Genomic DNA, 57,407 nt, shown 5'->3' with positions numbered 1-57,407 from the left:
AGGTCTCGACGGCCATGCCGCGGTGGCCGGAGCGAGCGATCCTTCCATGGTTTTCGAAAACGGCCAGGTGACGCTCACCTTCACCATGGCCTTCGCCGAACCCCAGCGCGTCAACGGCATCTACGATATCGAGGTGGGCGATCCCGAATATTACGCCGCCTTCACCTTTCCGGATGCCGATTCCGTCACCCTCCAAGGCGCGCCCGAGGGCTGCACCGTGGTGGCCAAGGAACCCCAGCCCATCGATCCCGAACTCGAGGGGCGGCTGTGGATGCTGGGGCCCGATGTAACCGAACTGCCCGAGGATCTGCGGCAGGCGGCACGCGATCTGGCCAATCTGGTCACCGTCACCTGTCCGGCCGGAACGCCCGCCACCGCGCTCGACGCCATCGAAACGGTCACCACCCAGCGCCCGGCCACCCCGTTCGCCGCTCCGCCGGCGGAGACCTCGCTCGTTCCCACCCAGGGCGGGTTTTTCGGCTGGATCGCCGCTCAGCAGCGCGATTTCTACCGCGCCATGACCAATGCGCTCGGTGCCCTGCACGAAGACGGCAACGCCTTCTGGATACTTGGGGGCCTGAGTTTCCTCTACGGCGTCTTCCACGCCGCCGGGCCGGGGCATGGCAAGGTGGTGATCTCCTCCTATGTCCTGGCCAGCGAACGCCAGCTCCGCCGGGGCATCGTCCTGAGTTTCCTTTCGGCCATGATGCAGTCGGTGGTCGCGGTGGTGTTCGTGCTTATCGCCGCCAGCGTTTTGCGCCTCACCTCGATCGCCATGAGCGAGGCGGCGCGGTGGATCGAAATCGTCTCCTACGGGCTCGTCGCGCTGCTCGGAGCCTGGCTCGCGACGCGAAAAATCCTAGGTTCGCATGACCATGGACGTGAACACGGGGCTAGACCCGTCGATCATGGCCATATTCCCCGATCTCAACCCCTACATGCGGCACATTCGGACCACCATCACCACCACCATGATGGCTGCGACCATCACGTCGTCACCCCCGATCAGACCGGCGGAAACTGGCGCGAGGCGCTCGGTGTCGTGGTTTCGGTGGGGCTGCGGCCGTGCTCGGGCGCGCTGGTGGTGCTGGTTTTCGCGCTGAGCCAAAACCTCCTGCCGGCGGGCATTTTCGCTACGTTTCTCATGGGGTTGGGCACCGCCATTACGGTCGCCATCCTCGCCTCGCTTGCCGTGTTCTTGAAAGGCGGTGCGCTGAGGCTCACCGGCGGCGGCGCGCTTGGCGTATCGGTCCTGTGGTGGATGGAACTCGCCGGAGCGCTCCTGGTGATGGGCTTCGGCATGATCTTGTTGTTCGCCAGCCTTTAAAGGCGCAAATGCCCCGATAAACTGGGCAAATGGCCGCATTTCAGCGTCAAAGTGTTGCCCTGCGGCGCGTTGGCGCTATTGTGCGCGCAACAAAATCAACGCCTCACATCCGCTTCCCCGGGATACTGATGAACGCTCACTTGCCGCCCGATCATCCTACTGTAAAACCACGCAAAATCGGTGTGCTGCTGCTCAATCTCGGCACGCCCGACGCCACCGATTACTGGAGCGTGCGCCGCTATCTCAAAGAGTTCCTCTCCGACCCGCGGGTGATCGAAACGCCCAAATGGCAGTGGTGGCCCATCCTCAATCTCGTCATCCTCTCCTTCCGCCCGCAAAAGGCCGGCGCCAATTACGCGCGCATCTGGGACAAGGAAAAAAACGAAAGCCCACTTAGGGTTATCACCCGCGCCCAGGCCGAAAAGCTGGGTGCGGCAATGGCCGGCGAAGATGTGATCGTCGAATACGGCATGCGCTACGGCAATCCCTCGACCCAGAGCGCCATCGAAAAGCTCCATGCCCAGGGCTGCGACCGCATCCTGCTCTTCCCGCTCTATCCGCAATATTCGGCGACGACCACCGCGACCGCCAACGACAAGGCGTTCCTTGCGCTCAAGGACATCCGCTGGCAGCCGGCCGTACGCACGGTTCCGGCCTATTTCGCCGAAGATATCTATATAGAAACATTGGCGAAATCGATAAAGGAGGGCGTCGAGGCGCTCGACTTTGTCCCCGACCTGGTGATCACGTCGTATCACGGCATGCCCAAGGAATATCTCGAGAAGGGAGATCCTTATTATTGCCAATGCCAGAAGACCACGCGGCTGGTGCGCGAAAAGCTCGGATGGCCGGAAGAAAAGCTCATGGTCACCTTCCAGAGCCGCTTCGGCCCCACCGAATGGCTGCAGCCCTATACCGACGAGACACTGAAATCGCTGCCCGAAAAAGGCATCAAGAAGGTCGCCATTCTCGCGCCGGCCTTTTCGGCCGACTGCATCGAAACCCTCGAGGAAATCGCCATCACGGGCGAAGAGGAATTCATGCATGCCGGCGGCGAGCGCTACGCCTATATCCCGTGCCTCAACGATACGCCCGACGGCATGGCGATGATCGAAGCCATCGTACGCAAGGAGCTTTCCGGCTGGCTTTAAAGCTTTCTTAACCATGAACTGAAAGCTTCCGTTTAGATTTGTGAAGCGCGTCGCGGATGCGGTTCCATACTGACGGAATTTTCGACCTTGGGCCAAAGCACGCGCAGCCTCGCACTGGTGGTTCTGGCCGGCGGTGGCGCGCTGGCTGGCGTCTCGCTGGGCTTTGCGCAGGGCGATGGCTCGCGTACCGACAATCCCGACCTGTTGCGCGGTTCGCTTGGCGTCGGCTGCCCGGCTGGAACGTTATGCGATTTTCCAGCCGAACGCCTGTTGGCGCGACCGATACTGCCGGCAAATGCGCTGGCTTCCACCCCCGCGCCGCTTGCGACAGTCGCCCCTGCAGAGGTGCCAAGCGTCGCTCTTCCCGCTGCACCGGCACCAGTTCCGGTCCTGCCTGAAACCGCCCCCGTCTCGACGCCCGTGGCCTCAAGCGACCATGCAGATCTTGCCTACGGTATCAGCCTGCGCGGCGCCTATGTCCGCAGCGAGGATGAGGAGCGCTTCGAAATGCTGACCATTCCGTCCATCGGCTTTTCCCGCTCGGTCGGGGCGGCCGATGTGACGCTCGATGCGTCCGCAACGCTGGTGCAGCCGCGTTCCGACGACCCGCGCATTGCCGACGCGCAGGTGGCGTTCGATACCGAATACAGGCTCTCACCCTCGGCGGACCTGGCGTTCAACGCCGATTTCGCGCTTTCGCAGGACGATCCACAGGCGCTGACGGTTGATACCGCCGATCTCATTACGACCCCACTCATCGTTTCCGGTGGCCTGGGCGCTGCTTATACGCAGACCTTCGGGCGGCTGGACGCGACCGTCAGCCTCGGGCTGGATCGCGAATGGGTTGGGTCGTCGACGCGCAGCGACGGGATCGAGATCGACAATGACGACGAAAGCTATACCCACTACGAGGGCGGGCTGCGGCTTGGTTACGCGGTGACCCCGGTGCTCGAAATCTTCGGCCAGGGCACGGCGGGGCGCACCGATTTCGATGGAGCCGATCCAGATCTCGGCCTCAACCGTAATGGCGCGGACTATACCCTGCGCGGCGGAATCGCGGGCAATTGGAACGACGTGCTGGTGGCGGAACTATCGCTCGGGTCGGGCTGGCGGGACTATGACGCCGCGCGGCTGGCCGACGCGCAAAGTTGGCTCTATGGCGCTGCTCTGGGCTACCGGTTCAGCCCCACGACGCAGATCGTTGCGAGCCTTGAAACCGAGTTGACACCGGGAGAGGATGGCGGAGGGGCCAGTACGCGCTATCTGGCGGGCCTTGAGGCCTCCCATACCGCCAATTCCTGGCTGGGATTGCGGGCTTCTGCAGGCCTCGAATGGCTGGCGCCAGACGATGAAACCCCGGCCAGCCGGCTCTATTCAGCCGGAATCGGGGCCGATGTGCTTATCGGCCCGCACACCAGCGCTACCCTCGATTACGAGTATGGATTGCGCGAAGACCCCGGCGCGGCGGATGCGCGCCGGGACGAGCATCGGGTGAGCGGCGGGATCAGCCTGCAATACTGATCGGGATATCCCCGGTCAGGGTCTTGAGTTCCTTCATGAAGGCATCGGCAATGTCGTCGCGATCAAGCGCGAAGACGACATTGGCCGTGAGGAACCCGATCTTGGAGCCGCAGTCGAAGGACCGGCCATCATATTTGACGCCGGTGAAGGGCTGCATATCCATCAAATGCTGCATGGCATCAGTGATCTGGATTTCCCCGCCGGCGCCGACGGTTTGCTCGGACAGCAGCATAAAGATTTCCGGCTGCAGGATGTAGCGCCCGGAAATGATCAGATTGGAGGGTGCATCCTCGGGCTTGGGCTTTTCCACCATGCCTTGGATGGAAAAACCTGTATCGGGACCCTCGCCGCGGGCCACCACGCCGTAAGAAGAGACCTCCTCGTGGGGCACTTCTTCAACGGCGATGATATTGCCACCTGTTTCCTCATAGGCGTCCATCATCTGCTTGAGAACGCCGGGCTCGGACTTGAAGATCATGTCGGGCAAAAGCAGGGCAAAGGGCTCCCGGCCGACGATGTCTCGCGCGCACCAGACGGCGTGGCCGAGACCGAGCGGCTCCTGCTGGCGGGTGAAACTGGTTTGGCCGGCCTTGGGCAATTCACGGCGCAACTGTTCGAGCGCCTCGTGCTTGCCGCGTGTCTCAAGGGTGGATTCGAGCTCGAACTGGCGATCGAAATGGTCTTCGATCACGCCCTTGTTGCGGCCGGTGACGAAGACGAAATGCTCGATTCCGGCTTCACGGGCCTCGTCCACCGCGTACTGGATGACGGGCTTGTCGACCACCGTCAGCATTTCCTTGGGCATGGCCTTGGTTGCGGGAAGAAAGCGCGTGCCGAGGCCGGCAACGGGAAAAACGGCAGTACGGACTCTGCGGACCACTGGATACTCCTTGGATGTGCGCAATAAACTAAGACAGTTTCAATGCCTTAATGCAAGATTGGGGTAACGGTTTCGTTCCGCTTCCGCTATGAGCGGGGGCGAAAGTGTCGTTCGTTTGGAATAAGATCATGGCTATTCTGGTGACAGGTGGAGCCGGATATATCGGTTCCCACATGGTTCTTCATCTCGCCGATGCCGGCGAATCGGTTGTCGTGCTCGACAATCTGACGACTGGTTTTCCCTGGCTCGTCGATCACCGCGTAAAGCTCGTGGAAGGCGATGTCGCCGACACGGAACTGGTCAAACGGCTGATCGCGGAGCACGGGATCGAGGCGGTTATCCATTTCGCCGGCTCGATCGTGGTGCCCGAATCGGTGGAAAATCCGCTCAAATATTACAAGAACAACACAGTTAACACGCGCGACCTGATCGCGGCCTGCGTCGCCGGCGGGGTCAAGCACTTCATCTTTTCATCGACCGCGGCGGTTTATGGCATGGTGGGCCTCGAGCCCGTCGCCGAAGACGCGGTGCTCTCGCCGGTTTCGCCCTATGGCAAGTCCAAGCTCATGAGCGAATGGATGCTGGCCGATGTGGCGGCGGCGCACCCGATGACCTACGGGGTCTTGCGCTATTTCAACGTGGCGGGTGCCGACCCGCAGATGCGAGCCGGCCAATCGACCGCTGGCGCGACGCACCTGATCAAGGTGGCGGTGCAGACCGCGCTGGGGCACCGGGAAAAGATGAGCGTTTTCGGCGACGACTATCCCACCCCCGATGGCACATGCGTGCGCGACTATATCCACGTCTCCGATCTGGTCGCGGCACACGGGCTGCTGCTCGAGCATCTGCGCAAGGGCGGGGAGAGCCTCACGGTCAATTGCGGCTATGGGCGCGGGTTCTCGGTCGATGAGGTGGTTTCGACCGTCAAGCGCGTGACCGGCATCGACTTTCCCGTCGAGCATGGCCCCCGGCGGCCAGGCGATCCCGCTTCCATCGTTGCGGGGGCCGATCGGATCAAGGCGCTGGGATGGCAGCCGCGCCACGACGACCTCGCCGGCATTGTCGAAATGGCCTATAAATGGGAAAAATACCTCGACACCCGTAACGACCGCCCCTCCATTCTTTGAGCCGGCTGCTTTCGGGGCAGGCCGAACTGGGCTAAAAAGCGGTATGTCGGTTTTCCACGCCCGCGTCCGTGCCATTGTCCTGGTGCTCCTGTCCGGGGTGCTCGTTTCGAGCGCCACGGCGCAGGAGCGCACGACCCGGACGTTGTTCGAGGTGCTGTTCGGGCGTGACGACGAACCGACACCGCCGCCCGCGGTCGTCCAGCCCCAGCAGCCCAGGCCGCAGCCGGCACCTGCACCTGCGCCGCAGCCTTCACGCCAGCCGGCGCCCCAGCCAGCGGCAGCGCCCGACGTGGAAAAGTCCGAAAACGCCCGCAGGATCATGGTGATGGGCGATTCCCTGGCGGTCGATCTCGCGCGGGCGCTCGAGCGGCTTTATGCGGACAATCCGGAAATCGCAGTGATCGAGAACGCCGTCGGATCATCGGGATTCGTGCGCGACGATTTTTTCGACTGGAACGAAGCGATCGAAGACGAGATCGTGGCCGACAGTTTCGACATCGCCGTTGTCGCCATCGGCATCAACGACCGGCAGGCGCTCAATGGAGCCGAGGCGCTCAGCGACCCCTGGCGCAGCGCCTATCGCGAGCGGCTCGACGCATTCCTGGGCGATCTAAGCGCGGCGGACAAGGAGATCGTCTGGATCGAATTGCCGCCCATGGAACAGCCCAGTTATGGCGCCGCCATGGCGCAGATCTCCTCGATCCACAAGGCAGCGGTGGGCGCTGTGGGCGGTGAGTGGGTTGAAACCTACGACCGCTATCTGGGCGAAAACGGCGGCTACAGCGCCGACGGGCCGGATCTCAACGGCAACATCGTCGCCATGCGAAAAGGCGATGGCATCCATTTTTCCGCGGCCGGGGCCGACAAGGTGGCCTTTTACATCGATCGCGCGCTGGCCACGGAGGGCAGCCGGGTCAGCCTTTCGGGCAGCACCTCGGAAGTTTCCGATCTTCTCGCCGGCACCGATGCGGCCGGTATGCTGCGCCCACCCTTCCAGGGGCTAGAGCAGATGCGTTTGGTCGACATGGCCAGCCTGGTCCAGGATTTGGGCGGGACCGCGCAAAGGGCTGGCGATCTCGTCGTTGCCCGCACGCCGACGGCGGATGCGCGTGGGTTCGCGCTCGAAGACATGCTGCAGGCACCCGCTGGCCGTGTCGATGCCTTCGGGTTGGGACGGGCGGCGGGCGACGTGGAAAATCCCACCGGACGGTAGAAAAAAGCCCCGGAGCGGGTGTCCGGGGCCTTACTCTCAGTCGCTTCTAGCGCGGCAGCGTCGTCTCGCCCATCAGGTCGAGATCGATCGCACGCGCAGCCTGCCGGCCTTCGCGAATGGCCCAGACGACCAGGGATTGGCCCCGGCGCATGTCGCCGGCGGCGTAGACGCCATCCACGGTGGTCTTATAGCTGAAGGTATCGGCGAACAGATTGCCCCGCTTGTCGAGCTTGGCGCCCAGTTGTTCGAGCATGCCCTCATGGACCGGGTGGGCAAAGCCGATGGCCATCAGCACCAGTTCGGCCGGGAGAATGAAATCGCTGCCTTCGATCGGCTTGCGGTCAACGCCGACGCGGGCGCATTTGACGCCCGAGACGTGGCCGCGCTCGTCGGCGATGATTTCGACCGTGCCCGCCTGGAATTCGCGATTTACGCCTTCGGCCTGGGAGGACGAGGTGCGCATCTTGACCGCCCAATTGGGCCAGGAGGTCAGCTTGTCCTCCTTGACCGGAGGCTGAGGGCGGATGTCGAGCTGAGTCACCGAAATGGCGCCCTGGCGGAAGGCGGTGCCCACGCAGTCCGAGGCGGTGTCGCCGCCGCCGATAACGACGACGTTCTTGCCCGCGGCCAGGATGGGCTCCTCGGTCACCGCCTCGCCGCCATTGCGGCGGTTCTGCTGCACCAGATAGGGCATGGCATAGTGGACCCCGGCGTGTTCGGTGCCCTCGCAGCCCGGATGCCGGGGATGCTCGGACCCGCCACACAGCAGGACAGCCTCGTGATTTGCCTGAAGCTCCGAAAGCGGGCGGGTGATGCCGATATTTTCGCCGAAATGGAAGACGACGCCTTCGGCTTCCATCTGCGCCTGACGGAAATCGATATGATGCTTTTCCATCTTGAAGTCGGGAATGCCGTAGCGCAGCAGGCCGCCGGGCTTGGGCTCGCGCTCATAGACGTGAACCTCATGGCCGACGCGGGCGAGCTGCTGGGCTGCTGCAAGACCAGCCGGTCCGGCACCGACAATGGCGACCTTCTTGCCGGTCTTTTTGTCTGCAACCTGCGGACGGACCCAGCCGCCGCGGATGGCCTTGTCGGCGATGGCCTGTTCCACCGTCTTGATGGCGACCGGAATGTCCTCGAGGTTGAGCGTACAGGCTTCCTCGCACGGGGCGGGGCAGATGCGGCCGGTGAACTCGGGGAAATTGTTGGTCGAGTGCAGATTGCGCGCGGCCTCTTCCCAGTCGTCATTGTAGACGAGGTCGTTCCAGTCCGGGATCTGGTTGTGGACAGGGCACCCCGTATCGCCATGGCAATAGGGAATGCCGCAATCCATGCAACGTGCGGCCTGGTTGCGCACCTCCGGCTCGGTGAGCGGGATGGTGAACTCGTGATAGTGGCGCACGCGGTCCGAGGCCGGCTCGTAGCGCTGCTCCTGGCGATCGATCTCAAGAAAGCCCGTAACCTTACCCATTGGCTTTCTCTCCTTTATTCGGCTGCGGTGGGGCGCGAGCGGCCCGTGCGCAGGTCTTCCATTTCCTGCATAGCGCGGCGGTATTCGACCGGCATGACCTTCACGAATTTGGGACGGTATTCCTCCCAATTGTCGAGGATCTGTTTAGCGCGGGTCGAGCCGGTGTAGTGCAGGTGATTGCTGATCAATTGGAACAGGCGCTCGTCGTCGTGCTTGGTCATATCGCCCGAGACGTCGACGCGGCCGTGCCATTCGAGGTCACCACCATGGTGGTGGATCTTGCGCATCAGCTCTTCTTCCTCGGCCACCGGTTCGAGATCGACCATGGCGAGGTTGCAGCGGGTGCCGAAATTGCCTTCTTCATCGAGCACATAGGCGACGCCACCGCTCATGCCGGCGGCAAAGTTGCGGCCGGTCTTGCCGATGACGACGACGACACCGCCGGTCATGTATTCGCAGCCATGGTCACCGGTGCCTTCGACGACGGCCACGGCGCCCGAATTGCGCACGGCGAAGCGTTCGCCGGCGACGCCACGGAAGTAGCATTCGCCTTCAATGGCGCCGTAGAGCACCGTGTTGCCCACGATCATCGATTCCTCGGGTACGATCTGCGTCTTTTCCGAAGGACGGATGACGATGCGGCCGCCCGAAAGCCCCTTGCCGACATAGTCGTTGGCGTCTCCGATCAGGTCGAAGCTGATGCCGCGGGCGAGGAAAGCGCCAAAGCTCTGGCCGGCCGTGCCGCGCAAGGTCACCGAGATGGTGTCCTCGGCGAGGCCCTTATGGCCGTGCTTCTTGGCCACTTCACCCGACAGCATGGCACCGGCCGAACGGTTGAGCGAGCGGATGGGCATCTCGAACTGGACAGGTGTCCGGGTGTCGATCGCTTCGCGCGACTTGGCGATCAGCTCGCGGTCGAGCACGGCCTCGAGGTGATGGTTCTGGAACTCGGTGTGATAGATCGAATCTCCGCCGATCGGCTCGGGTTTATAGAAGAGCTTGGAGAAATCGAGCCCCTTGGCCTTCCAGTGATCGTTAAGCCGGGTCTGGTCGAGCAGGTCGGAGCGGCCGATGATCTCGTTGATCGAGCGGGCACCCATTTCGGCGAGCAACTTCCTGACCTCTTCGGCAACGAAGAAGAAGTAGTTGATGACGTGCTCGGGCGTGCCCTTGAAGCGCTTGCGCAGAACCGGGTCCTGGGTGGCGATGCCGACCGGGCAGGTGTTCAGATGACACTTGCGCATCATGATGCATCCGGCCGCGATCAGCGGCGCGGTGGCAAAGCCATATTCGTCGGCGCCCAGCAGCGCACCGATCAGAACGTCGCGCCCGGTGCGGAAGCCGCCATCGACCTGTAGCGCCACGCGCGAGCGCAAGCGGTTAAGGACGAGGGTCTGGTGGGTTTCGGCAAGGCCGATCTCCCACGGACCGCCCGCGTGCTTGAGCGAAGTCAGCGGAGCCGCACCCGTGCCGCCATCAAAACCCGAAATGGTGATGTGGTCGGCGCGCGCCTTGGCGACGCCTGCGGCAACCGTGCCGACGCCGACTTCGGAGACGAGCTTGACCGAGACATCCGCCTCGGGATTGACGTTCTTGAGGTCGTAGATGAGCTGAGCCAGATCCTCGATCGAATAGATATCGTGGTGCGGCGGGGGCGAAATCAGGCCGACGCCGGGGGTCGAATGGCGCGTCTTGGCGACGACCCAATCGACCTTGTGACCGGGGAGCTGACCGCCTTCGCCGGGCTTGGCGCCCTGGGCGACCTTGATCTGCAGCATATCGGCGTTGACCAGATATTCGGTCGTGACGCCGAACCGGCCCGAGGCGATCTGCTTGATGGCGGAGCGTTGCGGGTTCATCGACCCATCGGGCAGGGGCTTGAAGCGCTCGGGATCCTCGCCGCCTTCGCCGGTGTTGGACTTGCCGCCGATACGGTTCATGGCCATGGCGAGGGTGGTGTGAGCCTCGCGCGAGATCGATCCGAAGCTCATGGCCCCGGTCGAGAACCGGCGCACGATGGCTTCGGCCGATTCCACCTCCGAAATGTCGACGGGTTCGCCCAGCGGGTTGATGGTGAACAGCGAGCGGATCGAAAGCCGGTGCGCGTTCTCGCCATTGGCGGCGCGGGCAAAGGCGTCGTAGCGCTCCTGGGCGGTTTCGGGGGTCTCGTCCTTCAGCCGTACGGCGTGCTGGAGATCGGCAATGGTGTTGGGTCCCCAGGCATGGGCCTCGCCGCGCATGCGATAGGCATATTCGCCGCCGACATCGAGTGACTTGCGCAGCACGGCGTCGTCGGAAAAGGCCAGCTTGTGCCGGCGCAGGGTTTCCTCGGCCACCTCATTGAGGCCGACGCCCTCGATGGTGGTCGCGGTGCCAAAGAAGAAGCGCTTGACGAACTCGGTCGAAAGTCCGACCGCGTCGAAGATCTGGGCGCCGCAATAGGACTGGTAGGTCGAGATGCCCATCTTGGACATGATCTTGAGCAGGCCCTTACCCACCGACTTGATGTAGCGGTAGATGACCTCGTTGGAATCCACCTCGGAGGGGAATTCCTCCTCATTGTGGAGCGCGGCCAGCGCCTCGAAGGCGAGGTAAGGGTTGATCGCCTCGGCGCCATAGCCGGCCAGAACCGCGAAATGGTGCACTTCACGGGCTTCGCCCGTTTCAACCACGAGGCCCGATGAGGTGCGCAAGCCCTTGCGGATCAGGTGATGGTGCACCGCAGCGGTCGCCAGCAGCGCGGGAATCGCGATGCGGTTGGCCGCGACCAGCCGATCCGAGAGGATGATGATGTTGTAGCCATTGGTGACGGCCTGTTCGGCGCGTTCGCAGAGCGCTTCGAGCGCCGCTTCCATGCCGGCAATACCCCTGGAGGCATCATAGGTGATGTCGAGGGTTGCGGTATGGAACTGATTGTCGGCCATGTCGCCGAGCGCGCGGATCTTTTCGAGATCCTCGTTTGTGAGGATGGGCTGGCGCACCTCGAGCCGCTTGGTGGTCGATAGGCCCTCAAGATCGAAGAGGTTCGGGCGCGGCCCGATGAAGGACACCAGGCTCATCACCGATTCCTCGCGGATCGGGTCGATGGGCGGGTTGGTGACCTGCGCGAAGTTCTGCTTGAAATAGGTATAAAGCAGCTTGGGCTTGTCCGAGAGCGCCGAGAGCGGGGTATCGGTGCCCATCGAACCCACGGCTTCCTGCCCTGTCGTCGCCATGGGCTCCATCAAAAGCTTGACGTCTTCCTGGGTGTAGCCGAACGCCTGCAGGCGATCGAGCAGGCTTTCCGTCGTCGCAGGAGCCTTGGGCTCGGTTTCGGGCAGGTCCTCAAGCACGATCTGGGTCTTGGCGAGCCAGTTGGCATAAGGGTTCTTGGCGGCGAGCGCCTTCTTGATCTCGTCGTCGGAAACGATGCGGCCTTCCTCGAGATCAATGAACAGCATCTTGCCCGGCTGAAGACGCCAGCGCTCGACGACGTCTTCTTCGGGGATGTCGAGGACGCCGGATTCGGAAGCGAGGACGACGTGGCCTTCCTTGGTGACCAGATAGCGAGCCGGACGCAGGCCGTTGCGGTCGAGCGTTGCCACCACATAGCGGCCGTCGGACATCGACATGGCGGCCGGGCCATCCCAGGGCTCCATGAGCGCTGCATGATATTCGTAGAAGGCGCGGCGCTCTTCATCCATGAGCGTATTGCCGGCCCAGGCTTCGGGCACGAGCATCATGGCGGCGTGGGGCAGGGAGTAGCCGCCACGCACGAGGAATTCGAGCGCATTGTCGAAACAGGCGGTGTCGGACTGGCCCTCATAGGAGATTGGCCAGATCTTGGAGATCTCCTCGCCAAAGGCGGGGGAGGCGACCGATGCCTGGCGGGCGGCCATCCAGTTGACGTTGCCCCGGATGGTGTTGATCTCACCATTGTGGATCGTCATCCGGTAGGGGTGAGCCAGCTTCCAGGACGGGAAGGTGTTGGTGGAAAAGCGCTGGTGGACCAGCGCGATGGCGCTTTCGAACGCCTCGTCGTGCAGGTCGGGATAGAACTTGCCGAGCTGGTCGGCCAGGAACATGCCCTTATAGACGATGGTGCGGGCCGACATCGAAACGATGTAAAAGCCGTTGTCGCCCTGTACCTCGGGGATTTCCGAATAAACGGTGTTGGAGATCACCTTGCGCACGATCAGCAGCTTGCGCTCGAAGGCGTCAACGTCTGCGATATCGGCGGGGCGGGCGACGAACATCTGTTCAATGATCGGCTGGGTGGCGATCACGCCTTCCGAGAGCGCTGAGTTGTCAAACGGGACGACGCGCTCGCCAAGCACTGTCAGGCCTTCGGATCGGATCGTCTCGCGCACGAGGTTGGCGCAGCGATCACGCAGGCCGTCATTGGGGTAAAAGATCATGATGGGCGCATAGGCCCCCTTTTCGGGCAGGTCGAAATCTGTGACCTTGTCGAAGAAGGCGTGCGGAATCTGCACGAGAATGCCCGCGCCGTCGCCCATGAGCGGATCGGCGCCCACGGCGCCGCGATGCTCAAGGTTCTCGAGGATTTCGAGGCCCTTCTGCACCACTTCATGGCTGGGCTTGTTCTTGATGTTGGCAATCATGCCGATGCCGCAGGCATCGTGCTCGTTGGCCGGATCATAAAGACCCTGGGCGGCGGGATTACGTTTGGTCGCGGGGGTGCCCTGAATCTGCGCAGCCGCCTCGATCAAACTCTTGTCCATTTCACCCATTGCCAGGTCCTCGCCAAAGTTAACGGAAGATTGCGTTTGCAGCTTCCGTGCAGGTCGCTCGCTCGGGTCGTACAAGGATCAATGTACGGCTCGGGTGAGCAGACCGGTTATTTACACTGGAGCGGCGCTGCATCCAAATGGCCGCTCAAAACGAACCCTTGTTCGGGTTCCGCCAGGCCGCTCCTTCCATTTAAATGGGCGGGCTTTGGGCTGGCGACGCAGTTCGTTCCGGGAGACGGTCGATCCTGCGATTTGTTTCCGGGGCACCTGTTCGGCATCCCGGCAGGTTTGTCCTAGCACAGCTTGTGCCGGATGGCCCCTGTTTTGTCAATAATGGACAGCATTCCTGCCCTAATTTTTGCGCGACATTGGCAGATTTTTTGCGCGGCGGCAAGAGCGGTACGGGGGTTTTAGGATACGCAGTCCAAAACGGCAACGGGCGCCCGGCCAGAAGGCCGGACGCCCGCTTCAACGTTCGGGAGGAGGAACGTCGGGATATGAGACGGCTTAGTTGACCGTCTTGTCCTCGATGGTCTGAGCGCCGTTGCTCTTGATCTCGATCTGGCGCGGACGCTTGGATTCGGGAATCTCGCGCTTGAGATCGATGTGGAGCAGGCCGTTTTCAAGCGAAGCGCCGGAAACCTCGACATAATCGGCAAGCTGGAAGCGCAGCTCGAAGGCGCGTTCGGCAATGCCGCGGTGGAGGAATTCGCGCTTATCGCCATTGGCGGCGCGGGAGCCCTTGACCTGGAGGCTGTTCTCCTTGGTCTCGATGGCGATATCGCCGGACGAGAACCCGGCAACCGCAATCGTCACGCGGTAGGTGTCGTCACCGGTGCGTTCGATATTGTAGGGCGGGTAGGTCTTTGCGTCTTCGCCGACAAGATTGTCGAGACGCGAGAACAGGCGGTCAAAGCCGACCGTGGAGCGGTAGAAGGGGGAAAAATCATAGCGTTGCATTCTGTGTTCTCCTGGACGTAGCAAGAATCACGTTCACTGCTGCCGGCGGATCGCTCCCATCATTGGCAAGCGAGGTGTCGGCGGCGTCCCCGGATCATCCGGCGGACAGGTTTGAGATAGGTGTCGATTTTTCCGCTTCAAGGGGTGCAAAAGATCCGATTTTCGAGGCTGAACCGAATATGAATGAAGCACTCGGGGAGCGTTCAGACGCCAAGGGGTAGAAGGGGGCATGTGATCTCGGAAACGGGGTCATGCCAAAGGCGCAGGCGCCGTTCACCGCCCCCCGCAACGGCGCCTGCGTACTTTCCCTGCTCGTTCTGGCCTCGTTTACCTCAACTGGATATCCTTGCCGCTTCCCAAGGAGACGCACCGGTGAACATGGCCGCAACGCAATCCGAACCCAGCCTGGTTCATCTTCCATCCAATCCCGTGCCGCATGGCGCCCAGGTCGGTTATTTCACGACCAGCGACCGGGTGCGCTTGCGTTACGCGCTTTTCCCCCGGCTGGGCGCAATTGCGCGGGGTACGATCGTCCTGGTGCAGGGGCGGACCGAGTTCATGGAAAAATATTTCGAGACCATCGTCGATTTCCAAAAGCGCGGCTTTGCCGTTGCGACCTTCGATCTGCGCGGGCAGGGCGGTTCGGATCGCCTGATCGGCAACCGCACGCTCGGCTATGTGGAAAATTTCGACGACTACTGGACAGACCTTAGAGATTTCCATTCGGGCATCGTGCTGCCCGACTGTCCGCCGCCCTTCTATCTCGTCGGCCATTCGACGGGCGGGCTGATCGGGCTTTTGGCCGCGACACGCGATCGGCTGATGTTCGACCGCGTGTTCCTCTCCTCGCCGATGGTCAGCCTTCCGGGCCTGCCCTTGTCGCTTAAATGGTCCTCGCGGCTCATCAACGCCGCGCGGTTCCTGGGCCTCTCGAGGATGCCGGTCGGCCGGCGCGAAGAAAAAGCGCAGAGCGAGGACCGGTTCGAGAACAATCCGCTGACCTCGGACAAGGCGCGCTATATGCGCAGTGTCGAAATCCTCGCGGCCCGGCGGGAATTGTTCGTGGGATTTCCCACGCTCGCTTGGATCGGCTCATCGCTCGCCGCCATGCGGCGGGCCAATGAGGACGACTTCCCTCAAACGCTAAAGATTCCGGTGTTCATCTGTGCGGCGGCGCTCGATAGCGTCGTCGAGACGCGGGCAAGTGAAGCGCTGGGCCTGCGCCTGCGGGCCGGCCATCATGTGGTGATCCCGGGCGCACGGCATGAACTGTTCATGGAAGCCGATGCGATCCGGGCGCAGGTCCTGGCCGCGTTTGACGCGTTCGTGACCGAGCAATCCGCCTAATCAAGCATGGCTTCGCGCAGCAGCCGCATGGCTTCGGCGTGCAGTTCTGGCGTTGCCGCGGCAATGCAGGTGCCGCCCTGTTCGGCGCGCCCGCCATCCCAGGTGGTGACCACCCCGCCGGCCGCTTCGATGATGGGGATGAGGGGGGCGATGTCGACGTCCTTGAGGCCTGCCTCGACCACGAGATCGAGATGGCCGGTGGCCAGAAGACAATAAGCGTAACAGTCGAGCCCGTAGCGAACCTGCAATACCCGCGGAGCAAGCGCCGTCCAGGCCGAAAGGTGCGGGCCGGTAAAGAGCTCCGGCGAGGTGGTGCTGGCGCGCGCCTGGGTGAGGCGGGTGACGCCGCTCGCCTTGGCGGGCAGGTCCGTTCCGTTGCGGGCGTGGCGCAGCCGGCCGCCGACCGCCAGCCAATATTCGCCGGTATAGGGCTGTTCCATGAGCCCGGCGATGGATCTGCCCTCATGGGTGAGCCCGATCAGCGTGCCCCATACCGGAATGCCGGAAATGAAAGCCCTAGTTCCATCGATGGGGTCGATGATCCAATTGTATGGCGTCGCCGTAGCTTTGTTATCCCATTCCTCGCCGATGATTCCATGATCGGGGAATCGGCTGGCGATGATCTCTCGAATGGCGGTTTCGGCGGCGCGATCGGCCTCGGTTACCGGATCGAAGCCGCCGGCGAGCTTATTATCCACAACAAGTTGCGTGCGAAATCGACTGAGCGTCGTGGGCCGGGCGGCGTCCGCGCAGGCCAGCAATGTTTCGGCGATGGCCGCGTCGGAAAGCATGGAGGGTGACGAAATTGTCATGGGGAACCAAAATGTTGCAGGAACACGGATAATCGCCGTCTAGGCGCGATCAAATGCCATTTCGTTAAAAATGGCTTTACAGAAGTGATTCCTTTTTGCAACAGCGCGGATCGATTGCGAGCATCGGGGGAGCGGCAGGCTTGCGCTTTGGCGAAAAAAGGTTCAAGCACGATATTGCATGATGGATTGGTGACTCTTTTCGGCTCTGCCGTTCTCTGTCGCCAATGTTTCCTCCCTTGACTTGGGCCGCCCAGAGCGGCCCACTCTTTTCTCCATTCAGCTTATTCGGCCGCGAGCTGCGTGCGCGCCAGGGCCACTGCATCGAAACGCACGAGCGTGGCGAGCAGAGTTTCGGCAAGCTGCTGCATCAGCGGAAATCCCTGATGCTTGGCGAGCGTGAGCTCGTGCATATAGAGGTGACGGGAGAATTCGATCTGTAGCGCGTGGATGCCGTATTGCGGCCGTCCATAGGTGCGCGTGGTGTGGCCGCCCGCATAGGGCCTGTTGCGCGCCACTTTGAGTCCGGCACCGGCAAAGACCATTTCGACCGTATCGATCAGGACCGGGGCGCAGGTCGTTCCATACCGGTCGCCCAGAACCACGTCGGGCGCCGTGCGGTCGTTGCCGCGGTTGAGCCGGGGCATGGAGTGGCAGTCGATCAACACGGCGACGCCGAAATTGGCGAGCGTTTCGCTCAAAAGCGTCTGCAACGTCTTGTGATAGGGTTTATAGATGCCCTCGATGCGCATCAGTGCATCTTCGAGCGTGAGCGGCTCACGATAGATGGGGCGGTTCTCCGAGACGATGCGGGCGATGGTGCCCAGGCCCGCGGCAATGCGCGGCGAAGCGGTATTGAAATGATCGGGCAGCGGCTCGCGGAACATGCGCGGGTCCAGCTCATAGGGCTCGCGGTTCACGTCGAGATAGGCGCGCGGGAAATTGGCGCGCAGCAGCGGCAGGCCCATATGGGGCGCTCGCGCAAAGATCTCGTCGACATAAGCGTCTTCGGAATGGCGGATCGTTGTTTCGTTGAGCCGCGAGAGCTTGAGGAAGCGCTGCGGATAATCGCGGCCCGAATGTGGAGAATTGACCACGATGGGAGCGAGTTGGCGTCGCGGGCGCACGGTTTCGAACGCAGGTCTGTCGAAATAGTCTGATTGCACGTATAACCCCGAAGCCGCGCGAACGAATAAGCGGATGACCATTGAGTTTGCACCGCCCCGCCACCGTTGTCCACAAAAGCGGTGACCGTCGACGTGATTGTGACTGTTGCGTGGGGCACCTGTTTCGTAAAACATGCGAATCATGGCCGGAACGGCTGAGAACGTGAACTAAGAACCCAGGCTGAAGGGTGACCATGAACCGGATTTTGCTGGCCGAAGACGATGCTGACATGCGCCGGTTTCTTACCCGTGCGCTCAAGAACGCCGGATATGACGTCGTGGCTTTCGACAACGGCAAATCGGCCTATGAGCGGCTGCGCGAGGAGCCGTTCACGCTGTTACTCTCCGATATCGTGATGCCGGAAATGGACGGCATCGAGCTGGCGCGCCGCGCCACCGAACTCGATCCCGATCTCAAGGTGATGTTCATCACCGGCTTTGCCGCCGTCGCGCTCAACCCCGATAGCGAAGCGCCCAAGGGTGCGTCCGTCTTGTCCAAGCCCTTCCATCTGCGTGATCTGGTGGGCGAAGTCGAGCGCCTGCTGGCGGCCTGATCGGATCGGTTGCCGGGGAGTTGGCGCGGCCGTCACAAAACGGCAAAAACCTATTGACCCCGACCGCCCTTTGTGGTGTATCCGCCCCACGTTCCGCCGCTGGCGGAATTGTCGAGAGAGTGGGCGTATAGCTCAGCGGGAGAGCACTACGTTGACATCGTAGGGGTCACTGGTTCAATCCCAGTTACGCCCACCATTCTCTCTCCCCGCCTTGGCGGGGCGGTCCTGATTCAGGGGCCTTTCGCTGGCACCGTCTTGGACGGACATGCCGAGCGGGTGTGTAGCTCAGCGGGAGAGCACTGCCTTCACACGGCAGGGGTCACAGGTTCAATCCCTGTCACACCCACCATATATCTTACTGGAATTCTTAGTTCTTTTCCGGCTGGCTCTTCGCTGCAGATAGTGGTCTGTGGTTCGTCTGAACCAGGATGGGTCTTAACGGGCATCGTCAGCTCGGGTCGAACCCTGCGGAGCGGGTGTGTCGACCCCGTGAAGTATGATTAAGACATCCTTACCAAGTGGCGTTCCACACTGGGAGCATTGATTCACGAGAGTGATGAGGGCTTCCATGAGGAAGGTCATTGTTGGGGGCGTTTGCCTGGCCGTCGCGCTGGCGGGGTTGGTGTTCGTCATTCCCTTGGCGTTGAGTTCCGATGCGTTGCGGACCGCCCTCGCGCGACAGCTTTCCGACAGCTCGGGAGCGCAAGTCTCTCTGAGCGGTCCGATCCGCTTCTCGGTACTTCCCGATTTTGGCGTCGTTGCTGAAGACCTTTCCTATGTATCGGGCGATGGCGCAATTTCGATCTCGGCCGCCCGGTCGGTCGCTTCGGTCGAGTTGATGTCGCTGTTTTCCGATCAGATTCGTATCACGGGCATCGAATTGCAGAGCCCGCGCATCGTGCTGGCCGAAGCCTCGCAGGCTGAATCTAGCACGGAACCGGAGCCGGCAACCCAAGGACAGGATATTTTCGAAGTGGCGGCTGGCTACCTCGAAAGGTTGGCGATCGACCATTTGGATGTCATCGGCGGTGAGGTTGCCCAAAATCGTGAGGGTGCCATCGAACCCATCGCCAGTGACATTGATCTGCGCCTCTCGGTCCCAGGGATAAGTGAGCCGGCTTCGCTTGCTGTTTCGGGCACCGTCGACGGCAATCGGATGGAGCTTGCGGCAGATATCGGATCGCTCCGCGATCTTTTGAATCGCCAACCCGCCACCTTCTCTCTTTCGGCGAAAAACGAACAGCCGCCGCATCCGATTCTCGCAGACCTCGCAGCCTCGGGGAGCATTCAGCTTGCCCAGGACGGCAGCTATCGCATTACCGGTGGTGAAATCGATTCGATCGGGCAGACGATGCGGCTCGATGTCAGTTATGCGCCCGGAGATCGTCCGTTCGTGATGGCAAGAGTTGAAGCCGGTGTTCTGGACTATTCCGATTGGCAACCGGCGGAAGCAAACGCTGGCGCCAGCGAAACCGCTCAGGCGTCGAGCGACGGAGTGGATTTGTCGGCGCTCCGGGGCTTCGATGCGGATATCGAACTGCGCGCTGAGGCCATGCAGGCCGGTCAAGCCATCGCCCGCGACGTCATCATCGGAGCGCAACTCCAAAATGGCGAGTTGAACGCAAATGTCAGCTCGTCAGAGATCGCCGGAGGGAGCCTCGACGCAGGTCTGCTCGTGGACCTCAATTCCGATCGGCTCCAATCGAGCGGCACCCTCGATATCGCTTCCATCGACATGGAGAATCTCATGGCGCTCGCCGGGCAAACGGCGCCGGCTACTGGCCAGCTATCGTCGCAACTCGGCTATGCCTTTTTCGGGATGGATGCGGAGGCTATTCGCAACTCGATCAACCTGCGTGGCGAAGTCTCCATTTCCAACGGCAGGATCGAAGCACCGCAACTGGCGGATGTCGCAGGGTCGGGCGCCGGGATAATCGACGCGCTCGATGCCACGGCGCGGATCGAGGATATCCGGCAGCCGTTGGCCGTTTCGGGCACGGCCCAATGGAACGGCGAGACGATCGGTTTTGACAGCACGCTCGCGCTGGCCGATCTGCTCATGGGACAGCCGGGCACCGCAGCGCTCGATTTCAGGTCTCCGCCGGTAAATGCGAATTTTTCCGGGACGGTGGCACTCAATGGTGCGGCCTCCGGAAGGGCGGAAATTTCGGCTGCTTCCCTGAGCCGCGCCCTGGGCTGGTTCGGCCAGGACACTGGAACGCCGCTGGGCAGGTTTGCCTTTTCCGGCGATATCGCCGTCAGCGATACCGAATTCGCACTGAGCGAGGCCGCTATTGGCCTCGATGATATCAATGCCGGCGGCTCACTATCGGTCACGAGAGTGGGTAAGCCGAAGGTCACGGCGGCCCTGTCGGTCGACATGCTGGACTTTACCCGACTGACAGGTGGGAGCACGACTGCGGCTCCGACCAGCTCGGGTCCCTCGGACATCGACCTTGCCATATTGCGGCAGTTCGATGCCGATATCCGGCTTACGGCCAATCAGATCGGCTACGGCAGCATCAAGGCTGGCCCGGCAACAGCATCGCTTTCGGTGGCTGATGGTGTCGCCAGACTGTCGGTGCCCGAGGCTGCGTTCTATGGCGGTGGCGTTACGGCCAATGTGACGGCAAACGGCGCCGGCGACGTTCCGGCCATAGAGCTTGTCGCCGGCATGGAAGGCGTCGAGTCGCTGCCGTTCCTGATCGATGCGGCGGGTTTCGAGCATATCGAGGGCAAGCTAACGGCGAACGTGCAGGTGAGTGGCGCTGGCAACAATAGCGAGGCTTTCGCGCGGTCGCTCAAGGGCCCGGTGAGCGTGATGTTTTCCGATGGAGCGGTGCGGGGCATCGATGTGGCGGGCCTCGTGCGCAATGTCCAATCGCTCATCAATGGTGGTTATACCGAGAACGCTGATGCGAAGACCGAGTTTGCCGAGCTTTCGGTATCTGTCGGGATCGAAAACGGGGTCGGGCGTTTCGATGATCTGAGACTGCTCGGGCCATTGGTGCGCATGAGCGGGCAGGGCAATATCGATCTTGCCGCCCAGACCATCGATGTACGGCTCGATCCGCGTGTGGTCGGATCGCTCGACGGGCAGGGTGGCGAGTTCGACGTCTCTGGGCTCGGCATGCCTGTCATCGTGACAGGTGCGCTCGCCGGTCCAAGCATCTATCCCGATGTTTCGGGCATTCTGGCCAATCCCGACCAGGCGTTGCAGGCAATTTCCCAACTGGGCGGCAATATCGGCCAGCTGGCGGCCGGTGCATCGGAGGTCGATCTCGAGAGCGTTCTTGGTGACGGCACTGATGCGATTTCAGACAGCGTTCTGACGGGACTCATCGGCGGCCTCGCTGGCAGCGCGTCCGGAGAGGCGAACGGCGTCATTCCTGCCAATGGGCAGGACCTCCTCAACACGATTTTAGGGGAGCGGAACGGCGAGCAAGCTGTTCAAGTGCCGGAGGCACCAGCACAGCCTGCCGGAATGGCTCCTGAGACTGAGAGCATCGCTGCTTTGCCGGCCGATCCGTTCCCTCTTCCCAGACAGGATCCTCGAACCGGCCAGGCGGTTGTATCCGAGGTCGCGCAGGAACCGGCCGAGCAACCTGATCTGACCGATAGGCTTTTCGACGCGGTCGCACCTCAGGTCGCGCCGAACAACGTCGATTCGATCAGGAACCTTCTCGAGCAGCTTGGCGCGCAATAACTGAATCCTTTGAGCTGTGTGAACCCGGCCATGTCTCGTCAGCGGTAGCTGGGAATCGTTTTGCGGACGACCTAGATCATTTCTAAGGGCCGTTTGGAACGAGGTGGAGGGAAGACGCTATCGAGCAAGGCGCGATCGGCATCGGTCAACCCGATTTCGAGCGAACGGAAGTTCTCCGCCACTCTTTCAGGCCGACTGCTCTTGGGAATAGCAACGACGCCTGGTTTGCTCAGAACCCACGCCAAAGCAATTTGCGCCGTCGTGGCGCTATGCGCCTTGGCGATCTCATTGAGGGCGTTATGGCGAGCCAGGCGACCCTGTTCGATTGGCGAATAGGCCATAACCGGCATCGATCGTTCGCGACAATAGCCGAGAAGGTCGTGTTCGATCCCCCTGCGCGTCAGGTTGTAGAGCACCTGGTTTGCCGCGCAATCGCTGCTCACGGCCTCAAGGTCTTCCATATCGTCGACATCGAAATTGGACACGCCCCAACGCGCGATCTTGCCTGCCTTCTGCAAGTGCTCGAACGCCCGTACTGTCTCCTCGAGAGGAACTCTGCCACGCCAATGCAGCAGATAGAGATCGAGACGATCGGCGCCCAAACGCTTGAGGCTGTTTTCGCATGCCCCGATCGTTCCCTCATAGCTGGCGTTCGAGGGCAGCACCTTGCTCACCAGATAGAGGTCGTTACGGCGCCCCGAGATGGCCTCGCCAACGACAAGCTCGGCATCGCCATACATTTCAGCCGTATCAATCAACGTGATCCCGAGATCCATTCCGGCGCGCAATGCGGCCACTTCGGCATCGAACGTGTTGCGATCCTCGCCCATGCCCCAAGTGCCCAGTCCGAACACCGGCATATGCGACCCATCGGGTAGTTTGGTCTGCGGGATTTTGATCATGGTTCAGTTCCCCTGAAGTCGCGGTTCCTACAAGCCAGCTCAGAATTCAAGCGCGCTGGCTGCCTCTTGAAATACTGCGGGGAGTATCTCGCATAAACGAGATACGTAATGTTTGGATCAGAATGCCCAAGAAATTGCGCAATATCGCTCATAGGAATTCCCTGCTCCGCCATCCAGACTGCGGCGAACCCTTTCTTGATGTCCTGCACCTTGTGGCCCGCATACTCTCTCACATAGGGCGACACGGCGGCTCGCCTGGCCTAGATGAGCTCAGTCTTCAGTCGGTCAGTCCTCGGGATGGGCTCGCGACCCTTGCGATTTCGTTCTCCGACGACACCAAGCCGGATTTGTTCACGCTCAAAATCGACCCGATCCCACGTCAATTACAGAATTGCGGTTTTCCGACCAGCGGTGGACAAGGTCAGCGCCATGAAAAGACGCACACGAGCCTAGCAGCTTTTGCAAACTCTCCCTGCTCGCGTAAGGTGTCGATCCCGGGGCGGCGGCTGGCTCGGCGCCTCAAAAACGGCACCCTGAACTCCGCGCCAGTTAAGTGCCTGTTGAACGATATTGAGGTCCTTCGGGATGGTGCCATCGCTGGTGGGACAATCCCGAACCTGTTCACCTTTCTTTCTGCGGATGTGGTCGGGATGGGTTTGCCGCGTGATCTGGTAGGGCCGAAAGTGCGCCAACGCCACTTCGCGGACTCGACGGCAAGCCACGTCGCAACTGGTTATCCGTCTCACGTCGAATTTGTCCGCTATTCTCCCTTTCACCGAACTGTCACGGGGCATTCAAGAAAGTGTTGCAACGATTCCCTACAAGCACTGCAATTCAAATTGCAGGAATGGGAAAAATGATACAGAAATTGCATTCTCGTTTGGCCGTGAGCCTTATCGCACTGGCGGGCGCTACCGCGTCGGCTCAGGCCCAAGTCACCGTTGAGTTTTGGCACAGCTTTGGTGGTGCTTCAGGGGAGGCCCTGGCTGAGATTATCGAGAATTTCGAGGCCGAGCATCCCGAAATCAACATCGAAGCGGAGCATGTCGGCAATTATGAGGACATCGTCACCCGCCTTCAGGCTGCTATCCCAGCCCGCCGCGCGCCTGACGCTGTGATCCTCGAAGTGACCCGTTATGGCCTGTTTGCCGACCGTGGCGCGTTGGTCGACCTCACGCCATATCTCGACGCGGACCCTCTGCGCGATGACCTGTACGACTTTGCGCGGGAAGTCGGCATCTACGATGGCAAAAACTACATCATCCCCTTCAACTCCTCGACGCCCGTGCTCTACTACAATCGCGACATCCTCGAGCGTGCCGGTATTACGGAAGAGCCCGAGCTGGAGACTTTTGCCGATGTCGAGGCGGTAGCCCGACAGGTTCAGGACGCTCTCGGCGATGAGGGCGTGTTCGGCATCGCCGCGCCAGGTCAGTTCGCCCGTTGGGGTCTTGTAATGGGCAATGACAGCAACCTGATCGACCCGGAAACCGGTGAAATTCTGCTCGATGCACCCAACACCATCGAAGCCTACGAATGGATGGCTTCGCTGGTCCAGAACGGTTTGGCTTCGGTCGATGCCGTGACTACCGAAAGCTCGGGCCGTGACGCCTTTTATGCGGGCAATGTCGGCATCATGTTCAACTCGACCGGCAATTATGGTGGCGCGAGTGCGGCCATAGGTGAAGACCTCGCCGTGCGCCCGATGCCGTGCAACAAGGCCTGCTCGGTGCCCATCGGAGGTGCAGGCATTGGCATTCTTTCCACTGCCGACCAGGACGTGCAGGACGCGGCCTACGAGTTCATCAGTTTCGCAGCGTCAGCCGAATCCAATGCGTCCTGGTTTGCCACGACCGGCTATATGCCCATCAATCGCAATACCCCCGATCAGCCGGTAGCAGCCGAGGCTCTTGCCGAGCAGCCCGGCATCGACACCGCCATCAACCAGCTTGATTTTGCCCAAGGCCGTCCGCGCCCTCCGGTCGTAACCTGGATGCGTACGAGCGAGTATGAATTGTGGGAAGCCATGGCTCTCGGCCAGCGCGATGTGACGGAAGCTCTGACCGACTTCGCTGAGCGCACCCGCACCGAGGCAGCCCGTTTGGCTCCTTGATCGCATGTCACTCTGAAAGGGCGGGCCCTGTGAAGCAGGGTCCGCTTCTCCCCCATGCTTCGCAAGCTCACGCCCTATCTCCTCGTCGCCCCGATGATTGGTTTCATCGCGGTTTTTACCTATATCCCTATCCTGACCAGCCTCGACCTTTCCTTTCACGATTGGGATTTCCTCTCAAGTCACCGCCCGTTCGTGGGGTTCAAAAACTACGAACTGATCTTGAACTCCCATGAGTTCTGGAACGCCCTGCGGGTCACAGCGATCTTTACGGCGATATCGGTGCCGCTCCGGCTGGCGCTGGCATTGATCATCGCGAGCTTTCTTGTTCGCGAAACCGCGGCGGCCCGTATATTGCGCGGAGCATTCTTTTTGCCGGCCGTAACCTCCACCGTTTCCATTGCAGTGGTGTTTTCCTGGGTGTTTTCAACCGACTACGGCATGGCCAATAATTTGTTGCAGAGCGTCGGGCTCGCAAAGGTTCAATGGCTGCAGACGCCTTGGCTGGCTTTGGCCGCGCTGATCGTGGTCAACACCTGGAAGCAGCTCGGATACGATATCATCATCTATATCGCGGCACTTCAGGCTGTCCCAAGCGAACTCTACGATGCCGCTGCGGTCGATGGCGGCAAAAAGCTCCATGTCTTTCGGCGCGTTACCTTCCCGCTGGTCATGCCTACGACCTATTTCCTGCTGGTGGTGTCCGTCATCGAAGCCTTCCAGATCTTCACCATCGTCGATGTAATGACCAATGGTGGTCCGGCGGGCGGCACGACGATGCTGGTTACGCTGCTCTATCGTATCGGCTTTAACCTTTTCGATATCGGACAGGGCTCGGCGCTGGCGGTGATGCTGTTTGTCCTTCTGGTGATCCTGGCTTTCGTCAAATCGAAAATCCTGGGGCAAAAGGTGCACTATGCTTCCTAGACAGCGCCTCCTCACCTTTATCGCGCTGGCTTGCGGCGTTCTGTTCCTCTTGCCGGTGCTGTGGTCGATCTGGATGTCTTTCCAGACCGCCAACGCCTATTACACCGGCGGGTTCGAATTCACGTTCGACAATTATGCCCGTGCGATCGGTCAGTACAATTTTGCCCAATACCTCCTTAACAGCATCATCGTTTCCGGGCTGGTCACTCTTGTCGGCCTGATCGTGGCGACGATGGCGGCCTTCGCCTTTGCGCGCTTCAGCTTTCCTGGCAACGATCTGCTGTTCGGGCTGACGGTCGCCACACTGATGATCCCCAGTCACATCAGTCTTATTCCTAACTACCTGACATTGGCCAATGCCGGGCTGCTCGACACCTATGCCGGGCTGATCCTGCCGGCCATTTCCAACGGTTTTGCCGCGTTCTTTCTGCGCCAATACATGCGCGGCATCCCCAAGGCGCTCGATGAAGCGGCGTATATGGATGGCGCAAGGCCTCTGCAGGTGCTCTGGAGGGTAATCGTGCCCATTTCCAAGCCTGCCATCATGTCCATGGGGCTCTATATCTTCATCACCGAGTGGAACAGCTATATCTGGCCTCTCGTGGCGGTCAGCGAGCAGGATCTCTATACCCTGCAGCTCGGTCTCTCGCGCCTTTACCGCATCAACCCCGGCGAAGGTGCCATCGATTGGCCCCTGGTCATGGCCGCTTCAGCCATTTCCATGCTTCCGGTCATTGTCGGCTTTGTCATTGTTGAAAAGCATCTCGTGCGCGGCATGACCAGCGGCGCCGTCAAATAACCAAGTCTAAAAGGAAACGCCTTGACCCGTATTGCATCCCATCGCGGCGGCACGCTCGAATTCGGAGACAGCACCAGAGCTGGCTTTATCGCCACTGCACGGATGGACCTCGAGGAAGTCGAGTTCGACCTTCACCCCACGCGTGATGGTCACATCGTCGTTCATCATGATCCCACGCTCGACCGGACGACAAACAGGACTGGCGTCATCGCCGAAATGTCCATGTCCGAAGTTTGCGCTGCGATCATAAACGATGGGGGAGGGCATCCTCTGCGTTTAGAGCAATTGTGTGAGATTTACACCGATAGCCCGGTAGCATTCCGCTGCGAGATCAAGGCTGGTGCTGACGGTCGGCCATACCGGGATTTTGTTCCCGCCGTTGTCGACAGGCTGGCCGCTTACGGGCGTCTTTCAACCACGATCTTTTCGTCATTTGTCATCGAAACGCTTGTCGAAATCGCAAGCGCGTGCGACCGGCCGTCGCTTTGGCTGGTCAATCCCGCAATTGTTGAGGCCCAAGGCATCGGCGCGGCAATCACCCTCGCCCGTGATCATGGCGTTCGGGAGCTGGGCATCAACATCGACCAGTCGTCGCACGCCATTCGCGACGAAATCTTCGGTTCCGGTCTCGCATTCGGCTGCTGGGGCGCCCATTCGGAGGCCCAGATCGACAAGGCGTTCGATCTCGAGGCGAAAGTTTTCACAAGTGACCGGCCAAGCCTTGCCATTGCACGGCGGGCGCTTTGGAACGCGTCCCATAAGCAGGTAAATCCATGAGCGGAATCGTTCTTAGCAACATACGCAAACGGTATCCCGGTGGACCGCAGGTGCTCCACGGCATCGACATGGCGATCGAGCCGGGCGAATTTATCGTCATTGTTGGGCCCTCCGGATGCGGAAAATCCACCCTTTTGCGATTGATTGCCGGGCTTGAGAGCTGTGGCGAGGGCGATATCGTGATCGACGGTAAGCGCGCAAATGACCTGCCGCCGCAGGATCGCGACATTGCGATGATCTTCCAGAACTACGCGCTCTATCCGCATATGAGCGTGCGCGAAAACATAGCGTTCGGTCTCGAACTTCGCGGCATCCCCAAGGCCACGCGCAACGCGCGTGCCGAGGACGTTGCCAGAACCCTTCAGCTCACCCCTTACCTTGACCGCAAACCGGGCGCCCTTTCGGGCGGACAGCGCCAACGCGTCGCCATGGGACGGGCCATGGCTCGCAATACGTCGACCTTTCTGATGGACGAGCCGCTATCCAATCTCGACAATGCACTCCGGGTTGCAATGCGCACCGAAATCAAACAGTTGCACCGTCAATTGGGCGCGACAATCATCTATGTCACCCACGATCAGACCGAGGCGCTTTCGCTGGCAGACCGGGTGGCGGTATTGAAGGATGGGCACCTATTGCAGTTCGATACGCCCGAAGCGATCTATGATCGGCCCGCCAATCAGTTCGTGGCTGGTTTTCTGGGTGCGCCGGCGATCAATTTCGTTGCCGGTGATGACGTCGCCAAGCTCAAGGACGGCACAGCCGTTATTGCGGGATTTAGACCAGAAGTGCTGAGGGCCTATGAGGCGGAACCGGAGGGCCAAAGCTGGCCCGCTACACTGCTGCTCTCGGAAATGACTGGTGCCGAGGCTATACTCCATTGCAAGACCCCTGTTGGACGCCTGACCTTGTCGGTGCCGCGGCACAGCGTTCCGGCCAATCCCGAACAGTTCTGGATCGGGTATGATCCTAATGATGCGTTGCTGTTTGACCGCGAGACCGGAAATGCGGTTGCTGGTCGAGCGCAGTAGGCTTGGCCTCGATCTATGTGGGCGACGGGGGAGAAAATGACTGATAGCCAAGGGGAAGTGCCGAGATTTTTGGCTGATCTCATCGCAGTCAATTCGGCAAGGCTGACAGAAGCCGATGCACGGCTGCTCGATGTGCTGATGAGCGATCCGGTGCGAGCGGCCATGGACAACGGCAAGGAAGTGTCGACGCGCGCGGGAGTGCATCCTGCATCGGCGGTGCGCCTTGCACGGCGGCTGGGCTTTGCCGGCTACCCGGAGTTTCGGGCATTCCTACAGGCCAATCTCGTGGATTCTGGTACAGGGGATTTCGAAAATCCGGCCGCCCGCATGGCAGCCCGCCTGGTGCGCGCCGAAGAGGGCAAGCTGCTGGCAACACTGCTTGAAAGTGAAATCACCGCGCTGCAACAGGTGAAAACCTCTGTAAGTGACGCTGATATTCGAGCGTTCTCGCAGGCCTTGTGTAATAGCCGCCGCATCTTCGTGCTGGGCCGGAGCCACGCAGCGACGCTGTCAGGATTAATCGCTCTGCGTCTGAAACGGTCCGGATATGACGCGGTCGATCTGGCTTCTCAGATGCACATTCTACCCGAACTTTTGAGCACGCTCACGGCGGACGATGTCGTTTGGCTCCTCTCGTTCCGCAACCCATCGCAGGTCGTTCTCGACATCAGGGCGGCCGCTGCGGAGCGAGGCGCGAAAACGCTGGTGCTGAGCGACATTAACGGAGCGCGTATCGATCCGCCGGCGGACCTGCACATTTCAGTGTCGCGTGGCGGTGTGGGGCAGTCGCAATCGCTTGTCGTCCCCATGACCATAGCCAATGCGATCGTTCTCGATCTTGCGTCGATCGACGACGGCAGGTCCCTCAAATCTCTCGATAGTTTCAAGGCATTCCGCGCCGCGCTACCTAAGCGCCTGGCGTGATAAGGGAACCGGATGAACCATTGCCCTGCCATTGTCGCACATCGCGGCTTTTCTGCTCGCTTCCGTGAGAACTCCGCCGCCGCGTGGCTCGGCGCGATTGCCGCTCATGCCGATATTATCGAGATCGATTTGCGCGCCACGGCCGATCTTGAGATCGTTTGTGCACACGACGCAACGCTTGAACGCCTTTCGGGGCATCGGCAAGAAATTGCGGCCATAGCGGCCTCGGCGCTCGATGCCATACGCATCGCTGGCGAGCCGGTCGCGCCCCGTCTGTCGCAGGTCTTTAAGACGATTCCTCCCACGACAGGGTTGCTTTTCGACATCAAGGACGAACGGATCGCGGTTCTCAATGCCATTCTAGGGGCGTTGTCGAGCTATGATGATCATGACATCACGCTGGGCCTCCACACTGTCGAGAGCATTGCATTCTGCCGCAAGGCCGGTTGGGCCGGCGGTGTTCTGGCCCTTCTAGGGGATATGAGCACGAAGGAGGCCGCATTTGCGGCTGGAAGCAACATCCTGCGTGTATGGGAAAGTGACGCTAGCGACGACTACATTGCCCAATGCTTGGAGCTGGGGCCGGTCTGGGTTACGGTGGGCGAACACGACACAGGCCGTAAGGTCGGCGATTTCGCCGCCGCCGATCTTGTTCGCATGGCGCGTGCGGGCGTGTCCGGTTTTCTCGTCAATGACCCCGAAGCGGCACGTGCCGTTCTCGCGAGATGAACCCTTGACCGTATTGCGGTAGCCTCACCGTGACTCTTCGGTAAAACGGCCAACGGCCAACGGTCAATGCGAATACTGTTGCATAAGCGGCTTTCTCGCGATGTCGGTACAGTGGACTGGCGCTCGCGACCATCAATTCGGTCCGCCCTTCTCTTGTGCCTGAACCGTGCCTAGCGCACAAAAAGCCACCCAGTGGCGGCTATGTGATAGCCTTGCCTCGATTCAGATGTTGGGGGCTGCATGCTGATCCGAGAGGGCGAACAAAGAACGGTGCGGGTCGATGTCGGCTTGGCCGCACTCCTCGCCGGTGTTGCCGGCGCCATAAATACCGCCGGCTTTGTTGCTGTCGGCTATTATTCGGCCAACATGACCGGAAACGTCTCGTTCCTCTCGGAATATCTCGTTTCTGGTGACCTGGGCATAGCCGGAATGTTCGCCCTGATCGTTGTGGCGTTCATCGCCGGAGCCTTTGCCTCGGGCATGATGATCAGTGTCGGGCGGCGCCGGAACATCCGAGCAATTTATGCCATGAGCGTGATTGTCGAGGGCGCTCTGCTCGCGGCGCTTGGAGCCGGCGCCCTCCTGTTTCCAGCGTTCGGCCGCAGTGCTGCCCTGATACTGGGGATGAGCTTTGCCATGGGGCTTCAGAACGCGGCGGCTACCCGCATATCGAATGCCAGGGTGCGAACCACCCATGTCTCCGGCATGGCGACCGACATCGGCCTCGAGCTATCGGCGATCATCGATGCGATCCGGGGCAAATTGCCCCGAGAGGAGCTGGCCAGCAATGCGGCCAAGCTTGCCCTGCACTGTTCGACGATCATTGCTTTCCTAGCGGGAGGCGTTCTCGGTGTTCTCTTCTACACTCTCGCTGGCGGAGCCATGCTGGCTGGCGCCGGGATGCTCTTGATCATAGTCTGCATGCCCGAGCTTGGGCGAGCGAGAAGACACCCCAATTGAACCTCAAATGTGCTGGTCACGGCGGTTGCCAGTCGGCCCGGTAGGACGAAAAGCTGCAGAATAAGTGCGGTGGTCGTAGGGACGTCTCGGGTGAGCCTCGTTTGTGCCAGGAGGATGGGAGCGAGAGGCGACGGCGGCAACCTCCTCTTTTCTGAATATATGACGGGTAGCCTTTCAAGCAGGAAAGACATTCCCGCGGGCTTGACCCGTCATGCATCGACTACGACAGCCAAGATCGATCTTCTCTCCCGACCAGGCTTACCTTCGTTCGCCACCCCAGATCACCTGGCCACCGTACCAATAGGCATAATCCTGCGCATCTTCGCAGCTCATTGGCGGTGGTTGCTGGCCGGGTGGAACGCCATGAAACCAAACCCGACAACTTCCCGGTGGCGGTAAATGCCCGGGAGGAATGCCATAGCCAGATTCATCGCTGGAGTCGGCATGCGCCGGAAATGCGAGCAGCGATGCGATGAGTACGAGAGAGCAAGTTCTGATCATGAACACATACTATCGCCCTCGATGGCCGAAGTGTGGCTCGCTTAAAGCAGACCACAAGGGATCTGCAACGGAAGGGTTAAGAGGGCATATTCTCCGGTGGTGCTTTTAAGGATCAAGGATATTTCTATCTCAGCGTCTTCGGGCGGGTCGTGGCGTCACCACGCAGAAACCTGCCAAAAGGGCTACTCTAGTTGCGCGCTAGAGCGTCGCGAGAAATCCGCTCAGTGCAGCCTCATACCGGGCTGGGTCACTTTTCCACGATTGTATGTGGTCAGACCCCGTTCGTAGGTATTCGGTGACGTTCTGGCGTCTCGCAACCAGGGCGTCGCTGCTGCCGATGGGAACGACGCTGTCGGTGAAGCCGTGGGAAAGAAATATCGGTTCTCCGAACGCGGCGAACTCTTCGGTCGTCACCGCGTCCGCCAGATGCACCGGCTCGGATAGTCCGCTGAACCAAAGCGCGCCCCGTGCCAGAATGGGTGCGAGAGGCAGGTTCATGCGCTCGATCTGATTGGTGAGGATAGCGTGAAAGTCGATTGCCGGCGCGTCTAGCACGATGGCCGAAAGGGAGGTGGCAGCATCAGATTGGCGCAAGAACTGGCCGACGATACCGCCGCCCATCGATTCCGCCACAACGATGACGGAAGGAGCGCCATTCTCTGTCGCATACCGCACAGCGGTTTCGAGGTCTCGCCATTCGGTGAGGCCAAAGGCGTATAGGCCGCTGGGATCAGCCGGTTGATCGCTGTCGTTTCGATAGCTGACCATCAAAACCGGCAGGCCAGCCTCATGGAGCGTGGGCAGGAAGCGATAACCGTTCTCGCGCCGGCCACCAATGCCATGGACAAAGATCGCCCATGGAGCATTTGCGTTTTCCTGTGAGGCAGGGATCAGCCAGGCGGCGAGATCGCCTAGCTCACCACTTAACTCGACATCTTGGAAGGCGTAGCCATACGCCTGCTGTGGATCGCCTTCATATCCGATATCCGCAGGGCTTTGGGGTGCCGGCCAGCCGCTGCTCTGTGCAGTCGGAGCGCCAACACGAAGCGTAGCGTCCAGCAGACTGGCAGCTTGCCAGCTACCGATCACGACATACCCGACGACCAGCACAGCTGCGGTAATGGCGGCCCATTTGAGCAGCTTTGCGGCTTTCGTCATACTAGAGCACCCCCGTTCTGAGGGAAGGGTGCCGGGCAAAGGATAAATATCTGATGACCGAGCAACGTCGGTAGAGAGGGCGAAGCAATGGCTGCAGTCGCCAACCTCTCCACCACACTAACAGCCCGTGCTCAGGGCGACGGTGCTAGGATCTATCTGAAGTGGCCACGTGTCGACAGTGATCCGTCCGGTGAAGAATTGAGATCGGCTACCAAAGGTAAGTGCCCCAAACCGTCGCTTTTTGGGCACCGGCCCTGTTTGTCACGGCAGGGGGGTCACAGGTCAATTCACCGTCGCCCCACTCTTTTCGACCATAAGCATAGCGTCGAAGCTGCTCCCGGAAACGCTTTATTTCTTTTGCGCACGTTTGGAGGCTTCGGCGTGTTTTTGCGATTTCTCGAAGCTTTCGATTACGCCTTCGGTATCGCCTGTCGAACCGGCCTGGGCTTGACGCTCATTGTGGACGTTTTCCTGGTCATTGCCCTGCAAACTGTTCCGTCCGGCGATCTCGTCGGCGAGATCCCATTCGTCGGTCAGTTTGCCCGGTTCGGTTTTGCCCGCCGGCTTGGCGCCCTGCTGTCCGGTGGGGTGGCTGCCCATCTTCTTTCCGGCATTGGCCATGGCACTTCTCCTTTAGGTTCAGGGCTCTTGCGTCTCGCCCAGTGTACGGCTGGGGGAATCGGGAGCCGCCTGGGTGGGCTCGTTCGTGAGCTCTCCGCCATCAGGCACTCCCACACCTTCCGAAGGTGTTTCGGCATCCAATGACTCGGTGGGGGCCGCGACCCGCTCGGGGGCGATGAACGTATAGTAGATGAGAAAGGCGACAAAGATGACGCCGACCAGGGCCGCCAACCCCAGGATGACCCCGGCCAATCCCCGATTGCCGCGGGCTTCGTCCCGAACCTCTTCTCTATCGGCCATTCTCGCTTCTCCGGTTCGCGTGTCGTCCATCTGACGAACGGGCGACCGGCGATGAGAGTTCCCCGACGGGCGCCAGCGCCGGGGATCGGTTCGCGGGGCGCTGGCGAGCCGTTCACTTGTGTCAAGCCAGGAACCGGTTGTGATCTCTTCCGTTCGGCCATGCACATGGATTCGAGGTCGAAGATGTCCCGACACAATAGAGGCGCCCAAACCGGTGTGCTCGCTTTGCTCGCCGCCGCCGGTCTGGTTGCCGTTTCCTATCGAGCGCTTTCGCGACGGAATTTTCAGCGCCATCCCGGCGATTCGGCCCCTGGACGCACGGCCCGTCAGACCCGGTTCGGAGACTTTGCCGTTACTGGCAAGACCATCACCATCAACCGGCCTCGCACCGAGCTTTTCGCCTATTGGCGTGATTTTTCAAATCTTGCGGGCTTCATGGAAAACATCGTGTCCATTCAGCCAACAGGCGAGGATCGGACGGTGTGGACGATCAAGGCGCCGGGTGGCCAGACTGTCGATGTGGAAACGGAAATCGTCGAGGAGCGCGATGGCGAACTGATCGCCTGGCGTTCGGTAGAGGGCTCCGAGATCGAGGCCGAGGGCAAGGTTTTCTTCCGCGATGCCTCGGCCGATCGCGGCACCGAAGTCGAGGCGATCGTCGCCTACAAGCCCCCGGCCGGGGAAGTCGGACGATGGATCGGCAAGCTGTTCGGGCGCGAGCCTGGCGTCCAGGGGAGACGTGAACTGAAACGGTTCAAGATGCTGATGGAAACCGGCGAGATCGCCGACGCCTGTTACCACGCCCAATCCTGACCAGGAGATTTCCATGCGCGCCCTTACCTGGCACGGCCATCATGACGTCCGTGTCGATACTGTCCCCGATCCGGAAATCATCAACCCCCGTGACGCCATTATCAAGGTGACGGCCACGGCGATCTGCGGTTCGGACCTGCACCTTTACGATGGTGTCATCCCAGGCATGATGCCCGGTGACATTCTCGGCCATGAGTTCATGGGCGAGGTTGTCGAAACCGGCCCCAAGAGCACGCTCGAGAAGGGTCAGAAAGTTGTGGTGCCGTTCACCATCTCCTGCGGCTCGTGCTATTTCTGTCAGAAGCAGCAATATTCGGCTTGCGACAATTCCAACCCGGTGGACGCTCAGGATCTGAGTGAGCCGCTTTACGGCCACGCCATGTCGGCGCTGTTCGGCTATTCGCATCTTACCGGCGGTTATGCCGGCGGCCAATCTGAATATGTGCGCGTGCCGTTTTCCGATGTCGGGCCGATCGTCGTTCCCGATCATGTGGAAGACGAAAAGGTACTGTTTCTTTCCGACATCCTCCCCACCGGCTGGATGGCGGCGGAAAATGCCGATATCGAGCCCGGCGATACGGTGGCGGTCTGGGGGTGCGGTCCGGTGGGATTGTTTGCCATCCAGAGCGCGCTGCTGATGGGGGCAAAGCAGGTGATCGGCATCGATCATCACCCGCACCGCCTCGAGCTGGCCCGATCGCTGGGCGCGAAGATCGTTGATTTCAGCCGCACCCACGTGGGCGAGGCGCTCATGGAAATGAGTGGGGGTATCGGCCCGGATGCGGTGATCGATGCGGTGGGCATGGAAGCGCACGGCTTTGCGCCCGATAACGTTATCGAAGTGGTCAAGCAAAAGGTGGGTGTGGCCGCGGACCGCGGGCACGCCCTGCGCGAGGCGCTGATCACCTGCCGCAAGGGAGGACGGGTGTCTGTCCCGGGTGTTTATGGCGGCTTTCTCGACAAATTCCCCTTGGGGGCGATGATGCAGAAAGGCCTGCAACTGCGCACCGGCCAAACCCACGTCCAGAAATACACCAAGCCGCTGCTCGAAAAGATCCTCAACGGAGAGATCGACACGACCTTCCTTATCAGCCACCGGCTGCCGCTGGAGCAGGGACCGGAAGGCTACAAGAACTTCCACGACAACCAGAACGAATGGACCAAGGTGGTCCTCAGGCCGGAGTAAGGCCCATGGCAGTTTTCAGGCTCTATCCCCTGGCTGAACCAGGTTCGTCCAATTGGGACATCGCGCAAAACCACGGCGAGGTTCTGGTGCGGGCCAAAACGAGCGGCGATGCGCGTCTGGTGGCGGCCGAAGCGGAGGCCCAACTTGCCCGCCGTCATGACGAGAACGACGACGTCTATTCCATCCGCGCCAGCGCGTTCACCGACGAAAAGCTCTACGGCGTCCAGAAGATCACCGACAGCGGCATCGACCCCGAGGGAGAGCGCGGGCTGATCGCCGGCATCATCACTCCGTCCCGTTGAATTCTCTAAAAGGAGAATGACAATGACTGAATCCAAGACCACGACCGATCACGATGAAATCCGCCGTTGGGCAGAGGCCCGCGACGGTCATCCGGCGCGGGTCAAAGGCCAGGGCGAAGGCGGAATCCTGCGGATCGATTTCGGCGACCCCGAGGACAATCTCGAAGAGATCGATTGGGATACGTTCTTTGAGATCTTCGACGACAACGATCTCGCCTTCCTCTATCAGGAGAAGACCCAGGACGGCGGGACGAGCCGCTTCAACAAATTCGTGGATCGTTGAGAAGGTGGAAAAGGCGGCTATGCCGCCTTTTCCCTGGGAGACGGTATGTCTAGCGCTTGGCCGTTTGACCCGAACTGCTCAAGCTGACATAGCGTTCGGTCACCGCCTTGATGTGATCCCTGATCCACTGGGCCATATTTTCTTCTTCGGACAGGTTCTGCTCAAGAAGCGGGGTGACATTGGCCAGTGATGTCATTTCGCTGAGCGTGATCAGCGAGCGATAGGCGGCGATCTCGTAGTTTTCGAACGCATGATTGGCAAAGGTGTCCTTGAGCACCTCGTCGCCGGCCATGGCGTGACCCAAGACCGCCATCGACCCGCCGACCGAGAGCATCGTGTCCTTCAATGTCGAATGACGCTCCTGGAGATCTCCGAAGATGGTCTCGAGCCGTTCGATCTGCCCTTCGGTTTCCCCGATATGCTGTTCGAGCCGGGCGCGCATGTCGGGGTAGTTTTCTATACGCTGCACCTGGGGCTTCATGATCGAAAGCGCCTGGTTTTCCATGGCGTGAGCGTTTTTCAAACCGGTCACCAGTACCGAAAGGGCGTCGTCATTGGTGAACATCATCCAGTCTCCGTGGCTCCAAATGCGCTGGAGGAGGTAACGGGACGCGGTTGCGACAGTTGCCCGGCGCTGTTGGGCCCGATCGACGGTTAACTCAAGATATCGCAGGCATTCCGCTTCTAGGAATCGGACTTGTGCTCGGGCTTGCCCTTGCGCTTGGTCGAAGCCATTTCGTCGAGTTCCTTTTCGCTCATGGACTCGTACATCGATTTCGATGCGCCCTTGAGCTCCTTGACCTTGGTGTCGCCGCGCTTTGCCGAAAGCGCCGCTCCCGCGGCCTTCTGCTGTGCTTTGGATTTGGCAGGCATCTCACTGCTCCATCGGAGGGTGTTGGTCCGTCTCTGAAAACACGCTGTCCTCGCCAAGAGTTCCTGGCGCCGTCGCAAAGCGGGCATGCGTTTAATCTACGCTGATCGGGCGAACAAACCCTTGTTGTTCGCGTTGTGCCCGCCACGCACAAAGCCGTCCATACACGGCAGGGAGGAGCAGAGATGAACGAGATCGACACCGAAGCCATTCGCCGGCGCGCTTATGAGATTTGGGAACGTGAAGGCTGTCCCCACGGCAAGCACCAGGCCCACTGGCTTCAGGCCCAGGCCGAGCTTGCCGGCGACCCCGATCTGCCGGGAAGCCCGGGAGGCGGGGCGGATGCGACGGAATCGGCAACGGGTGCCAAACCCTTCAAGGGCGGGCCATTGCCATCCGCCAAGGACGACCAGAGCGAAAGGAAATGACATGGTGAAGGTGACCTACGAAGTCGTCGAGCACGACGGAGGCTTCGCCTACAAGGTGGGCGATGTGTTCTCGGAAACCTTTGCGACCCATGAGGCGGCGCATAGGGCGGCCGAGGAGGCCGCGCAGCGCCAGCAGGTGGGCGATCGTGACGAGCAGATCGAGTACCAGGATGCCGAAGGCAATTGGCACAACGAGTTCGCTCCGGGAGATCGCAGACCGGAAGCCGGGGTCGAAGACGACCTCCCCGACAACCAGGAAGCCCGTGATCGTCACGGACGCACGCTCGATGAAGACGAAATACCCGACCCTGACCGCGCGCCCCATTCCATCCCTCAAGGCCGCTCATAGCGAAGAGGCGCTGGAGCAGATCGTTGTCGACCGCATCAGCGCCTCCGAACTCGTCATCGGCGCCTACCGCTTCGCCAGTGCCGCCCACGGGGCCATCAGCCAGCGGCGCAAATATGTCGATGAGCCCTATATCGTGCACCCTATCGCGGTAGCCGAACTTGTGAAATTGGTGCCTCACACCGAGGAAATGCTGGCCGCCGCGCTCCTTCACGATGTGGTCGAGGATACTCCGGCGACGCTCGAGGAGATCGGGGCCCAATTTGGGAACGAGGTCCGCGATCTCGTCGATTGGCTCACCGATGTGTCGCGCCCGCAGGACGGCAACCGTGCGGCGCGCAAGCATATCGACCTGTTGCATACGGCCAAGGCACCGGTCGAGGCCAAGACCATCAAGCTGGCCGATCTCATCGACAATGCCCGCACCATCTCGGCGCACGACCCCGGATTCTGGCGGCGGTTCCGCGCGGAAATGAAGGCCCTGCTGGCGGTGATGGAGGAGGGGGACCCCACTTTATGGCGCCGTGCCGCGGCTCAGGTCTGATCCTCGTTTCAAAAAAAGCGTATCGTTCTGTCGGCTGGCAGCGCCCTGGCTCGTCTTATCGGCGAAGGGGACGCTGTCCCTTGCCATAAGAGGAGAGACGATATGACCAAATTCTCATCGGCCGCGCTGATCGTTGCGAGCCTCATTGCCACTGGTCCGGCTCTGGCCCAGTCCGAGCCGCAGGGCGACCGCGTCGAGGTCAATGGCATGGAGATGTATTACGAGGTCTCCGGGGAGGGCGACCCGATGATCGTTTTGCACGGCGCCCACATGAACATCGATACCATGGGTGAGATCATCCCGATGCTGGCCCAGACCCATACCGTCTATGCCATCGAGTTCCAGGGCCACGGACGCACCACCGATATCGACCGCCCGATCAATTACCCCAACCTCGCCAGTGACGTTGCCGCCTTCATGGACGCGGTCGGCATCGAAAAGGCCGATGTGTTCGGCTATTCCATGGGCGCGGCGGCGGGGCTGAAATTCGCCATCGACTACCCCGAAAAGATCGACCAGCTCATCGCCGCCTCGACCTCGTTCACCTATGAGGGCATGCAGGAAGAGTATCTGGCCATGGTCCCTGATATGGGGCCGGAGATGTTCGCATTCTTCGAGGAAGGCTGGGCCGAACTGGCTCCCGATCCGGAAGGGTTCGATGCCTTCATCGAGAAGATGATCGCCCTTGAGCACGAGACGTTCGATTGGACCGAGGATGTGGGAGAACTCGAAGCGCCGGTACTGATCATCGCCGGGGATGCCGATGTCGTGACGCTTGAGCATTCGGTTGAATTGTTCAATCTGCTCGGTGGCGGGGTCATGGGCGATATGGGCGTTCCGTTGCCGCAGTCGCGCCTCGCCATCATGCCCGCCACCTCCCATACGGCGGTCATCAGCCAGCCCGATCTGCTCTATGCCTTCATCGAGCCGTTCCTGGCTGGCGAAACCCCGGCGGGTTTCTTCGAGCAATAAGAAAGCGCGGACCCGGCGCCCCGTCGTGGGGCGCTGGCCTTATGGATCAGCCCTGGTCATCAAGCGATCACCAAACATCGTTTTGCCCCGCGATGCGCTTCCTCTAGACTTGGCGGTAAACCGGCCCCTGACGGCCGGTGCCAGAACAATGAGGAACCATCGATGTCTCATGCCGACATTCTCAAAGCGGCTTTTCTCGATCCCGCCGACCTGACCGGGGGCTCGCTCAAGGTGCACAGCCCCATAGACGGAGCCCTGATCGGGGAGGTGGCAACTCATGACGCTTCCGATGTCGAGGCGATGATCGCGCGGGCCAAGGTGGCGTTTGGAGAATGGCGGCTCGTGCCGGCGCCACGGCGCGGGGAGTTGATCCGCCTGTTCGGCGAGGAATTGCGCGCCGCCAAGGATGCGCTTGGCGCGCTGGTGTCGCTCGAAGCGGGCAAAATTCTCCAGGAGGGGCTGGGCGAGGTCCAGGAGATGATCGACATCTGCGATCTTGCCGTCGGTCAGTCGCGGCAGCTCTTCGGGCTGACCATCGCTTCGGAACGTCCCGGCCATTCCATGCGGGAAACCTGGCATCCGCTGGGGGTGACCGGCGTTATCTCGGCCTTCAATTTCCCCGTCGCGGTTTTTGCCTGGAACTTTGCGCTGGCGACCATATGCGGCAACACGACGATCTGGAAACCTTCGGAAAAGACCCCGCTGACGGCGCTCGCGGTCAAAAAGATCTTCGAAAAGGCGTTGGCCCGCTTCGGCGAGGCGCCCCAGGGCATGTTGCAGGTGGCCGTGGGCGGGGCCGAGGTGGGCGAAGCGCTCACGGGATCGAAGGACGTGCCGCTGATCTCGGCCACCGGATCGACCCGTATGGGCCGGATCGTCGGTCCAAGGGTTGCGGAACGTTTCGGCAGGACGATCCTCGAATTGGGGGGCAACAACGCCATGATCGTCGCGCCTTCCGCCGATCTCGACAACGCGGTCCGGGCCATCGTTTTTTCTGCGGTCGGCACCTGCGGCCAACGCTGTACCAGCCTGCGCCGGCTCATTGTGCACGAAGATGTGCGCGATCAATTGGTTGCAAAGCTGAAGTCGGTCTATGGCGGCCTGCCCATCGGCGATCCACTCGAAAAGGGCACGCTGGTGGGACCATTGATCGACAATCAGGCGTTCGAAGCCATGCAGCACGCCTTGGAAAAGGCCAAGGCACAAGGCGGCAAGATCACTGGTGGTGAAAAGGTCGAAGCGGTGGCGGGCGGGCACTATGTCCGGCCGGCGATCGTGGAAATGGTCGAGCAGACCGATATCGTCAAACACGAGACCTTCGCGCCCATCCTGTACGTTTTGACCTACAAGACGCTGGAGGAAGCCATCGCGCTTCAGAACGACGTGCCGCAAGGGCTATCGAGCTGCATCTTTTCCACCGATGTGCGCGAGACCGAGACGTTCCTTTCGGCCGCCGGCTCCGATTGCGGCATCGCCAACGTCAATATCGGACCGTCGGGCGCCGAGATCGGCGGTGCGTTCGGCGGCGAAAAGGAGACCGGAGGCGGGCGCGAGAGTGGCTCGGATGCCTGGAAGGCCTATATGCGCCGCCAGACCAACACTGTGAACTATTCCCGCGAGCTGCCCTTGGCCCAGGGGATCAAGTTCGACATCTAGCGGCAGCGGCTAGTTTGGTTTGGGCTTAGCTTTTCGCTTCGCCCTCGGCCGCTTCTTGCCGCAACCGCTCGTCGGCCAGTTGGCGGATTTCGGTCAACTCCTCGATCGTCGTCTCGAGGTCGGTCAGTTGCGCCCGCAGCAGCGCCAGGCGCTCATCGACCTTTTCGACAAGAAGCTTGACCTGGGCAGTGCGCGTCCGGTCGGCGTCATAGAGGCTGAGATATTCGGAGATGTCGCGCAGGGTGAAGCCCAGCCGCTTGCCGCGCAGGATCAGGATCAGCCTGGCCCTGTCGCGGCGGCGGAACACGCGGGTCGAGCCCAGCCGATCGGGCTTGAGCAATCCCTTGGATTCATAAAAGCGGATCGCACGGGTGGAAATGTCGAACTCCTTTGCCAGATCGGCAATGGCGAACAGGTCCCGCTTTTCGGCATCGTGCTTGTTCAACGTCTATCCCCCGGTCCTGACGGTCTTTTCATAATCGGCGCGCAGATCGTTTTTGGAAAGCTTGCCGATCATGGTTTTCGGCAATTCGTCCCTGAAAATGATCTCGCGCGGCATTTCGAGCTTTGAAAGGTGGTCCTTGAGGAAGCTCTTGAGCGCCTCTTGAGTGAGCGTCTCGCCGTCCTTGAGCTTGACATAGGCGACCGGCGCTTCGCCGCGATACTCGTCCTTGACCCCGATCACATTGGTTTCGTCCACCGCAGGGTGCTTATAGATCGCATCCTCGATGGCGCGTGGATAGACGTTGAACCCCGAAGAGATGATCAGGTCCTTGATCCTGTCGACGAGGAACACGTATCCGTCCTCGTCGAAATAGCCGACATCGGCGGTCCGCAGATAACCGTCGGGCGTAAACGCCTCTCGCGTTCCCGCCTCGTCGCCATAATAGCCGAGCATCACCTGCGGCCCTTTGACCACCAGTTCGCCCCGCTCACCGCGCGGCATTTCCTGGGCCGGATCGTCTATGCTCACGAAACGCACATCGGTGGCCGGGAGCGGCAGGCCGATCGAGCCGGGCTTGGAAGCCACGCGCAGGGCGGCGCAGGTCACCACGGGCGAGGCTTCCGTCAGCCCATAGCCTTCGGCAAGAATGGCTTTCGATTTTTTCGCGAACGCCTCGCGCGTCTCGCCGGGAAGTCCCGCCCCGCCCGAGATCGCCACTTCGATGGGCGCCAGGATTTCCGCCGTCGCCGGTGCCTTGGTGGCCAGGGCATGGAGCAGGGTAGGCACTGCCGGAAGCACATTGGGCTTTGTGCGTTTCATCAGCGAGAGAAACGCCTTCATCTCGAAGCGGGGCAGCATCACCACCTGCGCGCCCGAACATAGCGGCACGTTCATGCACACGGTCATCGCAAAGATATGGAAGAAGGGGAGAATGGCCACGATCTTGGAAGGCGGATAGAACAGCCCGCACCCCCATTTGTCGATCTGGCTCATATTGGCCGCGATATTGGCGTGGCTGAGCATGGCACCTTTGGGCGTTCCCGTTGTGCCGCCGGTATATTGCTGCACGGCGACGTCCGTGGCCGGGTCTATCATGACCGTCGTGGGCGTCCTGCCCAGGGCGATAAGGTCTTCGAACGAAACGATGGTTTCGCTTGCCGCAGACTCCTTGGGTTTTGCCAGGTCCCTGCGCTTGAGGGTCTTGTAGAGCACCTTCTTGACGCCGGGCAGGGCATTGGGGAAATGGGCGACCACCAGCTTTTTGATATGGCCCTGGCTGGCTAGCTTGTCAGCGCTCTCGAACGTCACCTTGAGATCGAGCGTGATCAGCGTCTGCGCCCCGGAATTGGCGACGATGTGGCTGAGTTCGCCCACCGAATAGAGGGGATTGCAGTTGACCACCGTCGCCCCGATCCGCAGCACGGCAAAGTATGAGATGATGTAAAAGGGCGTGTTGGGCATCAGCAGCGCCACCCGATCGCCCTTTCCGATGCCCAGTTCGCTCTGCAGCGCCCCGGCCAGGGCATTGATCTGCTCGCCGAGCCGGCGAAACGATGTGGTCGCTCCCATAAAGTCCAGTGCCGTCGCGTCGCCCATTTTGGCGCAGGAGGCCGAAAGCTGCTCATGCACCGGAGTGGTGTCTATCGGCGTATCCCATTCGATCCCATCGGGATAGGATTTGATCCATGGGCGATTGGCGGCGACGGGGTGGTCCATTGTTCTCCTCCGACGGACTTTTGTCCGGTATTGTTTGAACGAACTATGTCACGGCATGACGTTAGCGTCAAACTCCTCACGCTAGGCCAGGTTCCTTACCCATCCGGCAGTGCCCCGTTCACAGAGCCGTGCGGCCGATCGTGAAACGAAACTGGAATGGCGGGCATTGTAGAAGCGTGGTGGCGTTTGTCAGCGGGGATCGTGCGCGTTGTGCGCCAGGTGACCTTAAAGGCATCAGGTTGACGTTTGCGTCCACCGATGTATTCTAAGCAAACCTTGATGGCGTGCCGAGGAGCATGTGGCGCGCACCGGCTAGGGGAGGCTGACCTATGGTTTTGGCACTTGTTATCCTGAGCGTTCTCGCTTTTTTCGTGCTGGCGATCCGCCAGTCTGCGCTCTGGCAATGGGCCTTGGCGGCGGCGGTGATCGGTGTTCTCGCCATGCTGCGCCCCGAAGAGGGGTTGGCGTTTTCCTCCAATGTCCCGGGATGGATCGTTGCCCTCCTGCCGGCCCTCGTTCTGGCACTGCTGGCGATTTCCCCCATTCGGCAAGCGCTTCTGACCGGTCCGGCCTACAAGATGGTCAAATCCATCCTGCCGCGCATCTCGCGCACCGAGCAGGAAGCGCTCGACGCCGGGACGGTCGGCTGGGATGCCGAGATCTTCTCGGGGCGGCCGGATTGGGACAAGCTCTTTGCCATCCGCAAGCCCGACCTCACCGCCGAGGAGCAGGCCTTCCTCGAAGGCCCTTGCGAGACGGTCTGCGCCATGATCGACGACTGGGATACGCGCCACAACCTCATGGATCTGCCGCCCGAAGTCTGGCAGTTTTTGAAGGATAACGGCTTTTTCGGCATGCTCATCGGCAAGGAGCATGGCGGCTTGGGCTTTTCCGCTCAAGCCCAAAGCCAGGTCGTCTCCAAGATCGCCTCGCGCTCGGTTGCCGCCGGCATCACCGTCATGGTGCCCAATTCGCTCGGCCCGGGCGAGCTGCTGGAAAAATACGGCACGCCCGAACAGCAGGACAAATATCTGCGCCGCCTCGCCAGGGGCGAGGAAATGCCCTGCTTCGCTCTCACTGGCCCGCACGCCGGCTCGGACGCCGCCGGCATGCGCGACGTTGGCGTCGTCACTTATGGAGACTATGAGGGCCAGCAGGTTCTGGGCGTCAAACTCTCCTGGGACAAGCGCTACATCACCCTTGCCCCCATCGCGACCCTGCTCGGGGTCGCCTTCAACCTCTATGATCCCGATAATCACCTGGGCAAGGGCACCGATGTCGGCATCACGCTGGCGCTGATCCCGGCCGATTATCCCGGCGTCGAGATCGGCCGCCGCCACCTTCCGGCCCGCGCCGCCTTCATGAATGGCCCGACCTCGGGCAAGGATGTCTTCATCCCCATGGAATTCCTGATTGGGGGCACCGAATACGCAGGGCAGGGCTGGCGCATGCTGATGGAGTGCCTCGCCACCGGCCGCGCCATTTCGCTGCCGGCTATCGGCACGGTCTCGATCAAGGGCGCGCTGCGCACCACCTCCGCCTATGCCCGTATCCGCCGCCAGTTCGGCATTGCCATCGGCACCATGGAAGGTGTGGGCGAAGGATTGGCCCGGATGGTCAAATCCGCCTACCAGTTCGAAGCTTCGCGCGCCATGACGGCGGCCATTGTCGATGACGGCCAGAAGCCGGCGGTGATCTCGGCGGCGCTCAAATACCGCACCACCGAGGAAATGCGCGGCCGCGTCGATGATGCTCTCGATATCCACGGCGGACGCGCGGTCCAGGATGGGCCCTCGAACTATCTCTTTGCCGGCTATCAGACCATTCCCGTGGCGATCACCGTCGAAGGCGCCAATATCCTGACGCGCACGCTGATCACCTTCGCGCAGGGCGCCCTTCGCGCGCATCCTTATCTCCTCAAGGAAGTCCAGGCAGCACAGAACCCCGACAGGCGCCGTGGCCTTCACGATTTCGATAAGGCCTTTTCGGGTCACATCGGCTTCATGCTCCGCAATATGACGGCTGCGTGGTGGCATAATCTCACCTTCGGGCGCTTTGCCTCGTCCCCGGTCGAGCACGAGCTCAAGGGCTGGTATCGCCAGCTTCACCGCTATTCCCAGAGCTTCGCGCTCGCCGGAGACTGGACCGTGGCGTTCCTGGGTGGCGATCTCAAGCGCAAGCAGATGCTCTCGGGCCGCATGGCGGATGTGTTTTCCGATCTCTACCTGCTCTCGACGGCGCTCAAGCGCTACGAGGATGACGGCCGCATGCCCGAGGATATCCCGGTCATCGACGCCATCGCCCGCGACCGCATCGCTTCGATCCAGAAGGGGCTGGGCGAAGTCATCGACAATTTTCCCAGCCCGTTCCTTCGGTTTGCACTGGGCGTCCTGATCTTCCCCCTCGGTCGTCGCGCGCGTCCTTCCTCGGACCGCGAGAACTATCGCCTCGCCAAATCGGTGCTCGGACAATCCACGTTCCGCGACCGGCTTACCCGGGGCATCTATGTGACCTTCGATCCGGCCGACCGCACCGGCATTCTCGAAGATGCTCTGGTCAAGGTCGAAGCCGCCGCCGAGATCGAAAAAAAGTTCTTCCGCGCTCTCAAGAAAGGCGAGATCGACCGGCGGCTGGACCGCGACGCCATTGCCGACGCCGTCGAGAAAGGGATCATCACGTCGGAGGAAGCCGTGATCCTGCGTGAAGCGGATGAAGCGACGGATCGGGTCATCAAGGTCGACGATTTTGCACCCGGGGAGCTGGCCCGTTCGACGCAGCAGCCGGCGAACGCCTATACTGCGGCCGCCGAATAGAGCGGTTGCGGAACGAAACGTCCTTCATTTAGCTTCCGACCGCATGCAACGAGAGGAGCCGAGCCTTGGCGCAAGCTGATACGCCGCAGACCCGCCACTGGGAATTTTCAACCGATTTCGAGGGAATCGGCTGGCTGACGCTGGACGTCAAGGACAATTCGGTCAACGTCCTCAGTCGGGAGGTAATCGCCGAGCTTGAAACCCTCGTCGGCCATTTCGAGAATTTGGGCCGGGCGGGAGAGTTGGCCGGCGTCGTGCTGCTTTCCGGGAAATCGGGCTTTATCGCGGGGGCCGACATCTCCGAATTCGACCAGATGAGCGATCCCGCCGTTCTGCCCGAAGCGCTCAAGCGCACTCATGCTCTGTTCCAGCGCATAGAGGATCTCAAGTTCCCGTTCGTGTGCGGCATTTCCGGCTTCTGCGTCGGCGGTGGGCTGGAACTGGCGCTGGCCTGTCATTATCGCATCGCCGTCAATGACGACGCCACGCGTCTGGGCTTCCCCGAAGTCAATCTGGGCATCTTCCCCGGCTTTGCCGGCACGGGCCGCTCGATCCGTCAGGCCGGGCCTGTCGATGCCATGCAATTGATGTTGACCGGCAAGATCGTCCGGGCCAAGCAGGCCAGGGCCCTCAATCTGGTGGACAAGCTCGTCCGCCATCCGGATATGCTGCGCTGGGAAGGCCGCAAGGCCGTGCTGGCCAAACGCCGTTCCGCGCCCGCTCCGCTGGCCAAACGCGCCATGGCCTTCGGGCCCATCCGCTCGCGCGTCGCCGACAGGATGCGCGAGGAGGCCGGCAAGAAGGCGCCGAAAAACCACTATCCCGCGCCCTATGCGCTGATCGATCTTTTCGAAAAGTATGGCGACGATCCCAAAAAGATGATCGCCCATGAGATCGACGCCTTCGTGCCCCTTATGGCCTCGCCCACGGCGCAGAACCTGCGCCGGGTGTTCTTTTTGTCCGAAAGCCTCAAGCGCCTGGGCGTCAAGGGCGGGGACAAGCCCAAATTCACCCGCATCCACGTGGTCGGCGCCGGCGTCATGGGCGGCGATATCGCGGCCTGGTGCGCTTATCGCGGCTTTTATGTGACGCTCCAGGACATGGATATGGATCGCATCAAGCCGGCGCTGGATCGGGCCAGAAAGCTGTTCAAGAAGCGGCTCAAGACCAAGCAGGCGGTCGATGCCGCCATGGCGCGGCTCGAGCCGGACGTCGAGGGCAAGGCCATCCCGCGCTGCGACGTGCTGATCGAAGCGGTGGTCGAAAAGCTCGAGGTGAAACAGCAGATATTCGCCGAGGCCGAAAAGCGGCTCAAGCCAACGGCCATCATGGCGACCAATACCTCATCGATCGAACTCGAACGCATCGCCGAGGCGCTGGACAATCCCAACCGGCTGATCGGGCTGCACTTCTTCAACCCCGTGGCGCAATTGCCGCTGGTCGAGGTGATCCGTTCCAACCTCAATGACGATGAAGCCATCCGGCTGGGTGCTTCTTTCGTGCTCGCCATCGGCAAGAGCCCGGTGATCGTCAAGTCGGCCCCCGGTTTCCTCGTCAATCGCGCGCTCATGCCCTACATGCTCGAAGCGGTGGACAGGGTTGAACAGGGTGAGAGCGCGGAGCAGCTCGACGCCGCTGCAGTGGCCTTCGGCATGCCCATGGGGCCCATCGAATTGATGGATACCGTAGGTCTCGATGTCGGTGCGTTCGTTGCGCGGGAACTCGGGCAGAAAATCCCCGAAAGCAGTCGTTTCGCCAAGCTGATCGCGGCGGGAAAGCTGGGCCGGAAGACCGGCGAGGGTTTCTACAAATGGGAAGATGGCAAGCCGCTCAAGGAGAAGCCGCCCGCGCATGGCAACCTCGAAGGGCTGGGGCGCGACCTCGTTCAGCCGCTCGTCGACACTGCCGAAGTGATCGTTTCCGAAGGCGTGGTTGAGAGCGCCGACATGGCCGATATCGGCATGATCCTGGGCACCGGGTTTGCGCCGTTCCTCGGCGGTCCCATCAAGGCACGTCAGGACGGAAGGGCTTAAAAGATGAACCAGACATTGCGCAAAGTCGCCATCGTGGGATCGGCGCGTATTCCGTTCTGCCGCGCCTATACCGGCTATGAAAACGAGACCAATCTCTCAATGCTCGCCACCGCCATAGGCGGTCTTGCCGACAAATACAGCCTCAAGGGTCAGCGCATCGGCGAGGTGATGGCCGGTTCGGTCATCTCCCATTCCAAGGATTTCAACCTCGCCCGCGAAGCGCTGCTCGATGCCGGGCTCTCACCTGAAACGCCAGGCACCACGCTGCAGATCGCCTGCGGCACCTCGCTTCAGGCTGCGCTGGTCCTTGCCGCCAAGATCGCCACGGGCGAGATCGACAGCGGCATTGCCGGTGGCTCCGATACGGTTTCCGACAGCCCTGTGGTGCTCGGGCCCAAGATGCAGAAGCGCATGATTGCGCTTTCGCGCGCCAGGACCACGGGCGAAAAGCTTGCCGCCTTCAAGGGCTTCAATTTCGGCGAGATCGCGCCCGTCGCCCCCTCCACCCAGGAACCACGTACCGGGCTTTCCATGGGCGAGCATTGCGAGTTGATGGCCAAGCAATGGGGCATTTCGCGCGAAGCGCAGGATCTGCTTGCCCTGCGCAGCCATCAGAACGCCGCGGCGGCCTATGACTTGGGCTTCCATGACGATCTCGTCGTCCCTTGCGCTGGCATCTACAAGGACAACAACGTCCGGCCCGATACCAGCCTTGAAAAAATGGCCACCATGAAGCCGGCGTTCGACAAGAAATCCGGCAAGGGGACCCTGACGGCCGCCAATTCCACGCCGCTTACAGATGGCGCTTCCTCGGTGCTGCTGGCAAGCGAGGAGTGGGCGCGCGAGCGCGGACTGCCGGTGCTGGCCTATCTCACCATGGGCGCGGTTTCGGCCAATGATTTCGCCCATGGCGATGGGCTCCTGATGGCTCCGACCATCGCCGTCTCGGACCTGATGCGCCGCTCGGGGCTCGCTTTTGCCGATATCGACTTGTTCGAACTCCACGAAGCCTTCGCCGCGCAAGTACTTTGTACGCTCGCCGCATGGGAAGATCCCGACTACAATCGCGACGTTCTTGGGCGAGATGATCCTCTAGGGGCCGTTCCTGTGGATAAAATTAACGTAAATGGCTCGTCTTTGGCGTATGGTCATCCCTTCGCCGCCACCGGCGCCCGCATCTTGGGAATGACCGCCAAGATGTTGAATACGCATGAAAAACAACGCGCATTGATTTCGGTCTGTACAGCAGGGGGGATGGGGGTTGCCGCTATAGTCGAACGGGCCGGCTAATCAGTGCTTGTCAAAGCCGATTGAGCAAGGATAGGTTCCGTTCCTAGACTAGCGGGGAAAGTTTTTCCTAGTTGGTTCGCATTTGAGCTGCTCCATTTCATCAAGGAGAGCAGCCGATGGGCTGGAAGCATCAGTTACGTCACAATTAAAGGAGACGACCATCATGAAATTCAAGCACGTCCTTGCGGGGGGCGTCCTTGCCGGCCTCATGGCAACGGCAATGGCCAGCACCGCGTCGGCCGAAACGCTCAATATCTTCAACGGCGGCGAGCCGGCTTCGATCGACCCGCACCGTGTGTCGGGCGATTGGGAGAACCGTATTGTCGGCGATTACCTTGAAGGTCTGATGACCGAGGATATCCATGCCGAGCCCATCCTGGGCCAGGCCGCCGATTACACGGTCTCCGATGATGGTCTGGTCTATACCTTCACGATCCGCGACGACGCGGTCTGGAGCGATGGCGAGCCGGTCAAGGCGCAGGATTTCGAATACGCCTTCAAGCGCCTGCTCGACCCCGAGATGGCCGCCGACTACGCCTATCTTCAGTATCCCATCAAGAATGCCGAAGCGGTCAACGCCGGCGAGATGGAGATCGACGAGCTGGGCATCAACGTCATCGACGACAAGACCATCGAGTTCACCCTCGAACAGCCCACGCCGTACTTCCTGGATGCGCTCACCCACTACACCGCCTATCCGGTGCCCATGCACCTAGTCGAGGAACTGGGCGACGAGTGGATCCGTCCGGAAAACATCGTTTCCAACGGCGCCTACACCATCGTTGAATGGATTCCCAACAGCTATATCCGTTCGGAAAAGAGCGAGACCTATTACGATGCCGAAAATGTCGACATCGAAGAGGTCTACTACTACGCCATGGATGACATCTCGGCCGCCTTCCAGCGCTATCGCGCCGGCGACTTCCACATCCTGACGGACTTCCCGACCGATCAGTACCAGCTTCTGCAGGATCAGTACCCCGGCCAGGCGCACGTCGATCCGTTCCTGGGCGTCTATTACTACGTCATCAACCACAACATGGAAGAACTGGCCGATCCCAACGTCCGCCAAGCCATGTCCATGGCCATCAACCGCGACGTGATCGGGCCCAACATCCTGGGTACTGGCGAGTTGCCGGCCTATGGCTGGGTGCCTCCGGGCACCGCTAATTATGATTTCGAGGAATATCGCCCCGATTGGGCCGATCTGGAATATGGCGAGCGCGTCGCCCAGGCCGTCGCCCTGATGGAAGAGGCTGGTTACTCCGCCGACAATCCGCTCAACCTGCAGCTTCGTTACAACACCAACGAAAACCACCAGCGCATCGCGGTGGCGATCGCCGCCATGTGGGAACCGCTGCACATCAACATCGAGCTGTTCAATTCCGAAGTCGCCGTTCACTACGACGCGCTTCAGAACAACGATTTCGACGGCATCGGTCGTGCGGGCTGGCTGATGGACTACAACGATCCCATCAACATGCTCGAACTGCTGCGTTCGGACATCATCTACAACTACGGCCGCTACAACAACGCCGAGTTCGATGAGCTGCTGCGTGAAAGCGCAACGATCCTGGACATGGACGAGCGTGCGGAAATTCTGCGCCAGGCTGAAGAGATCGCGATGAGCGAAACCGCTGCTTTCCCGATCTACTACTATGTCTCCAAGAACGTTGTTTCGCCTGAAGTTGAAGGTTTTGAAGCCAACGCCAAGGACATCCACCGCACCCGTTGGTTGTCGATGTCGGAAGACTAAGATAATGTAACAAGACGCGTGGCCGCGGGTTTATTGCCGCGGCCACGCCCTATTGAGACGGGCTTTGGCTGTGTTTGCCGGCGCCGCCCGCAAAAAGATCGGTACCTCACAATGATCAGATATGTGCTGCGTCGCATACTTGCGGCGCTCCCAGTCGCGTTTATCGCGATCACGCTCTGCTTTATCGTGCTGCGCCTCGCTCCCGGCGGCCCGTTCGACGGCGAACGCCCCCTGCCGCCAGCCGTGCTTCAAAACGTTTTGGCGCATTACAATCTCGATAAGCCCATCTGGGAGCAGTATTGGCTCTACGTTACCGGAGTGCTGCAAGGCGATCTGGGACCGTCGATGACCTCCTACGATTTCTCGGTCAGCCAATTGCTCGCCATCGGCCTGCCCTTCACGCTGATGCTGGGCTTCACGGCCTTCGTGCTCGCGACCACGATCGGCATCATCGCCGGCATCATTGCTGCGGTAAACCAGAACAAATGGCCCGATTATGCCCTGGTCTTCTTCGTGATGATCGGCGTTATCGTTCCCAACTTCCTCATCGCGGCGCTGCTCCAGCTTTGGGTTGGCGTCTATCTGGGCTGGCTGCCGGCCGGCGGATGGCCCGGCTTTTCCATCGCGCACCTCATCCTGCCGGTTATCGTTCTCTCCTGGCCGCATGCGGCGCGCATCTCGCGCCTGATGCGTGGTTCGATGATCGAGATTTTGGGCACCAACTACGTGCGCACGGCCAAATCCAAGGGCATCGGCGAGCGCCTGGTTCTGGCGCGTCACGCCATCAAGCCGGCGATGCTGCCCGTCGTTTCCTATCTCGGCCCGGGCTTGAGCTACCTTCTGACAGGCTCGCTCGTGGTCGAACAGGTGTTCGGGCTCCCCGGCATCGGCCGCTACTTCATCAACGCGGCGCTCAACCGTGACTACGGCCTCGTTCTGGGAACGACGATCTTTTACGTGGTGCTCATTCTCATTCTCAATCTGCTGGTCGACATCGTCTATGCGTGGATCGATCCCAAAGTGAGGTATCGCTAATGGCCGGCTTGACTGGAAAAGACGCAGTCCTGTCGGACTATGCCGAAAAGCTCGAAACGCCTCAGGGCCGTTCGCTGACCCAGGACGCGCTGCTCAGGCTGTCGCGCAACAAGGCGGCGATGGTCTCGATCTTCGTGCTCATCGCCATCATTGCTATTGCGTTCATCGGTCCGTTCTTCGTTCCCTGGGGCGTGGGGGAAGTCGATTGGGCAGCGTTCCGCCAGCCGCCCGATTTCGAGGCGGGCCACTATCTGGGGACCGATCAGAACGGCCGCGACCTTCTCGCCCGTCTGCTGCAGGGCACGCAGATGAGCATCATCGTCGCGGCCGTGGCCACCGTGGTCTCGGTTGTGGTCGGCGTTCTCTACGGCGCGATCGCCGGCTATTTCGGTGGCCGCGTGGATTCGATCATGATGCGCTTCGTCGACGTCATGTATGCCCTTCCCACCATCCTGTTCGTCATCATCCTTGTCGTGATCTTCGGGCGTTCACCGGTGCTGCTGTTCGTGGGCATCGGCCTGCTCGAATGGCTCACCATGGCGCGTATCGTGCGGGGCCAGACGCTGTCGCTCAAGGAACGCGAGTTCATCGAGGCGGCCAAGGCCGGCGGGGCAGGGCCCTTCACAATCATCCTGCGTCACATCGTGCCCAACCTCACCGGGCCGGTGGTGATCTATGCCACGCTCACCATCCCCGAGATCATCCTGACCGAGAGCTTCCTTTCGTTCATCGGGCTGGGTGTGCAGGAGCCGCTGACCTCCCTCGGCACGCTGATTTCCAACGGCGCCGGGGTGGCCGAGGTCATGCCGTGGCTGCTGATCTCGCCGGCGATCGTTCTGGTCAGCATGCTGCTGTGCCTCACCTATATCGGTGACGGCCTGCGCGACGCTCTCGATCCAAAGGACCGCTAATCCATGGCAGATAACGTTTTGGAGGTCAGGGACCTCTCGGTAACCTTCGAGCTGCACGACCGTGAAGTCCAGGCCGTGCGTGAAATGGACTTCTCCCTAAGGGCCGGCGAAACGCTGGCGGTGGTGGGTGAAAGCGGGTCGGGCAAGAGCCAGGCGTTCCTCTCGATCATGGGCCTTCTGGCCCGCAACGGCCGGGCATCGGGCAGCGCCAAGATCGCCGGGACCGAGCTTGTGGGCATGCGCCCCAGGGAGCTCGACGATATCCGCGGCAAGGACATCGCGATGATCTTCCAGGATCCGATGACCTCGCTCAATCCCTATATGCGCATCGCCGATCAGATGGTCGAAGTGCTGGTGCGGCACAAGAACATGAACCGCAAGCAGGCGCTCGAAAAATCCGAGGAGATGCTGCGCACCGTGCACCTGCCCGATGCAAAGCGTGTCATCCGTGCCTATCCGCACGAGCTTTCGGGCGGCCAGCGCCAGCGCGTCATGATCGCCATGGCGCTCCTGTGCGAGCCCAAGGTGCTGATCGCGGACGAGCCCACCACCGCGCTCGACGTCACCGTGCAGGCGCAGATGCTCAGGCTCTTCAAGGAACTGACCGAACAGTTCAACACAGCGCTGGTGATGATCACCCACGATCTGGGCGTCGTGGCGGGGCTGGCCGATAACATGATGGTCATGTATGCCGGCCGGGCCGTGGAAAAGGGCACCGTCGAAGAGCTGTTCTACAGCCCTCGCCACCCCTATACGCTCGGGCTCCTGCATTCGACCCCGCGTGTCGAAACCAAGCGCAACCGCCTCGATCCGGTCAAGGGCCAGCCGCCCAATCTTACCCATCTGCCGCCCGGATGCTCGTTCAATCCGCGCTGTGCCTTCCGCACGGAAATCTGCATCAAGGATCGTCCGGCGCTCATCCCGCGCACCGACGGGCGCGTTTCGGCGTGCCATCATGACGACGCGGTCAAAAATACCAATGAAAAGGTTGCCTGATGAGTGATCAAACAGGCGTTTTGCTGAACGTTCAGAACCTCACCAAGCGTTTCGCTGTCGATGCCGGGCTTTTCAAAAAGCCCCTGATGCTCACGGCGGTCGACGATGTGAGCTTTAGCGTCAATCGCGGCGAAACCCTCGGCATCGTGGGTGAATCCGGGTGTGGGAAATCCACGCTGGGGCGCTGCATCCTGCAGTTGATCGAGCCCGATGACGGCAAGGTGGTCTGGCTGGGCCGGGATTTGACCGAGCTCAAGAAGGACGAGATGCGCAAGGCGCGTCAGGATCTGCAGATCATCTTCCAGGATCCGCTCGCGTCGCTCAATCCGCGCATGACGGTGGGCGAGATCATCGCCGACCCCCTGCGCACCCTCAAGCCGGATATGAACCGCCAGCAGCGGCGCGAACGGGTTCGCGAGGTGATGGATGCGGTGGGGCTCCTGCCCGAAATGATCAACCGCTACCCGCACGAATTCTCGGGCGGGCAGGCCCAGCGCATCGGCATTGCCCGCGCGCTGGTCACCGGTCCCAAACTGATCCTGTGCGACGAGCCGGTGTCCGCGCTCGACGTTTCGATCCAGGCGCAGATCCTCAACCTGCTGGCCGATCTCAAGGACGAATTCGGGCTGACGCTGATCTTTATCAGCCACGACCTGTCGGTCGTTCGGCACGTTTCGGACCGGATTCTGGTGCTCTATCTCGGCCGCATCGCCGAATTGGCCGAGGCCGAGACGCTCTACAACGATCCGCGCCATCCTTATAGCCGGGCTCTGCTCACTGCCGTGCCGATCGCCGACCCACGGCAGGCCCGCCAGCACCGGATCGAGGGGCTGGAAGGGGAAATCCCGTCTCCCATCAATCCGCCCTCGGGCTGCTATTTCCGCACCCGCTGCCCTTATGCGGTCGAACGGTGCGCCCAGGTGGTGCCGCCGCTCGAGTTGACCGATATCGGCTCGCGCGCCTCCTGCATCCGCTGGGAGGAGATCGCCGCCGATCCCGAAGGCGCCCGCACGCGGGCCCGCAACTGACGCGGCGGAAGTCCGGGCAGGGCCTCCTAAATTGTCGATGCGGGCTTTTCGACTCGCGTTGACAGTTAAGGGCTTTGCCCCTATGTTCCGCCCAACTTTGGGATCGCTCCGGCAAAAAGCGGGGGCGATCTCGATCTTTAGCGGTGCCTTGAGCTCCGCCGATCTTTTATTGTCTGAGAGATAAAAATGAAAATCCGCAACTCGCTCAAGGCGCTCATGACCCGTCACCGGGACAATAAGCTGGTCCGCCGTCGTGGCCGCGTCTACATCATCAACAAGGTCAACAAGCGCATGAAGGCCCGCCAGGGCTAAACTGCCGCTTGATCGCAATGAAAAAGGCCCGCTCCGGCGGGCCTTTTTCATTGCGGATCGTCTGGCCCCCTCCACCTCGTCACCTCGAGCTTGGCTGGAGCGAAAGCACAGGGGCGGCAGCCAAAGGGGGCTCACCTCCCCACCTCGTCGTCCTCGGGCTTGACCCGGGGACCCGCAACGTCTCTACCTTCTCAGAAGAAGAGGGTCCCCCGCACCCTCCGCGCCCAAACGTCTCCAGCGGCTTCCCTGCGCTGCGGGTCTCCGGATCAAGTCCGAAGACGACGAAAGAGAAAAAAAGCGGCGTAGGATAAAGCAATACGCCCTCAAGCAGTATCGGCTCTCACCACAGCCTTGCCCCACGCTCCCCTTCTCCCCTGAGGGAGAAGGTGGGCCGGCGAAGCCGGCTCGGATGAGGGGTGCGCAGCGCTTCAGCAATCGGCATGGCGTCTGTTGATATGCTGAGCCCCCCTCATCCCCATCCCTTCTCCCACCAGGGGAGAAGGGGGCTTTTGGCAAACGTTTGAATTCCTGCCGAGGCGCTGCCCCGGACACCCCTTCTCCCCTGGTGGGAGAAGGTGCCCCCGAAGGGGGCGGATGAGGGGGGCGCTGAGCCGACCACACCTTCCGACGTCAAGACTTGCCCCTTCACCCTTCTCCCTTTGGGGGAGAAGGTGGCCGCGAAGCGGGCGGATGAGGGGGGCGCTGAGCTTCAGCAATCACCACGGTTGCTGCTGATAATGCCGAGCCTTCTCATCCCCCTTCCTTCTCGCCTGAGGGAGGAAGGTCGGGGATGAGAGCACCGCTCAGTTGGCCAGACGCGGGGAGTCTCTTACGACCCGCCAGCCCCGTCCTGCCCCACAAACGCGATGCGCAGCATATTGGTCGCCCCTGGCGTTCCCAGCGGCACGCCGGCGGTGATCGCCACCCGGTCTCCGGGCCGCGCCAGGCCTTCGACATAGGCGATCGAGCACGCCCGATCGACCATGTCGTCGAGCGAGATGGCGTCCTCGGTCTGTACGCAATGCAGCCCCCAGACGATCGAAAGCCGGCGCACGGTCGAAAGCTTGGGCGAGAGCGCGATGATCGGCTTGCTCGGCCGCTCCCGCGAGGCGCGGATGCCGGTGGAGCCCGAAGAGGTGTAGGTGACGATAGCGGCAAGATCGAGCGTTTCCGCCACCTGCCGGGTCGCTGCCGAAATGGCGTCGGCAGCGGTGGCTTCAGGCTCGGTTGCCTGGCTCCTGATGATGCCGGGATAGAGCGCGTCCTGCTCCACCGCTTCGGCGATCTTGTTCATGGTGGTCACCGCCTGCACCGGGTAGGAACCCGAGGCGCTTTCGGCCGAAAGCATCACCGCGTCCGCACCTTCGAACACGGCGATCGAAACGTCCGAGACCTCCGCGCGGGTCGGCACCGGCGCGGTAATCATGGATTCGAGCATCTGGGTGGCCACAACCACCGGCTTGCCCAGGCGGCGGCACATGCGGGTGATGCGCTTTTGCATGCCGGGCACGGATTCGAGCGGCATTTCCACGCCAAGGTCGCCACGGGCGATCATGATGGCGTCGGAAAGCCGGATGATCTCCTCGAGCCGCTCGATGGCCTGCGGCTTTTCGATCTTGGCCAAGACCCCGGCGCGGCCCTGGACGATCTTGCGCACGTCGATCATGTCTTCGGGGCGCTGCACGAAGGACAGCGCGATCCAGTCGATCTCCTCTGCCAATGCCGCTTGCAGATCGGCCCTGTCCTTGTCGGTCAGAACGCCGACCGCGAGAATGGTATCGGGCAGCGAAACCCCCTTCTTGTCGGAAAGCTTGCCACCATAGACCACAGTGGTGTTGATTGCTTCGGGCGAGGTCGCCGAAACGCGCAATTCGATCTTGCCGTCATCGAGCAGCAGCCGGTCGCCGGTCTTGACCGATGAAAAGATTTCCGGATGGGGGAGGTAGACCCGTGTCTTGTCGCCCGGCGTT

49 protein-coding genes, 2 tRNA genes and 1 pseudogene (2 of these 52 cut by a window edge) are annotated in these 57,407 nt (G+C 61.1%); 37 read left to right on the top strand and 15 right to left on the bottom strand.

The features are described from left to right. The 3 genes from NO932_RS15980 to NO932_RS15970 form a co-directional block, all read left to right on the top strand. A protein-coding gene (locus tag NO932_RS15980; protein ID WP_309208325.1) for a DUF1007 family protein crosses the window boundary here: on the top strand, positions 1-1,327 show its 3' portion. It extends 296 nt beyond the left edge of the window; 1,327 of the gene's 1,623 nt are visible here — the last part of the coding sequence; its start codon lies off the left edge, out of view; the stop codon is at positions 1,325-1,327. A 128-nt stretch (positions 1,328-1,455) separates the two neighbouring features. Beyond that, positions 1,456-2,478 carry a ferrochelatase gene (gene hemH, locus NO932_RS15975; protein ID WP_309208323.1) on the top strand — a complete coding sequence of 341 codons (1,023 nt, stop codon included), beginning with the start codon at positions 1,456-1,458 and terminating at the stop codon, positions 2,476-2,478. Between the two features lie 87 nt (positions 2,479-2,565). Beyond that, complete coding sequence (locus NO932_RS15970; RefSeq protein ID WP_309208321.1) at positions 2,566-3,999, top strand: outer membrane beta-barrel protein; 1,434 nt, start codon at positions 2,566-2,568, stop codon at positions 3,997-3,999. Here NO932_RS15970 and galU read toward each other — a convergent pair. Next, complete coding sequence (galU, locus tag NO932_RS15965; RefSeq protein ID WP_309160002.1) at positions 3,983-4,879, bottom strand: UTP--glucose-1-phosphate uridylyltransferase GalU; 897 nt, start codon at positions 4,877-4,879, stop codon at positions 3,983-3,985. The genes NO932_RS15970 and galU overlap by 17 nt on opposite strands. Positions 4,880-5,007: 128 nt before the next feature. Between galU and galE the strand changes: the two genes are divergently transcribed. Together galE and NO932_RS15955 are read left to right on the top strand one after the other, a co-directional pair. Then, a complete protein-coding gene (gene galE / locus NO932_RS15960) occupies positions 5,008-6,006 on the top strand; it encodes a UDP-glucose 4-epimerase GalE (protein WP_309208320.1) in 999 nt (332 codons plus the stop codon). A 43-nt stretch (positions 6,007-6,049) separates the two neighbouring features. After that, complete coding sequence (locus NO932_RS15955; RefSeq protein WP_309208318.1) at positions 6,050-7,219, top strand: DUF459 domain-containing protein; 1,170 nt, start codon at positions 6,050-6,052, stop codon at positions 7,217-7,219. Positions 7,220-7,265: 46 nt separating this feature from the next. Here the strand turns inward: NO932_RS15955 and NO932_RS15950 are convergent, their stop codons facing one another. The 3 genes from NO932_RS15950 to NO932_RS15940 form a co-directional block, all read right to left on the bottom strand. After that, a complete protein-coding gene (locus NO932_RS15950) occupies positions 7,266-8,690 on the bottom strand; it encodes a glutamate synthase subunit beta (protein ID WP_309208317.1) in 1,425 nt (474 codons plus the stop codon). Between the two features lie 14 nt (positions 8,691-8,704). Further along, positions 8,705-13,411 (bottom strand): glutamate synthase large subunit, encoded by a 4,707-nt coding sequence (gene gltB / locus NO932_RS15945; RefSeq protein ID WP_375142891.1) that lies wholly within the window; start codon positions 13,409-13,411, stop codon positions 8,705-8,707. Between the two features lie 516 nt (positions 13,412-13,927). Then, positions 13,928-14,380 carry an Hsp20 family protein gene (locus tag NO932_RS15940; RefSeq protein WP_309208315.1) on the bottom strand — a complete coding sequence of 151 codons (453 nt, stop codon included), beginning with the start codon at positions 14,378-14,380 and terminating at the stop codon, positions 13,928-13,930. Between the two features lie 378 nt (positions 14,381-14,758). Between NO932_RS15940 and NO932_RS15935 the strand changes: the two genes are divergently transcribed. After that, positions 14,759-15,727 (top strand): alpha/beta hydrolase, encoded by a 969-nt coding sequence (locus NO932_RS15935; RefSeq protein ID WP_309208314.1) that lies wholly within the window; start codon positions 14,759-14,761, stop codon positions 15,725-15,727. Here the strand turns inward: NO932_RS15935 and hisN are convergent. Both hisN and NO932_RS15925 read right to left on the bottom strand, forming a co-directional pair. Continuing rightward, the gene (gene hisN, locus NO932_RS15930; RefSeq protein ID WP_309211068.1) at positions 15,724-16,518 is read right to left on the bottom strand and encodes a histidinol-phosphatase; all 795 of its coding nucleotides are present in this window, start codon (positions 16,516-16,518) and stop codon (positions 15,724-15,726) included. The two genes, NO932_RS15935 and hisN, sit on opposite strands and share 4 nt — an antisense overlap. Before the next feature lie 302 nt (positions 16,519-16,820). After that, on the bottom strand, positions 16,821-17,744 hold the full coding sequence (locus NO932_RS15925; protein ID WP_309208313.1) for an N-formylglutamate amidohydrolase: 924 nt from the start codon (positions 17,742-17,744) through the stop codon (positions 16,821-16,823). A gap of 152 nt (positions 17,745-17,896) precedes the next feature. On the opposite strand from NO932_RS15925, the gene cpdR reads away from it, so the two are divergent. The 4 genes from cpdR to NO932_RS15905 all read left to right on the top strand — a co-directional run bounded on the left by cpdR (position 17,897) and on the right by NO932_RS15905 (position 21,962). Further along, positions 17,897-18,256 carry a cell cycle two-component system response regulator CpdR gene (cpdR, locus tag NO932_RS15920; protein ID WP_309160010.1) on the top strand — a complete coding sequence of 120 codons (360 nt, stop codon included), beginning with the start codon at positions 17,897-17,899 and terminating at the stop codon, positions 18,254-18,256. A gap of 121 nt (positions 18,257-18,377) precedes the next feature. Then, positions 18,378-18,452: transfer RNA gene (locus NO932_RS15915), tRNA-Val, on the top strand. Positions 18,453-18,530: 78 nt separating this feature from the next. Then, positions 18,531-18,605 (top strand) — tRNA-Val (locus NO932_RS15910). A 219-nt stretch (positions 18,606-18,824) separates the two neighbouring features. Then, on the top strand, positions 18,825-21,962 hold the full coding sequence (locus NO932_RS15905; protein ID WP_309208312.1) for an AsmA family protein: 3,138 nt from the start codon (positions 18,825-18,827) through the stop codon (positions 21,960-21,962). A gap of 71 nt (positions 21,963-22,033) precedes the next feature. Here NO932_RS15905 and NO932_RS15900 read toward each other — a convergent pair whose 3' ends face one another. Then, positions 22,034-22,864, bottom strand: a complete 831-nt coding sequence (locus NO932_RS15900; RefSeq protein WP_309208311.1) for an aldo/keto reductase — start codon at positions 22,862-22,864, stop codon at positions 22,034-22,036. A 122-nt stretch (positions 22,865-22,986) separates the two neighbouring features. Between NO932_RS15900 and NO932_RS15895 the strand changes: the two genes are divergently transcribed. The 9 genes from NO932_RS15895 to NO932_RS15855 all read left to right on the top strand — a co-directional run bounded on the left by NO932_RS15895 (position 22,987) and on the right by NO932_RS15855 (position 31,121). Next, positions 22,987-23,724 carry a hypothetical protein gene (locus tag NO932_RS15895; RefSeq protein WP_309208310.1) on the top strand — a complete coding sequence of 246 codons (738 nt, stop codon included), beginning with the start codon at positions 22,987-22,989 and terminating at the stop codon, positions 23,722-23,724. After that, positions 23,721-24,977, top strand: a complete 1,257-nt coding sequence (locus NO932_RS15890; protein ID WP_309208308.1) for an ABC transporter substrate-binding protein — start codon at positions 23,721-23,723, stop codon at positions 24,975-24,977. The genes NO932_RS15895 and NO932_RS15890 overlap by 4 nt, the downstream gene beginning before the upstream one ends. 54 nt (positions 24,978-25,031) lie before the next feature. Beyond that, positions 25,032-25,901, top strand: a complete 870-nt coding sequence (locus NO932_RS15885; protein WP_309208307.1) for a sugar ABC transporter permease — start codon at positions 25,032-25,034, stop codon at positions 25,899-25,901. Further along, a complete protein-coding gene (locus tag NO932_RS15880; protein WP_309208306.1) occupies positions 25,891-26,700 on the top strand; it encodes a carbohydrate ABC transporter permease in 810 nt (269 codons plus the stop codon). Before NO932_RS15885 ends, NO932_RS15880 begins: the two co-directional genes overlap by 11 nt. A 21-nt stretch (positions 26,701-26,721) precedes the next feature. Next, positions 26,722-27,477 (top strand): glycerophosphodiester phosphodiesterase family protein, encoded by a 756-nt coding sequence (locus NO932_RS15875; protein ID WP_309208304.1) that lies wholly within the window; start codon positions 26,722-26,724, stop codon positions 27,475-27,477. After that, complete coding sequence (locus NO932_RS15870) at positions 27,474-28,508, top strand: ATP-binding cassette domain-containing protein (RefSeq protein ID WP_309208302.1); 1,035 nt, start codon at positions 27,474-27,476, stop codon at positions 28,506-28,508. Before NO932_RS15875 ends, NO932_RS15870 begins: the two co-directional genes overlap by 4 nt. Positions 28,509-28,544: 36 nt before the next feature. Continuing rightward, on the top strand, positions 28,545-29,432 hold the full coding sequence (locus NO932_RS15865; RefSeq protein ID WP_309208300.1) for a MurR/RpiR family transcriptional regulator: 888 nt from the start codon (positions 28,545-28,547) through the stop codon (positions 29,430-29,432). Positions 29,433-29,444: 12 nt separating this feature from the next. Continuing rightward, complete coding sequence (locus NO932_RS15860) at positions 29,445-30,161, top strand: glycerophosphodiester phosphodiesterase family protein (RefSeq protein ID WP_309208299.1); 717 nt, start codon at positions 29,445-29,447, stop codon at positions 30,159-30,161. Between the two features lie 240 nt (positions 30,162-30,401). Further along, complete coding sequence (locus NO932_RS15855; RefSeq protein WP_309208297.1) at positions 30,402-31,121, top strand: YoaK family protein; 720 nt, start codon at positions 30,402-30,404, stop codon at positions 31,119-31,121. 699 nt (positions 31,122-31,820) lie between these two features. Here NO932_RS15855 and NO932_RS15850 read toward each other — a convergent pair. From NO932_RS15850 to NO932_RS15840, 3 genes are all read right to left on the bottom strand, one after another. Then, positions 31,821-32,780, bottom strand: a complete 960-nt coding sequence (locus tag NO932_RS15850; protein WP_309208296.1) for an alpha/beta fold hydrolase — start codon at positions 32,778-32,780, stop codon at positions 31,821-31,823. 348 nt (positions 32,781-33,128) lie between these two features. Then, the gene (locus NO932_RS15845; protein WP_309160056.1) at positions 33,129-33,401 is read right to left on the bottom strand and encodes a hypothetical protein; all 273 of its coding nucleotides are present in this window, start codon (positions 33,399-33,401) and stop codon (positions 33,129-33,131) included. Between the two features lie 18 nt (positions 33,402-33,419). Beyond that, positions 33,420-33,701, bottom strand: coding sequence for a hypothetical protein (locus NO932_RS15840; RefSeq protein WP_309208294.1), 282 nt, complete (start codon positions 33,699-33,701; stop codon positions 33,420-33,422). Between the two features lie 183 nt (positions 33,702-33,884). Here NO932_RS15840 and NO932_RS15835 point away from each other — a divergent pair, with 183 nt between their 5' ends. The 4 genes from NO932_RS15835 to NO932_RS15820 are packed head-to-tail and all read left to right on the top strand — an operon-like array spanning position 33,885 to position 36,285. Then, complete coding sequence (locus NO932_RS15835) at positions 33,885-34,514, top strand: SRPBCC family protein (protein ID WP_309208293.1); 630 nt, start codon at positions 33,885-33,887, stop codon at positions 34,512-34,514. Between the two features lie 13 nt (positions 34,515-34,527). Continuing rightward, the gene (locus tag NO932_RS15830; protein ID WP_309208291.1) at positions 34,528-35,700 is read left to right on the top strand and encodes a zinc-dependent alcohol dehydrogenase; all 1,173 of its coding nucleotides are present in this window, start codon (positions 34,528-34,530) and stop codon (positions 35,698-35,700) included. Between the two features lie 5 nt (positions 35,701-35,705). Further along, positions 35,706-36,002, top strand: a complete 297-nt coding sequence (locus NO932_RS15825) for a hypothetical protein (RefSeq protein WP_309160060.1) — start codon at positions 35,706-35,708, stop codon at positions 36,000-36,002. Positions 36,003-36,024: 22 nt separating this feature from the next. After that, positions 36,025-36,285 carry a hypothetical protein gene (locus tag NO932_RS15820; protein ID WP_309208289.1) on the top strand — a complete coding sequence of 87 codons (261 nt, stop codon included), beginning with the start codon at positions 36,025-36,027 and terminating at the stop codon, positions 36,283-36,285. A gap of 49 nt (positions 36,286-36,334) precedes the next feature. Here NO932_RS15820 and NO932_RS15815 read toward each other — a convergent pair whose 3' ends face one another. Continuing rightward, a complete protein-coding gene (locus tag NO932_RS15815; protein ID WP_309208287.1) occupies positions 36,335-36,853 on the bottom strand; it encodes a ferritin-like domain-containing protein in 519 nt (172 codons plus the stop codon). Between the two features lie 116 nt (positions 36,854-36,969). Beyond that, positions 36,970-37,158 carry a DUF3008 family protein gene (locus NO932_RS15810; RefSeq protein ID WP_309208284.1) on the bottom strand — a complete coding sequence of 63 codons (189 nt, stop codon included), beginning with the start codon at positions 37,156-37,158 and terminating at the stop codon, positions 36,970-36,972. Positions 37,159-37,341: 183 nt separating this feature from the next. Between NO932_RS15810 and NO932_RS15805 the strand changes: the two genes are divergently transcribed. From NO932_RS15805 to NO932_RS15785, 5 genes and pseudogenes are all read left to right on the top strand, one after another. Continuing rightward, positions 37,342-37,584 (top strand): DUF2934 domain-containing protein, encoded by a 243-nt coding sequence (locus tag NO932_RS15805; protein ID WP_309160065.1) that lies wholly within the window; start codon positions 37,342-37,344, stop codon positions 37,582-37,584. A 1-nt stretch (position 37,585) separates the two neighbouring features. Continuing rightward, positions 37,586-37,825 (top strand): annotated as a pseudogene (locus NO932_RS15800) (hypothetical protein); the annotation flags it as partial. A gap of 46 nt (positions 37,826-37,871) precedes the next feature. Further along, on the top strand, positions 37,872-38,474 hold the full coding sequence (locus NO932_RS15795) for an HD domain-containing protein (protein WP_309208283.1): 603 nt from the start codon (positions 37,872-37,874) through the stop codon (positions 38,472-38,474). 102 nt (positions 38,475-38,576) lie between these two features. Further along, positions 38,577-39,446: an alpha/beta hydrolase gene (locus tag NO932_RS15790; RefSeq protein WP_309208281.1), complete on the top strand. Its 870-nt coding sequence runs from the start codon at positions 38,577-38,579 to the stop codon at positions 39,444-39,446. 162 nt (positions 39,447-39,608) lie between these two features. Next, positions 39,609-41,102, top strand: a complete 1,494-nt coding sequence (locus NO932_RS15785) for an aldehyde dehydrogenase family protein (protein WP_309208279.1) — start codon at positions 39,609-39,611, stop codon at positions 41,100-41,102. 25 nt (positions 41,103-41,127) lie between these two features. On the opposite strand, the gene NO932_RS15780 is transcribed toward NO932_RS15785, so the two are convergent. Then, positions 41,128-41,547: a MerR family DNA-binding protein gene (locus NO932_RS15780; protein WP_309208278.1), complete on the bottom strand. Its 420-nt coding sequence runs from the start codon at positions 41,545-41,547 to the stop codon at positions 41,128-41,130. Between the two features lie 3 nt (positions 41,548-41,550). Beyond that, entirely contained in the window at positions 41,551-43,263 is a 1,713-nt protein-coding gene (locus tag NO932_RS15775) for a long-chain fatty acid--CoA ligase (protein ID WP_309208277.1), read from the bottom strand. 329 nt (positions 43,264-43,592) lie between these two features. Here NO932_RS15775 and NO932_RS15770 point away from each other — a divergent pair, with 329 nt between their 5' ends. From NO932_RS15770 to ykgO, 9 genes are all read left to right on the top strand, one after another. Beyond that, entirely contained in the window at positions 43,593-46,076 is a 2,484-nt protein-coding gene (locus NO932_RS15770) for an acyl-CoA dehydrogenase (RefSeq protein WP_309208276.1), read from the top strand. Positions 46,077-46,141: 65 nt separating this feature from the next. After that, a complete protein-coding gene (locus NO932_RS15765) occupies positions 46,142-48,109 on the top strand; it encodes a 3-hydroxyacyl-CoA dehydrogenase NAD-binding domain-containing protein (protein WP_309208274.1) in 1,968 nt (655 codons plus the stop codon). A 3-nt stretch (positions 48,110-48,112) separates the two neighbouring features. After that, positions 48,113-49,399: an acetyl-CoA C-acetyltransferase gene (locus NO932_RS15760; protein WP_309208273.1), complete on the top strand. Its 1,287-nt coding sequence runs from the start codon at positions 48,113-48,115 to the stop codon at positions 49,397-49,399. Between the two features lie 163 nt (positions 49,400-49,562). Continuing rightward, on the top strand, positions 49,563-51,155 hold the full coding sequence (locus NO932_RS15755) for a peptide ABC transporter substrate-binding protein (RefSeq protein ID WP_309208271.1): 1,593 nt from the start codon (positions 49,563-49,565) through the stop codon (positions 51,153-51,155). Positions 51,156-51,266: 111 nt separating this feature from the next. Beyond that, positions 51,267-52,190, top strand: a complete 924-nt coding sequence (locus NO932_RS15750) for an ABC transporter permease subunit (protein WP_309208270.1) — start codon at positions 51,267-51,269, stop codon at positions 52,188-52,190. Next, positions 52,190-53,101: an ABC transporter permease subunit gene (locus tag NO932_RS15745; RefSeq protein ID WP_309208268.1), complete on the top strand. Its 912-nt coding sequence runs from the start codon at positions 52,190-52,192 to the stop codon at positions 53,099-53,101. The genes NO932_RS15750 and NO932_RS15745 overlap by 1 nt, the downstream gene beginning before the upstream one ends. A gap of 3 nt (positions 53,102-53,104) precedes the next feature. Next, positions 53,105-54,097, top strand: coding sequence for an oligopeptide/dipeptide ABC transporter ATP-binding protein (locus NO932_RS15740; protein WP_309208266.1), 993 nt, complete (start codon positions 53,105-53,107; stop codon positions 54,095-54,097). Then, the gene (locus NO932_RS15735) at positions 54,097-55,125 is read left to right on the top strand and encodes a dipeptide ABC transporter ATP-binding protein (RefSeq protein WP_309160080.1); all 1,029 of its coding nucleotides are present in this window, start codon (positions 54,097-54,099) and stop codon (positions 55,123-55,125) included. The genes NO932_RS15740 and NO932_RS15735 overlap by 1 nt, the downstream gene beginning before the upstream one ends. Before the next feature lie 186 nt (positions 55,126-55,311). Continuing rightward, positions 55,312-55,437, top strand: a complete 126-nt coding sequence (gene ykgO / locus NO932_RS15730; RefSeq protein ID WP_014131674.1) for a type B 50S ribosomal protein L36 — start codon at positions 55,312-55,314, stop codon at positions 55,435-55,437. 829 nt (positions 55,438-56,266) lie between these two features. Here ykgO and pyk read toward each other — a convergent pair. Then, positions 56,267-57,407 carry the 3' portion of a pyruvate kinase gene (gene pyk, locus NO932_RS15725; RefSeq protein ID WP_309160082.1) on the bottom strand. It continues 296 nt past the right edge of the window, so only the last 1,141 of its 1,437 coding nucleotides appear in the window; the start codon falls outside the window, past its right edge — the gene reads right to left on this strand; it ends in the stop codon at positions 56,267-56,269.

This window comes from Pelagibacterium sp. 26DY04 (assembly GCF_031202305.1).
Lineage (GTDB): Bacteria > Pseudomonadota > Alphaproteobacteria > Rhizobiales > Devosiaceae > Pelagibacterium.
The sequence above is the reverse complement of the archived record's forward strand: the minus strand, read 5'-3'. Positions and strand labels throughout refer to the sequence as shown.

What these genes read in the sequence shown, in the direction of transcription:
- hemH (WP_309208323.1), top strand. Translation starts at nt 1,456, where the DNA reads ATGAACGCTCACTTGCCGCCCGATCATCCTACTGTAAAACCACGCAAA.
- galE (WP_309208320.1), top strand. Translation starts at nt 5,008, where the DNA reads ATGGCTATTCTGGTGACAGGTGGAGCCGGATATATCGGTTCCCACATG.
- NO932_RS15955 (WP_309208318.1), top strand. Translation starts at nt 6,050, where the DNA reads ATGTCGGTTTTCCACGCCCGCGTCCGTGCCATTGTCCTGGTGCTCCTG.
- NO932_RS15950 (WP_309208317.1), bottom strand. Translation starts at nt 8,690, where the DNA reads ATGGGTAAGGTTACGGGCTTTCTTGAGATCGATCGCCAGGAGCAGCGC.
- gltB (WP_375142891.1), bottom strand. Translation starts at nt 13,411, where the DNA reads ATGGACAAGAGTTTGATCGAGGCGGCTGCGCAGATTCAGGGCACCCCC.
- NO932_RS15940 (WP_309208315.1), bottom strand. Translation starts at nt 14,380, where the DNA reads ATGCAACGCTATGATTTTTCCCCCTTCTACCGCTCCACGGTCGGCTTT.
- NO932_RS15935 (WP_309208314.1), top strand. Translation starts at nt 14,759, where the DNA reads ATGGCCGCAACGCAATCCGAACCCAGCCTGGTTCATCTTCCATCCAAT.
- hisN (WP_309211068.1), bottom strand. Translation starts at nt 16,518, where the DNA reads ATGCTTTCCGACGCGGCCATCGCCGAAACATTGCTGGCCTGCGCGGAC.
- NO932_RS15925 (WP_309208313.1), bottom strand. Translation starts at nt 17,744, where the DNA reads ATGGTCATCCGCTTATTCGTTCGCGCGGCTTCGGGGTTATACGTGCAA.
- cpdR (WP_309160010.1), top strand. Translation starts at nt 17,897, where the DNA reads ATGAACCGGATTTTGCTGGCCGAAGACGATGCTGACATGCGCCGGTTT.
- NO932_RS15905 (WP_309208312.1), top strand. Translation starts at nt 18,825, where the DNA reads ATGAGGAAGGTCATTGTTGGGGGCGTTTGCCTGGCCGTCGCGCTGGCG.
- NO932_RS15900 (WP_309208311.1), bottom strand. Translation starts at nt 22,864, where the DNA reads ATGATCAAAATCCCGCAGACCAAACTACCCGATGGGTCGCATATGCCG.
- NO932_RS15895 (WP_309208310.1), top strand. Translation starts at nt 22,987, where the DNA reads ATGCCCAAGAAATTGCGCAATATCGCTCATAGGAATTCCCTGCTCCGC.
- NO932_RS15890 (WP_309208308.1), top strand. Translation starts at nt 23,721, where the DNA reads ATGATACAGAAATTGCATTCTCGTTTGGCCGTGAGCCTTATCGCACTG.
- NO932_RS15885 (WP_309208307.1), top strand. Translation starts at nt 25,032, where the DNA reads ATGCTTCGCAAGCTCACGCCCTATCTCCTCGTCGCCCCGATGATTGGT.
- NO932_RS15880 (WP_309208306.1), top strand. Translation starts at nt 25,891, where the DNA reads ATGCTTCCTAGACAGCGCCTCCTCACCTTTATCGCGCTGGCTTGCGGC.
- NO932_RS15870 (WP_309208302.1), top strand. Translation starts at nt 27,474, where the DNA reads ATGAGCGGAATCGTTCTTAGCAACATACGCAAACGGTATCCCGGTGGA.
- NO932_RS15865 (WP_309208300.1), top strand. Translation starts at nt 28,545, where the DNA reads ATGACTGATAGCCAAGGGGAAGTGCCGAGATTTTTGGCTGATCTCATC.
- NO932_RS15860 (WP_309208299.1), top strand. Translation starts at nt 29,445, where the DNA reads ATGAACCATTGCCCTGCCATTGTCGCACATCGCGGCTTTTCTGCTCGC.
- NO932_RS15855 (WP_309208297.1), top strand. Translation starts at nt 30,402, where the DNA reads ATGCTGATCCGAGAGGGCGAACAAAGAACGGTGCGGGTCGATGTCGGC.
- NO932_RS15850 (WP_309208296.1), bottom strand. Translation starts at nt 32,780, where the DNA reads ATGACGAAAGCCGCAAAGCTGCTCAAATGGGCCGCCATTACCGCAGCT.
- NO932_RS15845 (WP_309160056.1), bottom strand. Translation starts at nt 33,401, where the DNA reads ATGGCCAATGCCGGAAAGAAGATGGGCAGCCACCCCACCGGACAGCAG.
- NO932_RS15840 (WP_309208294.1), bottom strand. Translation starts at nt 33,701, where the DNA reads ATGGCCGATAGAGAAGAGGTTCGGGACGAAGCCCGCGGCAATCGGGGA.
- NO932_RS15835 (WP_309208293.1), top strand. Translation starts at nt 33,885, where the DNA reads ATGTCCCGACACAATAGAGGCGCCCAAACCGGTGTGCTCGCTTTGCTC.
- NO932_RS15830 (WP_309208291.1), top strand. Translation starts at nt 34,528, where the DNA reads ATGCGCGCCCTTACCTGGCACGGCCATCATGACGTCCGTGTCGATACT.
- NO932_RS15825 (WP_309160060.1), top strand. Translation starts at nt 35,706, where the DNA reads ATGGCAGTTTTCAGGCTCTATCCCCTGGCTGAACCAGGTTCGTCCAAT.
- NO932_RS15820 (WP_309208289.1), top strand. Translation starts at nt 36,025, where the DNA reads ATGACTGAATCCAAGACCACGACCGATCACGATGAAATCCGCCGTTGG.
- NO932_RS15815 (WP_309208287.1), bottom strand. Translation starts at nt 36,853, where the DNA reads ATGATGTTCACCAATGACGACGCCCTTTCGGTACTGGTGACCGGTTTG.
- NO932_RS15810 (WP_309208284.1), bottom strand. Translation starts at nt 37,158, where the DNA reads ATGCCTGCCAAATCCAAAGCACAGCAGAAGGCCGCGGGAGCGGCGCTT.
- NO932_RS15805 (WP_309160065.1), top strand. Translation starts at nt 37,342, where the DNA reads ATGAACGAGATCGACACCGAAGCCATTCGCCGGCGCGCTTATGAGATT.
- NO932_RS15795 (WP_309208283.1), top strand. Translation starts at nt 37,872, where the DNA reads ATGAAGACGAAATACCCGACCCTGACCGCGCGCCCCATTCCATCCCTC.
- NO932_RS15790 (WP_309208281.1), top strand. Translation starts at nt 38,577, where the DNA reads ATGACCAAATTCTCATCGGCCGCGCTGATCGTTGCGAGCCTCATTGCC.
- NO932_RS15785 (WP_309208279.1), top strand. Translation starts at nt 39,609, where the DNA reads ATGTCTCATGCCGACATTCTCAAAGCGGCTTTTCTCGATCCCGCCGAC.
- NO932_RS15775 (WP_309208277.1), bottom strand. Translation starts at nt 43,263, where the DNA reads ATGGACCACCCCGTCGCCGCCAATCGCCCATGGATCAAATCCTATCCC.
- NO932_RS15770 (WP_309208276.1), top strand. Translation starts at nt 43,593, where the DNA reads ATGGTTTTGGCACTTGTTATCCTGAGCGTTCTCGCTTTTTTCGTGCTG.
- NO932_RS15760 (WP_309208273.1), top strand. Translation starts at nt 48,113, where the DNA reads ATGAACCAGACATTGCGCAAAGTCGCCATCGTGGGATCGGCGCGTATT.
- NO932_RS15755 (WP_309208271.1), top strand. Translation starts at nt 49,563, where the DNA reads ATGAAATTCAAGCACGTCCTTGCGGGGGGCGTCCTTGCCGGCCTCATG.
- NO932_RS15750 (WP_309208270.1), top strand. Translation starts at nt 51,267, where the DNA reads ATGATCAGATATGTGCTGCGTCGCATACTTGCGGCGCTCCCAGTCGCG.
- NO932_RS15745 (WP_309208268.1), top strand. Translation starts at nt 52,190, where the DNA reads ATGGCCGGCTTGACTGGAAAAGACGCAGTCCTGTCGGACTATGCCGAA.
- NO932_RS15740 (WP_309208266.1), top strand. Translation starts at nt 53,105, where the DNA reads ATGGCAGATAACGTTTTGGAGGTCAGGGACCTCTCGGTAACCTTCGAG.
- NO932_RS15735 (WP_309160080.1), top strand. Translation starts at nt 54,097, where the DNA reads ATGAGTGATCAAACAGGCGTTTTGCTGAACGTTCAGAACCTCACCAAG.
- ykgO (WP_014131674.1), top strand. Translation starts at nt 55,312, where the DNA reads ATGAAAATCCGCAACTCGCTCAAGGCGCTCATGACCCGTCACCGGGAC.